Consider the following 57,671-nt stretch of genomic DNA (forward strand, 5'->3'; position numbering starts at 1 on the left):
TCTTTGCAAGCATGAATTAATTAAAATGCAACTCAATTTAGTAATCTTGGCAGTTTATTTTAACATTTATTTAATTATTTATAAAAATATTAATATTTGGTATTTCATAAAAATCGATCACAGAAAAATAAATATAATGGGAGAACAGCAGACCAACTCCAATCCACCATGATTCAATTTGAGCATAAAAGTTCAGCGAAATTAAGAATGCAAAAGCAAATTTTAATAAGTGTAATTCTAAGTCGTTTACCATATTTTTCAAACCCATTTAGAATAAGAGAATTTTTATCCTTAAATGTTTTAATTATTTTAGGCTCACATTATTTTAAAGGAAATCCTATTTACAAATAAAAACAAGATTAGTCCAATTATCCCCGTTTCTTCCAAGTATAGCCAAAATGCTTGTAACGGTTTTTCCCTTCTATAAATTTCTGCACATTGCGGTTTTTGTCAAAATACCCAAGCAAGGATCAATAAACCTATTGTCCGCTAATTCCATATCCCAAGCCAATAAATCCGCCTCTTAAAGCCAGATCCCAAGAATACTTAATTGTCAAAGACCTTCTTCACCAAAAATAATTTTCATTTTTTACTAATGTCACACTATTTTTTTGAAGTATAGTTTGCGGTTAAGTATACAGTTGCAAAAATTATAAACACAAATAATAAAATGTAAGAAAGTGTTTTTACAAATGAAGTGGTTAAAATAAAATAAATAAACCAAGTAATAAAAAGACTTAAAATTGCTGCCCTAGAAGTACTAAGTCCTATAATGATTAAATTTATTATAATTAAAAAAATTGCGATTTTTTTTTTTTCATTTAACATTAAAACTAACGGCGCGCAAGAAAAGATAAATATACTGTCCAAATTTATTCTGATGATTTGTAAAACCCATAAACCCTAAACCATGTCCGCCTGTCCATGCATTATTTGAGGTACTAAAAACAGTGAAAAAATTGATACCGCTACTATACTAAAATTAATCAGCAATAATGTATTTAGAAGTATTTTGTAATTTTTGCTTGTTATTTGTGCTCCTATTATAATTGAACCTAAAACAGTAATTAAAAAAAATAGTGCTCGTTGAAGTGTGAATATTGGATACTCAGACCAAATTGCTGTTAAAGTTGCCCAAATTGTGAATCCTATTACGAAATAATAATATTTTATTAAGTCCTTGTTTAGGTAAATCTGTTTTAAACCGCTAATTGCATAAAGTAAAAAGAGAGGCGCAATAAAATAAAATTTATTTACTAAAGGGAACCCTCTTGAAAACAAAGAAAGGACAAATATGAAGAAAATATATTTTGAATACTTGGATTCAAATATAAAGTTAAAGACTTTTCCGGTTTGAATTGGCATATGATTATTTTACTACAGAAATACTTTTTTTTACAATAAAAATTTTAATTGACAACAGTGTAAAAATGTATGTCGTACTTATTATTATTAACAAAAAATAGTCTTTAGCGTTATGAATTAGAAATATGATATATAGTACAATGCAGAATAAAGCAAAAAAATGGGTAAATTCTTGCTATTTGATACTGAGCACTATTATTAATAAATTTAAATAAGATGCCATTCAGCGGATACTGTATTACTGTATATACTGCATAAATAATTAAAATACAGTAAGTATTTGTTTTAGTAATTCATTGTCAATATTTCCCGGCAGTACTTTGGGAAAATAGGAAACTATAGAAAATGCAGCTATACTATAACACAACCATAAATAATAGAAATGTAAACGCATTCTTTATTTTTTTCTTTTTCATTATTTTTAGCCGTATAGATTGTATGTTCCATAATATTACCAAGATAAAGCATTGGCGACGTTATACCCCAGGCGAAAGTATAAGAATTGGCGATTTTAAGATTAAAATAATGGTTAATAATGTATTTGTCAGCGATAAACGCAAATCCCAACGAGGCATTAACAACAAATGCGGCAAATCCTAATTTCGTAAAATTCAGTATAACTGCCGTCACCTTTATAATCTTTCCAATTATTATAATAAATTAAAAGCATCCATAAAATCCGGCAATAGGGAAAACATAAAATAATTCATAACTGAGTTTCAACAAAATAAACAAAGATGAAATTAAGATAAGCCCATAAAATAATTTATAATAAAAATAATTTCTATAACTACCTTCAAAATAAGTTTTTCATGATAAAAATATTTGCGATTATATAGAAAAAGAATATGCAAATATTGCTAGGTACATATATTCATTATAGTCTTCCCTATTGATTAACACCGTTATTATAATCATAATTGCGGTATTAATAAAACTGCTATGAATAATTTTAAATCTGAATTTTTTTATTCTATTTATCGCGAAATCAAAACCAAGTTTGGCAAATAATATTACAATTGCTGAAGTGTAATAAATTTTGTTAAAATTATTGTATTCTATTCCAGTCGTAATGTAAGGTATTATCAGAAAACAATTTTACTGATGAAAAAGCCCCACCTATATAAAGGAACTTTTCTATTTTTTTTTAGATTTAAACTAAGAGTATTCAGTTTTTTGTAGAGTGTTTATTCTGATAGTTATTAAAATACCACTCGGCTGCAAGTTCAAAACCTTTTGCAGCATCATATTGATTATAATTTATAATGGTTTTGGCTTTTAAATGCTTGCTTGTGAATGTGGAACATCCCAATTCTATTTCCGCCAAAAAGTGGTTTAATTTCTGAAATTGCTTTATCATGTTTAGCTAAGTTATTTTTAAAGCATTAAACAAATCAATTAAATTTGTATTTCCGCCGTAAGCAATATTAAATACTTCTGAAAAATAGTAATCATCCATATTTACGTTTTGCAACAAAGTTTCAACTTCTTTATTACTTGCTTCAAGTATTTATGTGTATCAAATTCAAGATTGTAATAATTTCTTTGTCCGCAAATATCTTATTATTTTCTTCAAATAATGCTTATTCATTTGCATGTATTACATTATCAATATAAGTAAAATCTCTGCTGTAAGAACCATCTCCATTTATTATCGGTTGTTCATGGTTTTGTTAATTTTTCACCCATAAAGGAATTACAGCGGCATAAGCGCCATTAGGGGTTTGCCTTTTTCCAAAAACATTAAAATATCTTAGTCCGATACATTGCATTCCATATGTTTTGCGAAGACATCCGCGTATAATTCATTAACATATTTTGTTATTGCATAAGGGGATAAAGGCATTTTTTGAACTTTTGAATTTTTTTTTGAGTCTCCATAAGTGCTGGAACTTGCGGCATAAACAAATCTTTTAACTTTAGCATCTCTTGATGCAATAAGCATATTTAAGAAACCATCTATATTTTCAGAATTAGTATTTGCAGGATTTTGAATTGATCTAGGTACTGAGCCAAGCCCGATGCGAAACAATGTCGCATCCTTTTTACAGCTTCATTGCAGACTTCAATATTTCTAATATCACCATTAATAAATTTAAATTTTGGGATTTGTAAAATTATGTTTGGATATTAGTTTCAAATCCAGTTCTAGGTTATCTAAGCATACTACATAATGCCCTTTGGATAAAAAATAGTCTACTAAATTACTTCCTATAAATCCTGCCACACCACTGTAATTAAAATTCTACTCATTTGAACTCAATTGGATTATTTAAATTATTTTAACTCGACTTTATTAAAAATATTTACAACAATTTGTTTGTTTTTTTTACAGCTTCGCCATATCAGTCACATGGATATTTAAATTTTAATAAATTTATTATATAATGTATTAATAGTACAAATATATAATTATTTGTAAATTGAAGCAATTATTTAAACCATTTTTTTTAATAAAAATGTTAACTTATTGTTATTAAAGAAGTTAAATGAATTTTTAATTAAAAATGGGGTTAAAAATATATTGCAAATAAATAGAATAAATTTATTAAAGGGATTTTAAAAATTGATGAATTTGGGCTTATTTTCAATGATTCGGCTTATTCCTTAATACGAATTTCAATTTAATAAGTCTATTTAATGCAGCTTAGGAGTTTAAATATTTAAGGAATTTGAATTTACTAGTACTTTTCTCTTTCATTTTCTGTCGTTTCGATACGCTTCGCTGCGCTATGCTTCTCAACGACCGCAAGATTATTTCTCATTAAAACAATTTCTAATTTTAAATCATTCGGTTACTGATTAATGCCGATGGAATAACTAATTTTTGACTTGTAATTAGGCATGTATCGAAGTAACATTTCACGTTTTTTTAATGTTAATCAAACTTCAATTACTTTATTATCGACAAATTTATAAGTCTTGCCCGATTTTTCACAATGAGCAATTCCATTTTCATCGAATTTTAATTTTTGTCCCGCTTCGCTGAACCAGCCAATTATTTTTGCGGGATTTCCAACCACCAATGCAAAATCCGGAACATCTTTTGTCACAACTGAACCGGCTCCAACAAACGCGAATCTTCCTATTGTATGTCCGCAAACTATAGTTGAATTGGCTCCCAATGACGCGCCTTCTTTAACCAAAGTCTTTATATAATATTGGGCCCCTACTTGAGGATATTTACTTCTCGGATCCAAAATATTTGTAAAAACCATTGACGGTCCGCAGAACACATAATCTTCTAAAGTTACGCCTTCATACACAGAAACATTATTTTGGATTTTCACAAAATTTCCAATAGTTACATTATTCGCGATATTAACATTTTGACCTAGTACACATTTTTTACCTAACTTAGCTCCGCTTTGAACGTGAGAAAAATGCCATATTTTTGTGCCTTCGCCAATTTCTACGTTATCATCAACGACCGCAAATTTATCAACATAATATTTTTTTTCTTCGCTCATATATTTTCCAGTTATAAATTGAATTTATTTATTTTTGATTAATTTTTTAATTCTCATCACTCATTACATGGATAATAATCACTTCCCAAGAATCGGATGGGCATATTCAGCTTTATCATCAACTTTCGCATTTCTGATTTCGTGCACAATCTCAATTGATTGTCTTGCGTCATTTACTCCAAAACCCTTACCATTTAAAATTGACTGATAAACTTTAGTGTGCAGTTCCGTAAAACCGTCACTGAAATGAAATTCTTCACCGTCAAGTTTAAGAGAACGGTAAGTTGTTTTATTTTCATTAACTGCTTCCGAAGGAAGGTCCGATTTGTCAATAGACAAAAACCATCTGACGTTTGCGCGTTCAAACTCTAAAAATCCGCTTACTTTTCTCGGCTCGTTCAAATATAATTTATTTGTCTGCACTTTGCCGAAAATCCATCCTAACATATCAAAAAAATGGACTCCGATATTTGTAGCTACTCCGCCGGATTTTTCTTTAACTCCTTTCCATGAATAATCATACCACGAACCTCTTGATGTAATGTAAGTTAGAATAATTTCATGTTTTGAATTTTTCTTTTCTGTTTCTACTTTATTTTTCAAATCAATTATTGCTTGATGTTCTCTAAGCTGAAGTATATTATAGATTTTTTTTCCAGTCTCATTTTCCAGTTCTTCTAAAGCGTCTAGATTCCATGGATTCAACACAATCGGTTTTTCACAAATAGCGTCAGCGTCCGTTCTTAATGCCAAACGTATGTGAGCGTCGTGTAAAAAATTCGGCGAACAAATACTTAAATAATGTATTCTTTCAGTTATCGATTTTCTATGCAGCATTTCCACATATCTTTCAAATCTTTCAAAGTCAACAAAAAAACCTACATTCGGGAAATAGCGGTCAAGAATTCCCACAGAATCATGTGGATCCAATGCCGCGATTAAATTATTACCTGTATCTTTTATTGCTTGAAGATGCCTTGGCGCAATATATCCGGCAACGCCGGTAATGGCAAAGTTTTTCATAATTTATTATTTTAGTCTTAAATTTAACATTAAAGCATATTTAAAAGTATATCTGAAATTCGTTTACTAGCCAATCCATCTCCATAGGGATTAATAGAATTTGCCATTTTTTCATAAGCAGATTTATCATCAATAAGATTTGATAATTCGGTAATTATTTTTAGCTTATCCGTACCAACTAATTTTACTGTACCCGCATTTAAAGCTTCTGGTCGTTCTGTATCATCTCTCATAACCAAAACAGGCTTGCCTAAACTTGGGGCTTCTTCTTGAACACCGCCGGAATCAGTTAAAATTATTTCAGAATTCATCATTAATGAAATAAATGGAAGATATGTCTGAGGATTAAGCAGTTTAATATTTCTTTTTCTACCAAGAATTTTATTAACCGGTTCCTGAACATTTGGATTTAAATGTACCGGATATATAAAATGATAATTGTTATATTTATCTGCAAGTTGAGCAATGGATTCGCAGATGTTAATAAAACCTTCGCCAAAATTTTCCCTTCTATGCCCGGTTATTAAAACATATGGCTTCAATTCTTCTATTTTAACTTCTTTTAGTCCATCAATAATCGGATTAACTTCATTAACTTTATCAATAGCTAGATAAAGAGCATCAATAACTGTATTGCCGGTTACAAATATTCTATCCTTTGGAATTCCTTCATTTAGTAAATTATTCATTGATATTTTTGTTGGGGCAAAATGCAGTTCAGCTATTCTTGATGTCAAAACTCTATTCATCTCTTCAGGAAACGGAGAATATTTTTTAAACGTTCTTAATCCGGCTTCAACATGACCAACTTTAACTTTATGATAAAATGCAACTAAGGAAACAGCCATTACCGTTGTTGTATCTCCTTGAACCAGAACTATATCAGGCTGATAACTTTTAAAATAATCATCAATAGAAGAAATAACTTTTGCGGTTAATTTACCAAGTGATTGGTTTGGCTGCATTAAATCTAAATCTACATCCGGAACAATATCAAATATTTCTAAAACTTGATCAAGCATTTCTCTATGTTGAGCAGTAACGCAGATATTAACTTCAAAGTTACTATTCTTTTTTAATTCAATAATTAAAGGTATTAATTTTATAGCTTCGGGTCTAGTTCCAAATACAATGGAAATTTTCATTATGTACTTTTAAATATTTAAAAAAGGATTCGCTACAATTAATTATAAAACATAAATTTAATTTTTAAAGAATTCGTTTATTTTTTCAACAACATATGTAATTTGTTCTTCTGTCAATTCAGGATATATTGGCAGAGCTATCGAACTTTCAGCCGCAAAATCCGCGACAGGGAAAGTCGCGTTTTTAAATTTCGAATTCTTCAATACATCTTGGAAACATTCTTGTTTATGGAACGGCACCGGATAATAGATTTCAGTAGCAATACCATTTTCACTCAAGAAGTTTCTCATTTCATCGCGTTTCTCAACTCTTATAATATATTGATTGTAAATGTGATAATTTACAATTGGAGAACTCGAATTTTTGCTTTCAATTGCTGCTTCTTTATAAACAGCTTTAGGAAGTAATATTCTGTTATTTGCATCAAATTCTATTTTACCCTCTTCTTGCGAAAGTCGGGCAGATTTAAAGAGCGAGGTGTATAATTCGGCATTTTTTCTTCTTTTTTCCGACCAAGAATCCAGATGAGGAAGTTTAACATTTAAGACTGCCGCCTGTATTGCGTCTATTCTAAAATTTCCGCCAATTACGCTGTGATAATATTTTGGCTCACCGCCGTGAACTCTTAAAATTTTTAATTTATCGCCAAGTTCGTCATCATTTGTAACTACCATTCCGCCATCACCAAAACAGCCCAAATTTTTACTTGGGAAATATGAATAACACCCAATATCACCTATTGTGCCAACACATTTACCATCTTTATATTGCGCGGAAATAGCTTGAGCGCCGTCTTCAATTACTTTTAGATTATAGTTTTTCGCTATTTTCATTATAGGGTCCATATCAGCGCTTTGACCATATAAATGAACCGGAATTATCGCTTTAGTTTTATTTGTGATTTTCTCTACAATTTTAGCGGGATCTATATTGAATGTTACCGGATCGCTGTCTACAAAAACCGGTACGGCATTAAGTCTCGACACTACTCCTGCGGTAGCAAAAAAAGAATATGTCGGAACAATTACTTCATCTCCGGGATTTAAATCAATTGCCATTAGAGCTACAAGTAATGCGTCAGTTCCTGAAGAAACGCCAATTGCTTTTTTAGCACCTAAATATTTACAAGTTTGTTCTTCAAGTTTTTGAACTTCGGGCCCTAGTATAAAATACTGCGATTCCGACACTCTTAAAACCGCTTCGTCCAATTCTTTTTTCAATGATTGATATTGAATTTTTAGGTCTAATAATGGAACTTTCATATTATTCTCTTAAAATATTTTGAAATAATGTTATATCAATTAATTAAATATGAAATAAATGTTGATGTTATTTTAAATCAACAATTACTAAATAAACCAAAAAGTAAATAAATAATTTAGCTAATAAATTTTATATATTCTTGTAAAACTTTTTAAAAATAAAGTTGGAATTTCAGATTGTAAATTTATTTTTATAAAATGTAATTTCACACAATCTACATAAAAATGAGTTCATGTCCTTTATCACAGTAAACTTTTTTTTCTATTATATATTGCAAAGAAGTTTATTATAAATATGTGGGACAATGAATGGTACTAACTAAAACAATTAGTGAAAATTTATTAATAAATTCAATGGTAAATCAAAAAATATTTTCAGCTGAACAGAATAAAAATATAAACAATTCGTCTTTTTTTATAAAAGTGGAACAAGTATTTTTTGTTTTACCCGCATATAATGAAGAAGATTCATTACCTAATTTGCTTAAGCGGATCTCACAGTTAGATTCTGCATATAAAATTAAAATTAAGGTAATAGTAATTAATGACGGCTCTAAAGATAATACAGCCAAAGTAACTGAAAACGCTTCAGAAAATTTATTTTTAACTCTCGTAAATCATGAAAAAAATATGGGCTTGGGTCAAGCAGTTCAAACTGGAATTAAAGAAGCTTTATCTCAAGCTTCGATAAATGATATTATTATTATTATGGATGCGGATGATACCCATGATGTTGCTTTAATGGATCAAATGATAAAAAATATTGAGGATGGCGCTGATATTGTAATTGCTTCGCGTTTTGTAAATGGTGGTAACGATGAAAGTGCGCCAATCTTTAGAAGATTTCTATCACGAGGCGCAAGTTTAGTTTTTAAAACTTTGCTTCCTTTAAATAATATAAAAGATTTTACAAGCGGATATAGAGCATATCGAGTAGGACTTTTGCAAAAAGCCTCATTTCATTATGGTGAAACTTTAATACATGAACAAGGTTTTGCCTGCATGGTTGAGTTACTATTAAAACTTAGACATTGGTCACCTAAAATAATTGAAATACCGTTTTTCTTAAGATACGACAGAAAACTGGGCGCAAGCAAATTGAAGTTGTTTAAAACAATTATTCAGTATTTTAAATTAGGTATAAGAGATAGAGTTTCACCAAGTCCGCGAAGAATATAATTTATGAAAAAAATAGTAGTTATAGGCGGTGGAATAGCTGGATTAGCCGCTGCGCAAAATCTTTCCAAAGATGGATATAATGTCACTTTAGTCGAAAGTAATGATCAACTTGGCGGATTAGGTACTTTTTTTAACCATAATGGTAATTGGATTGATAAATTTTATCATTGTCATATGCCAACAGATGAATCATTATTAAAATTGATTGATGATATTGGATTGACCGAACAACTTTATTGGAAACCAACAAGAATGGGATTTATTGTTGACGGGAATAGGTATTCCTTTAACACTCCAATTGATCTGCTAAAATTTAAACCAATAAGTTTTTTTGAAAGATTAAGATTCGGTATTGTAAGTTTATCCCTCAGATATTTAGGAAAAGGGAAAGATTTGGACAATCTTCCTATAGAAAAGTGGCTTAAGGGACTCTATGGAAGCAATGTTTGGAATAAAATATTAAAGCAATTATTTCTTTCAAAATTTGGAGACCATTCGGGAAATCTGCCGTCATTATATATTTGGCAAAGACTCGGAAGAGAAAAAAATATTGCCACAAGGGGATATTTAAAATGCGGATTAAAAGGATTTATTGATGCGGTTGAAAAAAGTATTTTGTCAAAAGGAGGCAAAATTCTTAAAAATTCTCCGGTTAAAAGTTTAATTCAAAATGGAAAAAGTGTTGAAGTTATTCTTGAAAATGAAAAAATTACTGCCGATTGGGTTATTTCCACAATACCAATTCCACAGTTTAGCGCATTAGTAAAAAACACTGATATAGGCCAAAATTTTTCAGATCCAAATTTAATTTATCAAGGTGTGGTGAACGCGTTATTTTTCCTAAAACGACCATTGGATAATTATTATTGGACTCCTGTAGTCAATTCAAATACCGAATTCGACGGAATTGTAGAAATGACCGAATTGGTTGAAAAATCCCAATATGGAAATTATAATATGGTTTATACTATGAAATATTGCGGCAGAAACTCCGATCTCTTTAAAGAAAATGAGAGATCGATAGCCGATAGATGGAAGAAACAATTAATTAATTTATATCCGGATTTAAATATTTCGGAAAATGATATAGAAGATATAAAAATTTTTAAAGCACCTTTTGTTGAACCAATTTATCCCTTAGGCTATTCAAAAATTAAACCAGAAATTCATATAAAAGGAACAAATATTCTACTTGCAACCTCAGCACAAGTTTATCCTAACATTACTTCGTGGAATGCCAGTGCCGGTTTAGTTGACGAAGTAATTTTAAAACTTAAAGATTTAGAAAATAGTTGATAACTTTAAAAAATATAAGCTTTTGATTCATTTGCTTTCTTTTTTAAAATTATATAAAACAAATCTTCAGAAGGGTAGATAAAATTCATTTTATCCGGAATTAATTTAAGTAATTTAAATAACAGCTTCGATTTGAATTTTTCCGATAGCAAAGTTCTAGCATGATCAACATTTATTTTTTTGAATAGTCTTCCCTTTTTAACCAAACTAAAATTATTTTTTTCAAACATTTTAATAAGTGATTTTGCTGAAAACCAGTGGATTACGGTTGGCGGACTATATTCATGCCATTTCCAGCCCAAGACTTTTGCCGTTATACTTTTTCTATCCCAAGTTTCTATAAGCAGGTATTTACCATCATCCAACAATGAGTTTAGCTTTGAAATCACTTTTTCCAAATCATAAAAATGCGCCATTACTTGAATCATAATTACGCAGTCATATTTTATTGCGCTTTCAAATTGTTCAAGCGAAGCTTGTGACACATTTAGTCCAAGTTCATTTCTCGCGTAATTTACCATAGTTAAATTCGGTTCAATTCCCTCGCCATTCCAGCCTTCCGAAATAAAACCTTTAAGAATAAACCCGGCAGCTGAACCCACATCAAGCAAATTTCCTTCTTTAATTCCTATTTTTTTTAAAATCTCCGCATATTTTTTCCCTCTTTGGAAAAGTACTTCCGATTCTTTCAAGTAATCCGGATATCCGCCGGATTCACCGCTGAAAAAATATGTATCTCCATAATTTGCTGTAACGTGTTCCGGCTCTTTTTCAATTTTTACAAAACGATGATCGCAGAATGTACAATCATATATTACATAATTATTGATCTTATTTACAGGCTTGTGATATATTTCGCAGTTATCGGGACAATTGACCATAAATTATACTTTCTTTATGTTTAAATAATAATAATAAATTCAACTTTGCTTAATATATTTCACGAATTTAGAAATTTTAGCAAATTTAATAAAATACAGCTCTATACTAAAGAAAATATTTTAGTTAAAAATGTTTCAAATCACTTGGAAAATTATTTGTATTCAATTATTTAATATGATAATTGTACGATAATAATGTAAAAAAAAATCATGTGCGGATTAGTAGGAATAATAAACAAAAATAATAAAAAAGTAGATCTTCGATTACTTGAAAGGATGGCTTCTAAGATTGAAAATAGAGGTCCCGATGATGAAGGTTATTTTATTGATGAAAACATCGGGTTTTTCCACAAGCGTTTATCAATTATAGATATTTCGCAGGGTCACCAGCCAATGTTTTCTTCAGAAAATTGTATCGTTTACAACGGCGAAATTTACAACTATATTGAACTTAGAGAAGAATTAAAGAGTAAAGGTCATTCCTTTAACACAAATTCCGATACAGAAGTTATTCTGAAAACTTATGAAGAACACGGTTTGGAATGCTTTAATAAGTTAAACGGAATGTTCGCATTTCTTATTTATGACAAACGGAAAAAAAGATTAATTGCCGCAAGAGATCATTTCGGCATTAAGCCTCTATATTATTATTGGGATGAAAATCATCTTATTTTTGCTTCGGAAATAAAAGCTTTGCTGGAACATCCTTCAATTAAAGCCGAGTTCAATCTATCATCTTTTGACGAATATCTTACGTTTCAATATGTTTTGGGTCAAAATACATTATTTAAAAATATTTTTAAAATTGAACCTGGACATTATCTAAATTTGAATTTAGATTCAATGAAATTTCAATATAATAAATATTGGGATTTAGATTTCACAATTGATAAGTATCATACCGAATCTTATTTTATAGATGAAATAAAAAAATTACTGCATGATTCAATTAAGACTCAGCTGCGAAGTGATGTTCCCGTAGGCGCTCATTTAAGCGGCGGAATTGATTCTTCTATAGTTACTTTGATGAGTTCAAAACTCAGCGAAAATAGACTGCATACTTTTACCGGCGCTTTTAATGAAGGAATTGAATTTGATGAAACAAGATATGCATCTGAAGTAGCTGCGGACAGTCAATCTATAATGCATATTATACGCCCTACCGAAAAGGAATTCATAGATTTATTGCCGAAATTGATTTATTCACTTGACGAGCCGGTTGCCGGTCCAGGTGTATTTCCGCAATATATGGTTTCTAAACTAGCCGCGGAAAATGTTAAAGTTGTTTTAGGCGGACAAGGCGGAGATGAAATTTACGGCGGCTACGCGCGTTACATTGTAGCTTACCTTGAACAAGCGTTAAAAGGCGCGATAATGGAGAATAACGATGAAGGCGAACACATTGTATCTTTAAGTTCAATAATTCACAATTTGCCTCACTTAAAACAATACACGCCAATGATTCAAAAGTTTTGGGGAAACGGTGTTTTTGAACCAATGGATAAAAGATATTTTAGGCTAATAGACAGATATAACGGAAACGAAAATTTATTGAGTGATGATTTTAGAACGAACTATAATAAAGATGCGGTATTCACAAAATTTCAAAATTTATTCAATCAGCCGAACACACAATCTTATTTCAATAAAATGACTCAATATGATCTGACTTCAAATTTGCCCGCGCTTCTGCATGTGGAAGACAGAATGAGCATGTCGGTTTCTTTAGAATCACGTGTGCCGTTAATCGATCATAGAATTGTTGAATTGGTCGCAACAATTCCGCCCGCGCTAAAATTCCATAATGGTGAAATGAAATATCTTCTTAAAAAAGCCGCTTCAAATATTTTACCAAAATCTATTCTGGAAAGAAAAGATAAAATAGGATTTGCAGTACCTCTTCATGTATGGTTAAAAAATGACGCTTCAAATTTCTTTACGGATATTTTAAGTTCTACAAAAGCAAGAAACAGAGGAATATTTAAAACCGATGAAATATTAAAATCACTTTCTACCGAACCTATGTTCGGCAGAAAACTATGGGGAATTATAAATATTGAATTATGGTTCCAACAATTTATAGATAATAATTAAAAGGGATTAAATGCATAAAGAAACTTCAAATGAAAATTGGTCAGTGCAAAAAATTGGGGTAATTGGACCCGGAATAGTTGGAATGCCAATGGCGGCGCTTTTGGCAAATGCCGAAATAAAAATTGGAACAAATGATCCATTACAAGTAATTGTTGTTCAACGAAATTCAAAAACTTCAGGATGGAAAGTTGACGCGATAAATTCAGGTAAATCTGTTATCGGTGGTATTGAACCCGAATTGGATGAAATAGTAAATAAATGTGTTAACAACGGAACTTTAAAAGCTTCACATAATTATGAATCTTTAAGTGATGCAGATGTAATATTAGTCTGTGTTCAAACCGATAAAAAAAGTTTGGAACCCGATTACGGACCTTTGTTTTCTTCACTTCAGGATTTAGCTGAAGCTTTGCAAAAAAAACCTGTCAATAAAAAACCAATGATTGTATTTGAATCAACTTTAGCTCCTTCTACAATGAACACAATTATTAAAGATTTCTTTTCAAAATATGGTTTGATTGAAGGGAAAGATATTTATTTGGGTAATAGTCCAAATAGAGTAATGCCTGGAAGACTGGTAGAACGAATTAGCGCTGCCGATAAATTGATTGGCGGACTTCAGCAAATTACCGTTGACAGAATTAAGCAAATATATACAAATATTGTAAAACAAGGATTCTTATATACAACAAACAGCTTTACCGCTGAAATTGTAAAAACACTTGAAAATGCTTATCGCGATGTAAGAATAGCTTTCTCCGCTGAAATTGCAAACTATTGCGATAAAAACAATATCGATTTTTACGATCTAAGAGATAAAGTAAACTTAAAGTTAAATCAGCCGGATGACGCGAGCCACAATTCAAATTCAATTCCGGTTGGAGGAATTTTAATCCCAACAATTGGCGTCGGAGGCCATTGTCTGCCCAAAGACGGAATTCTGCTATGGTGGAGAAAAATTGAAAGCAATGGCAGTACTTCAAACAGTTTGATTATGGAATCTCGTAAAATAAACGATGAATCTCCTGCCACAACAATTGAGCGAGCAGAACTGAATTTGGGTAATTTATCCGGTAAAAAAATCGCTTTAATGGGAGCCGCTTACAGAGCAAATTCTGAAGATACAAGAAATTCACCAACTTTTGAGTTGGCAAAACAATTACTTAATAAAAACTGCACAATTAAAATTCATGATCCATATGTAAAAGAAACTGATCAAAATTTATTGAAATATAATCTGCAGAATTATTTTACCAATGATATTTCGTATTCAATAGAAGATGCGGATTTTATCATATTCTGCGCCGCACATCAATTGTATAAAGAACGTGAAAATTTGTTTATCCAAAAAGAAAATTTAATTGGAATCTTTGACGGATGTAATTTATTTGATAAAAATACTTTCAAAGAAAATAAGTTTAAGTATTCTGGCATCGGAAGAGGAAATACTAAACCAGATAATTATTTCGTTGAATTTGTATTTGAAAGCTTTAGAATAGTTGAAAAAGGTTTTGCCAACGAAATTAATGATCTAGTTGATTTTTACAATTCAAAATATGCAAATAAAGGATTTGATTTTATTGAATTCGATACAGTTCAAAAATTGGCAGTAAGCTGCACAACAGGCTGTGAGTTGGTCAGTCCCGATAATATTAATACTATGCCAGAATATAAAGGTTATTCATCCAGGTTGGCAAAAAAATCATACGAAGCATTTTTAACAAAAGCATAATTTTAAATTAGAGGATATTATTTGGCATCATATGCAATTATAGGCGGCGGACTTTTAGGGATGACCTTTGCGCATCGTTTTGCTCAACTTGGACACGAAGTATCGTTATTTGAAGCCGATGATAATTTGGGCGGATTATCTTCTCCTTGGCAAATTAATGATATAACTTGGGATAAATTTTATCATGTGCTTTTATTATCTGATATACATATAAGATCATTGCTCCAAGAAATAAATCTCGATAAGGAGATAGTTTGGAAGCAGACAAAAACAGGATTTTTTGTTGATAAAAAATTTTATTCAATGTCTAATAGTATAGAATTTCTTAAATTCCCTTTTATTTCACTTATCGATAAATTCAGATTGGGTCTTACAATTTTTTACGCTTCAAAGATTACAAATTGGCACAAACTTGAAGAAATAACCGTAGAAAGCTGGCTGAGAAAATGGTCCGGTAAAAATACTTTTGAAAAAGTCTGGAAACCATTGCTGAAAGCAAAGCTCGGCGAAGAATATAAAAATACTTCCGCGGCTTTCATTTGGACCACAATTCAAAGGATGTATGCGGCAAGAAAAGGCGGCATGAAAACCGAAATGTTCGGCTATGTTCCCGGCGGATATTCAACAATTTTAAAAAGTTTGAAAACAACCCTCGAAGCTGAAAACGTTAATATTTTTACAAATCATTCAGCGCAGAATATTTCCGAAATTCACGATGGTGTAGAGATCAAATTTTCAAACGGAACCGTAAAAAAATTCGATAATACTGTTATAACTGTTCCGTCAAACATTGCGCTAAAAATCTGCGGTTCAATTTCAAACGAAACAAAAGAATCTATGGCCAAAACGAAATATTTGGGTGTAGTATGCGCATCGGTTTTGCTGAATGAAAAAATTGAAGACTATTATGTAACAAACATTATTGACGAGAAAATTCCTTTTACGGGATTGATAAATATGTCGGCTCTTGTCGACGAAAAGGAATTCAAAGGAAAAACTCTTATTTATCTTCCCAAATATGTTAACTCGAATGATGAAAGCTTTTCGCAAACTGATGAAGAGTTGATTCATAAATTTAAAGGCGCGTTGCTTTACATGTTTCCCAAACTTAAAACTGAAAACATAATAGATATAAAAATTGCGAAAGCCAAAGAAGTTTTTGCTTTGCCTGTGCTTAATTATTCAAAAAATTTATCAAACAATAATGATATTAATTCGAAAATAAGTATTATAAATTCTTCTCATATTTTGAATGGAACATTAAATAATAATGAAATTATTAAGTTAGTTAACAGTACTATTGAGAAATTAAAATAATCAGAATTATGAATAAAAATAAACCAAACGCAAGTGTTTCATTGGACCTTGATAATCAATGGTCATATATGAAAATTCATGGGGATTCCGGCTGGGAAAAATATCCGACATATTTGGATACTTTTGTTCCATATGTACTTGAATCATTAGATAAACTTAAACTGAAAATTACTTTTTTTATTGTAGGAAAGGACGCGGATGATGAAAGAAATTTAAATGTATTAAAACAAATACCGGTTCACGGACATGAAATCGCAAATCATTCATATAATCATGAGTCATGGTTTCATCTTTACAGTAAAGAAAAAATATTAGAAGAATTAGAATCAACTGAAAGAAGTTTAGAAAAGATTACAGATCAAAAAATTAATGGATTCCGCGGACCAGGTTTTAGCTGGAGCAATGATCTTTTGGAAATTCTAAAAAGCAAAAATTATTTATATGACGCTTCAACTTTACCGACTTATATAGGTCCACTTGCGCGTTTATATTATTTCCAAACCGCGAATTTATCGAAGGATGAAAAAGAAGAAAGAGCGGAATTATTCGGATCATTTTCCGATGGTTTTAAAAAGAATAAATCATATAAATGGAATTTAAGCAATGGTCAAAAATTGCTTGAAATTCCGGTAACAACGATTCCGATAATTAAAACCCCATTCCATTTGAGTTATCTTTTGTATCTCGCGCGTTTCTCAATGCCTTTAATGAAATCTTATTTGCAGTTTGCGATTTCAATGTGCAAATTGACAAAAACAGAACCCAGCATTTTACTACATCCCTTAGATTTGATCGGCGGTGATAAAATTCCAGAACTGTCTTTTTTCCCGGGAATGGATTTAAAGAGCGATGTTAAAAAAGAAATATTTTATGTCGCAATTAATAAATTGTCGGAAAATTTCAATCTTATGAATATGAGTTCGCACGCACAAATTTTAAATAATAAATAAAGACATTAAAAATGGAAAAGAACCCCTTAGTTTCAATTGTGATTGCCGCTTATAATGAGGAAGCTTTACTTGAAAAAAATCTAAACACTATTTTTAATTTTATGAAATCAATTGAAAATAGATTTGATTGGGAAGTAATTTTGGTAAATGACGGCAGCAAAGACAATACCGGAAAAATCGCGGATGAAATAGCTGAAAAAAATAAAAAGTTCAGAGTTCTTCATCATAAAATGAATAAATATTTAGGCTGCGCTTTACGTACAGGTTTTAGCGAATGTAAAGGTGATTTCATTATTACTTTAGATCTTGATTTAAGTTATTCCACAGATCACATTGAAAAGCTTCTAAGTAAAATTACCGAAACCGGAGCTGATGTTGTTCTTGCGTCACCTTATATGAAAGGCGGAAAAGTATCAAACGTACCATTTTCGAGAAAATTGTTCAGCAGAGTTTTAAACTTTTTATTGCAAATAATTTCAAGAGAAGATATTCATACATTTACCGGAATGGTACGAGTTTATAAAGCCGACTTTTTAAAGAGTTTAAATCTTAAAGCGAGAGATTTTGAAATAAATACGGAGATTATTTACAAATCTATTTTACTCCGAGCAATCATTTTAGAAATTCCCGCGCATTTAAGTTGGGATATCCAAAAAACAGTTGGTAAAAGTAGAATTTCAAGTTTGAGATTAGTTCGAGGAATATTATCGGGCTTTATGTCGGGTTTTATTTTTAGACCTTACATATTTTTTATTTTAGTAGGAACAATCTTACTTATTCTTTCATCGTATATGCTTATATGGATTTTCTACCACGTTTATTTGGTTTACCCTGCTGTTCATTCAACATCAACTTATTTTGATGATAGATTTTCAAACGCAGTAGCAGAAGTTTTTAGATTAAGACCGCACACATTTACAATTGCAGGCATTAGCCTTGTTGTAGCTCTGCAATTTTTAAGCATGGGATTTTTATCGGTTCAAAATAAACGTTATTTCGAAGAAACGTTTCATTTAAATACAACTATTTACAAATTATTGAATGAAAAGAAGGAAAATAAATAGAAATATTTTTCTCAAAATTAATAAAATTGATAAATTACCTTTTTTTCGAGGTATTCAATACAAAATAATTTGTTAATGTGCTTGCTGTGAATCACAACATAATATTTGGTTTTATGTTTATTTGAGCACATAATCTTTAAAATTTTAATTAAAAAAAACAAAGAAGTGATTTATGAAAATGTCTAAAATCGCAATAATATTCTTAATTACGTCGCTGCAATTTTTTGCTCAAAATTTGAAGCCTGGCGATGGCGTTAGAATTAATTTTTACAATATAAATGAGAGTATTTCAGGTGATTATTTTATTCAAGATAACGGGAATATTCAACTTCCTTATTTAGGAATATTAAATGCTGTTAATTGCGATTTCAGTTTGCTCAGAAATGAAATTTACGAGAAATATTCGGAAATATACAGAAATCCGGAATTAAGTATTCAGCCGCTTTACAGAGTTGATGTATTGGGTGAAGTTGGAAAACCTGGAGTTTATTATTTAACGGGTTTTGAAACTATTTCCGATTTATTATCAATTGCCGGCGGTGAAACAAGTGATTCTAATATTGATGAACTTTCCATCATCCGAAATGATTCTCAAATGGAAATTGATATGGAAAAATTTCTATTGGGAAAAAATAATTTAGCTGATATAGGAATAGAATCCGGAGATAAAGTTTATGTACCTAGGAAATGGTTAGTAGGTGTCAGAGATGCATCCGTTCTTGTTTCCGGTGTAGCTGTGTTAGTCGCAATTGTTAGTTTATTTACCAGATAAGAATTTTGATACAAGGATTATAAAATGAGTAGAAATAAATACGTTAGAAAAACTGAGATCTCATTAAAAGAAATCTTTAGAATATTGAAACAGCGGAAATGGACAGTAATTGCCTTTGTTCTGCTTTCAGTTGCAGCTGCATTAATATATAATACTTTTAAAAGTCCTGTTTATCTAAGTTCAGTAATATTAAAAAAAGAAATGTTTGCCGATGAAAATGATAATGACATAATTAAAACCATTCTTAGCGGCAGAACTCAAGACGAACTAGAAACAGAAATGCAGTTGGTACAAACTCGCCAAGTTTTAAATTCAGTTATCGAAAAACTGTCGTTAAATATTGTAATAAAAAAGATTGTTGAACAGGACGGAACGGTAACCATAATTGATCTGCCTTTGAAAGAATATCAGCATAATTACGAAATAAAGGAATACCCTACTTCATTTCCAAAAATAAATAATTTAAGTTTAGGTTTAAATACAACAGAAAATGAATTCATAATTCTCTCTAAGAAGAATAATACTTTGGATGTACTGAATAAGTATCGAGAAAGTGTATCAACTGATGGTAAAAGATATTCTAATTTATCATATCCGGAATGGAAATTAAATATAGATTGGGCACAAAACACTTTTGGTTCCGAAATTCACTTTGAAACTTTGGATTATCACGAAGTACTGGATAACTTAATTGAAAATATATCAACTGAAAAGAAAATAAAAACAAATATTTTTGAGTTGATCGTAAAATCAAATTATCCATATACAACTAAAGAGTTGGCAAATACCCTTTCCAATGAATATATTCAAAGCCGCGGTGATCTTCAGAAAGACAATATTAAAAATTCATTTACATTTATTGATGAAAGATTAAAGGACGTTTCACAAAATCTTGAAACTTCTGAAAATGAGCTTAAATCATTTAAATCAAGAGAAAAAATAGTTCAGATTGACGAGCAATCAAAAAAATTAATTGAATTTTTAAGCAATTTGGAATCCGAAAAATTTAAAGCCGAATTGGAACTAGGCGCGAATAAAAATAAGTTTAGAGATATTGAAAAACAAATGGATACGGAAGGATATATTGATCAAACATATCTTACGCCGGAACAATATACATCTTTTGATTCGCCATTCCTTAACTTAATGAAAGAATTGACTAATACGGAATTAAAAAGACTTGAACTTTTACAAAGAAGAACCGAAGCACACCCCGATGTTATGTTATTGGACGAGCAAATTCAAAGAATAAAAACTGAATTGGCAAATTACAATCAAAATACTTTAACAGCATTAAAGATCATTTCTAATACTCAAAAAAATAAATTGGAAAATATCAATAGTTTAATTTCCAAATATTCAGTGGATTTAGGAAAACTGCCATATCAGGAAAGCATGCTCGCAGATTTAATGAGAAAAAAAGAAGCCTATGAAAAAATGTATACGCTGCTTCTTGAAAAACGCGAAGAAATGAGAGTTGCAGAACTTTCAAAACTGCAGGATATTGTTGTGCTAGACAAAGCTATTGAGCCGATAAAGCCTATTGCTCCAAATAAAAAATTAAATTTATTATTAGCCGGATTATTTGGTATTTTATTGGGAATAGTATCTTCTATCCTTATTCATTTCAATGATAAAAAGATCAATAATGTTTCGGATATTGAAAGAGAATTCAATTTTCCAATTTTAAGTGTTATTCCTCCTTACGATAAAGAATTGAAAAATTCGATAAATACAACGGATAAAGTCAGCGATAAATTTGTAACAATGATGGAAGAAAGATTCAGATTTAAAGAAGCATATAGAACTCTTGAAACCAAATTAAGTGCAAAAATTGCTGGTCGTCCAAAAAAAGTTATGATTACAAGTTGTGAAGAAAATGCGGGCAAATCAACTGCTGCCGCAAATTTGGCAATTACAATCGCTCAATCGGGTAAAAAAGTTTTGTTAATTGACTGCGATATTAAAAAACCAAGTATCTCAACTTTATTCGGTCTGCCTAAATTTTCATCCGGTTTGATTGATTTCTTAACCGAAAAAACTGAAACACCGAATATTTATAAACCAATTAAATTAACAACAAATTCAAATTTGCTAATGAACATTGATGTTCTGCCAACGGGTGTTTTTTCAAATGTTTCGGGAGAAATTTTGGCTTCGGATAAAATGAAGCAGTTATTAAGCAATTTGGATTTTTACGATTTTGTTATACTAGACACTCCGCCTATTACTAGATTATCCGATGCTTTATCACTTGGACGAATTGTAAAAGATACTGTTTTGGTAATAAGATCCGGACAAACTGAAAAGGAAAGTGTAAGCTGGGCAATGAGCGAATTGCAAACGGCGGATATTAATTTCTTAGGAACTTTAGTAAATGACTGCGAAGTAAGTGACAGCAGTTTAAAATATCAATATGGATACAATTACGGAAAATCATAATGCCGCAGTGCTGAATATGCAAACAAAAGAAAAAATTAAAATAACGTTGATTTTATTTGCTTCTTTTCTACTTTTTTACGCTCTGCAAATTCCATATTATACATCAAAACCGGATGTAATTGTTTTTGCAATCAGGTCCTTGGCAGAAAAACCAATTACTGAATTTGCATATTTGCCTCAAAATACACTTTTGAGCGGAAAAGCTTTGCCAAATTATCACTTGGGTCACACATTAATATTATGGCTTGTTTATCAAGTAGTTCCTTTAGATTACTCTGCAACTATTTGGACATCAGGATTTATCTCTTCTATAAGCGGAGCTTTAATTGTTGTGTTTACTTTTTTTATCTGGCTTAATCTCGGCTTTAACAAGTTTAAGGCGATTACTATAGCAATAGTTGTCGGATTGATACCGAGTTTTTGGGAACAGTCAATAATCGGCGAAGTATACGCGCTTCAATTCCTTTTTATTTTACTGTTTATATATTCATTTTTAAAAAATCACATTTTATTATCATCTATATTTTTTGCATATGCAAATTTAGTATCGCCGCTTTCTGGCTTGGCATTTGGATTAATTTTCTTAAAAGGAATGAATAAACAAAATATAATAAAGGCGTTGTTTGTCGGTGCTTTTGCCGTAATTATTTACAGTGCGGTTTATACCTTAATTGGAGCAAATTTATTTGATTTATTCAGCCCGCTTTCAACAGAGCAAGAAGGAAGAGGAGTAATATATAGAGCGATTGTATTGATATTATTTATAATACTGAATTTCAATTTCTTTCTATTTTACTTAGTAAGAGGAATGATCAAAAGTATAAAAGATTATAAATTTATTACGTCCGTCTTAATCTTTGCGACTATACCTCAATTACTTTTAATTTTTGCGGGTTCAACGTTTTTTATAGAAATGGGAAGTTTTCAACTTCCGGTTTTTTGGGCTCTCGCGTTTCCGCTTGGATATTACATTTCAACTATAAAAATTAACAAATACTATTTTGCTCCTGCATTGATAATTGCAATGGCACTATCTTATTCATTATGGATAAGACCGAATTATGTGATTGGTAAAGAAAGAGAAGATGCTGGGAAATGGCTTAGAATAAATAACTTTGATAATATTTCAGTTATTGGTCCATGGAGCGTAGGAATAAGTGTTGTCAAAGGCAGAGACGGAAGTAATTTAAATGCTTTTAAGAATAATTATATTGAAAAATCATGCCCACATAATGAAGATATTATAAAGACTAAAAAAGAAAAATTAATAATTGCAAGCGCAAAAAAAATTCACTTAAGAGTTGCACTTAGCAAACTGCACTTATCAGGTTTACAAATTGAGAATTACGATCCTTCTTTAGAAATTAATATAGGAAGTATAAAAAAAATATATGAAAACGAATCTGTTATTTTATATAAATGGGAAAAGTGATTTAAATCGTATCCTTTTAAATTATATACACCATATTTGTAATAATTAAAAATGAATAAAATGAACAAAAAATACTCATATAATGAAAATTCGGAGAAAATAGTATGGATTGATTTGGACAATTCTCCGCATGTTCCTTTTTTTGCGCCAATTATTACTAAACTGCAAGAAGATGGTTTCACAATAAGAATATCAGCTCGAAATTATTCACAAACAATAGAATTAGCACAATTATACGGACTAGATTTCACCGATGTTGGAAAACATTATGGAAAAAATAAATTTATTAAAGTAATTGGCTTATTTTATAGATCTCTTCAGCTTATACCGTTTGTTTTAAAGAAAAAACCAATAATCGCAATTTCGCACGGTTCACGATCTCAAATGCTGATTGCACATTTATTTAAAATCCCAATTGTAATTTTTCTTGATTATGAATTTGTTCAAACACTGCCGTTTGTAAAACCTAAAATGATGTTTTTCCCAAATATAATCTCAAAAGAAAGATTAGACAGTTTCAAACAGCATATTAAAACATATCCTGGAATTAAAGAAGATATTTATGTGCCTGGTTTTAAGCCGGACGAATCAATAAAAAAGTTATTTACATTCAGTCAAAATACAATAACTGTAATTTTAAGACCGCCTGCTCATGAAGCACATTATCATAATCATGAAAGTGATAAACTCTTTGAAAGCGTAATTGATTTATTAGTAAATGTAGGAAATGTTCAAACAATAATTTTACCGAGAGACGATAAGCAAAAACAAAATATAAAAGATCAATATTCAATTCATTTTGAAACATTAAAATTGCAAATTCCCGAAGATGTTGTTGACGCGCTAAATTTAATGTGGTATTCCGATTTAGTTATTAGCGGCGGTGGAACTATGAATAGAGAAGCTGCTGCATTGGGTGTCCCTGTTTACAGCATATTCAGAGGTAAGATTGGCGATGTGGATAAATATCTTTCAGCAAATGGAAGACTTACTTTGATTGAAAATATTGATGATGTAAAATCTAAAATAAGATTGAAAAAAAGAGTAAAACCAAATAAACCGGTGAATATTAATTCATTGGCGCTTCATTCAATTGTAAATGATCTAGAATCTCTCGTTAATGAAATTACAGGTGAAACAAAAAATGTTTCGGCAAATGAGCATAATGAACAAATATTTTCAATTCACAAAAAACACAAAGCAAAATAATTTCCTTTCTGAAATAGTTCAAATTTCACTTAAAGGTTTGGAAGAAATGTTTCTTCCGGAAACGAATGAATTTGCTATGACAAAATTGAAAAGTAATAATTCTATTGTTATAGAAAATTCAAACTTACGTTATACATTAATTAATTTGATCGGTCTTCAAAAGGCACAAAGCCATGGCTTTGAAGTAAATGTTGATATACATAATATATTAAAAAATAAAATTGTTCATCTCAATTCAATTAGCAGTATTGGCGATTTAGGGCTGCTGCTTTGGGCTATTGGTTTAATATCACCGGAAAACGCAACTCCACTTTTGACAAAAATAAATTTAAATGAAGTATTAAATGAATTTAAGGATTCAAAATCAAATTATACCATGGAACTGTCCTGGTTTTTAACAGGTTTATTATTCGCTTCTACATTTAATGAGAAATTTAAGAACTCAATTGATAATCTTCCTGCAAAAGTATATCAACGAATTAGAAAAAATTACGGCGGACATGGCATATTTCAACACGAAGATAAGAATAATTTTGAAGGTAAATTAAGAGCAAATATTGGAACATTGGCTGATCAGTTATATTCTATTTATGCATTATCACTTTTTTCACAGCAAATGAACAATGAGGAAGCTTTGCTTATCGCAAAAGAATGTTCGGAAAAAATTTGCGAACATCAAGGAAAAAACGGTGAATGGAAATGGCAATATAATTCTGAAAATGGAAAAGTAATCAATAATTTCCCAATCCATTCAGTTCATCAACTTGCTCTTGCGCCTATGGCATTGTTTTCTATTCAAATGACATCTGGGATTGATTTTTCCGAAAATATTTTAAAAAGTATAAACTGGTTATGCGAAAATCCAAAATTACAAAAACAAATAGTAGATAGTAAAAATAACGTTATTTGGAATAAAGTTGCACCGGTTTTCAATAATAAACTTAATTCAATTTTTAATTTTCTTAAATTTTATTCCTTTGGAAAATATATTAATCCAAAAGTTGAATATGTGTGCAGCTCTTATGATTTTGGCTGGATTTTATATACTTTTGCCGGCAGAATACATTTGGAAAATAAAAATATTGAAAAAAAAATTAATAGCAATGCACAAGTTTTTGAAATTATAGATTTTAGTACGCAATAAAATGAAATTAAAATCATTCAGCCAAAATACGCTTTATTATGCCATTGGAATTATTATTATCCGGTTTACTACGTTTTTGTTGATTCCACTGTATACCGAATTTTTATCAAAGGAGGATTACGGTTTATTAGCTACTTTGCTTTTTACAACAGAAATAATTATAACAATAAATGACGTTGGAATGCGCTCCGCGTTCATGCGGTTTTTTTCCGAATATCAGTCAAGTAATAAGTTAAATGATTTAATTGGCAGCTCTACTTTTATTAATATTGTTGTTGGTATTTTATTACTTGGTATTTCATTTTTTATTCCCGCTTCTTATCTATCAAAATTATTTCAAGTTGAAGTTTTGGAAAATGTAATTATTCTAACAATATTAGTCGGTATTTTTAGAACTCTAAGTTTAAATATTCTGTCATACTTTAGAGCTAAAAATCAGGGCGTCAATTACATGATTATTAGCATTGTTTCATCTGTACTTTTGATAATTTCCACTTGGATTGTTTTAAAATATTTCGATTGGGGAATTAACGGCGTATTATTCGCTCAAATTTTCACATATAGTTTATCCTGGCTGTTTGTTCTGGTTTGGATTATAATCAAAGACGGTTTGAAAATTACATCGCATACTTCCAAATTATTATTCAAATTCGGTTATCCATTGATATTGGCAACTTCTGGAACAATGCTGGTAAATACATCAGGCAATTATTTTTTAGGAGCTTTTAGAAGTCTTGAAAACGTTGCCGTTTTGGCTGTTGCTTACAAAGTTGCATCAATTGGAATCATGGTCTTAATCGCCCCTTTCCAATTAGCTTACGAACCATATGTGTTTAATAATAAAAATAATCCCGAATTAAAGAATATTATTTCCAAAATTATTACTTTTATTTCACTTGCATACTTGTTGGTTGGTATTTTAATTTTATATGTATTTAAATATTTGATGAACATAATCGGCAACGGCGGTTATTCAGACGCTTATGTTTTGGTCATTTTCCTTCTTCCCGGTTTGGGATTTACAGCTTTAAATTATATCGGTCAATCTCAAATTCACTTGAAAAACAAAACCAAAACAACGGGATTCATTTCTTTCATTGTAACAATAATCAGCATAATAATTACTTATTTCTCTACAAAATTTTATGGAAGTTTCGGCACAGCTTTCGGGATAAATACTTATTTAATAATTTCAGGTTTTGCTTTATTTTATTATGGTAATAAAGAATTTAGAATTAGTGTCGATTTAAAAAGAATTAATATTATTTTAATTGTTGGATTGCTTGTATTAACGGCGTTTTATTTTTTGAGTTTTCAAAGTTATTTAGTTTTTTATATGATTTCAACAATATTAATTGTTTTCGTTTTGCTTGGATTTTTGTTCAGCAAGTTTTTATTGAATAATGAAAAAGAATTACTTCTAAATGGTTTTAATAAAATTTTAAAATCCGTAAAATTGAGATAAAATTGAATCAAGATCTATACATATTTTTTGGTTTGGGAATTGGACTGATTTTAGGTTCAGCACTATTTTTATTATGGTTGAAAAATTTTGAAATAGCAGTTTTCTTTTTTGCTCTTACTCCACTTATTTCCGCAATTTTCTTTGATAATTTGCCTCAAGAAAATGTTGTAATGGATGATGCAACTATTGGAATTGGAGGTACTCTACGTGCTGCAACACTAATATTGTTAGGCATCGCAGGAATAATTAAATTTTCACTAAATATCCCTAAAAATAAACTTAAAGTACCAGTCCATTTTATTTTATTGAGCATTTTTTTGTTTTTCTCTTTTTCTTCTACAATATATTCCCTAGATCAAAAATTTACTTTAATAAGGTCGGGATTGTTGTTTGCGGTTTTTTGTTTTTTATTAGGTTTGAATGTTTGGATGCAGGAAAATGGTAATTTAAAGAAGGCTATGAACTCATTGTTCGTGCTTGCTTCAATAATTATTTTGGCAACATTAGCCGGAACAGTTGCAGTTCCTTCTAGAGTTTGGTGGTGGAAACTACCAAGACTAGTCGGTTTATGGGAACATCCGAACACTTTCGGTTCATTCTGTATGTTGACTTATCCAATTTTACTTTGGAAATTTTATACAATAAAGTCTAAAAATAAATACTTTATTTTACTACTTATTTTTATCAATATGGGTTTACATATTCTTACCGGATCAAGAACAACATTACTTGCTTCATCGGCAGGAGTTTTAGTGTGGCTTTTATTAGAAAAAAATTGGGTTAAATTATTTTCTTTGGGTATTGCGCTTGGAATTTTTCTAGTTTCATTGTTGTATTTTGCCCCGTCAAGTTTCAAAAGAAATGAAACATCCGAAATAACAGATTTAAGTTCTAGAGAGGATATTTGGAAAAGTGCCGAAATTTTTATCAAAGAAAAACCTATATTTGGTTATGGATATGGAGTTGAAGGTAAAATATTCCAAGATGAACTGAAAGTTGATTTGGAAGGAAGTTTTATTGAGAGAAATGTTAGACAATCTCTTCATAACGGTTATTTATCATTATTGGTCGGCGTTGGAATTGTTGGACTTATATTATGGTTATTAACCTTAACATTTCCTTTTATATTTTCAATAACAAGCGTGTTTTCACCTGAAAAAGCTTACGCATATTTTACTTTTGTAACTGTCATAATAACAAATTTTGTAGAGTCTGCATTAACTGGTTATAGCCTGCCCAGCGATATATTTTATTGGCTGGCATGGACAATTTTAGGTTCCATTTTGGTCAAGAATTCAAAATAAATTTAAGAAAGAATTTGATGAATAATTATATACTAATATCTGCGGCAAAAAATGAACAAGATTACATTGGAAAGACAATAGAGTCTGTCATCCGCCAAAATATAAAACCAATTTTATGGTGTATTGTAAGTGATGGTTCAACGGATAAAACAGACGAAATAATTCAAGAGTACTCAAAAACAAATTTATTTATAAAGTATATTAGAAATGATAAAACAGACGATAGAAATTTTGCTTCCAAAGTTTATGCTCTTAACATCGCTTTGAAATATATTAGTGAAATTAAAATAGATTATGATTTTATTGGAAATTTAGATGCAGATACGGTATTTGATTCGGATTATTATTCCAAGATATTGGAAGAATTCAAAAAAAACGAAAAACTTGGTTTGGCGGGCGGAATATTCTTTGAAACATATAAAGGTAAAAAAATTAAAGTTGTTTTGGCTAGCAACAGTGTTAGAGGAGCCGTTCAGTTTTTTAGAAGAAAATGTTTTGAAGAAATTGGCGGTTTTGTTCCATTAAAAAACGGCGGTGAAGATATAATAACAGAAGTAACTGCAAGAATGAAAGGCTGGGAAGTAAGGTCTTTTGAGCACTTGCACGTACAAAATCTGCGCCTTTCGGGAACTGGACGTTGGGGCGTTATTGAAACTAAATTTAGGGAAGGATTTCTAGCACATTCTATCGGTTATCATCCTTTGTTTCAAATAATAAAATCATTCTATAGATTCAAAGAAAGACCTTTGATAATTAGCGGTATTTTGCATTTATTAGGTTATTTATGGGCTGTAATAACTAATAACAATATTAAAGTCAGCAAAGAATTTAAAACTTACCTCAGAAAAGAACAAATGCAAAGATTAAAGGAAACATTCTTTCCTACAAAAAAATAATCCTGCTTTTTATTAAATCAATGAATTGCAATTAATTAAATTGAACTGCAGTTGAACTCATAACCGGCAAATGATTCCTGTGATAAATAACCATATAATAATTTCCCGCTGCAACATCCATTGAAAACTGAGTTCCGTCTGAATTAACTATTGTTCCATCTGATTTCAGAATTGCGGCTTTCCTTGAGTAAACATAATAATTAGAATCAGCAGATGATCTTAGTTCAACAAGTACCCAATCAATAATGTTTTGATGTGAAATTGTTAAAATTTCATTTCCGTTATAATTCCATGGTGTATTATTATAAGGTTGATTTTGCGGAATAATATCTTCAAAATCTTCATCAACACTCATTGTTCCGTTATTATATGCTCCCTGTAAATTTATTTTCAAATTTACAGCTGTAGATTGTTTCTTTTTAAAAAGTGACATGCCTGTTACTTTTATTGAATCACCATGAGAATCGAAATAGTATATTTTAATTTCAACCTCAATCCTTGACACATCATCCGGAATAACCAGTGAAGTATTTCCATTTGAAGAACTGCTTAAATTTCGCTTAGTCCAAGTCTGTGTGTCCGATGGAATCCAATATTCCTTTTCTGGATAATTTGTATTAGGAAATCTAAAAAACACTCGAATTTTGTCATTAGTGCTGCCTTTAGTCCAAATTTCAAATTGATTCTCCCCTTTTTCAATTCCGGCTAATTCCTGAATTAAAAAAACTCTGGCATATCCTCCAATCGCATAACATAAATTACCTGGTGCGGGAGATGTAAAATCAACAACTAATTTACCATGATCATTAGCGTATCTTTGTACATATCCATCAGGTACACCATTTGGATTCAAGTTATTTGAAAAATTGTCATAATTTACATTTAATGCTGGGAATATATTTTCATAAGGATCAGGTGTTTTGTCAAATAAAATATCTGCCCACTCATTATATGTATTTACTTCAATATTATTTTGATTGCACCAAGCAAGCAACTCAGCTACTCTTTGAAAATAAACAGTCGGTGTTACATATGAATTTCCACTTACTACTTTTCCAAGATCATAAAAATGATTATGTCCAATCATAACTTTATGTTTGGCAATTCCATCAGATATTTTTGTTTTTATACTTTCAATAGTTTGATTTGTTTTATCTTCATTAAAATCTTCCCACTGAATTCCGAAATTCTTTTGATCTTCCGGGTCATATTCGTTAAATACTTTGAATGCTTCGGAAACACCAGGCGAAACAACATCAGTAAATGAAGCACCGGCTGTGTACCCAAGCGGCGTAAGCGCTTGTTTTAATTCCGACATAGATAAAATAGGCCAGCGTCCTCCTGGCTGAATCCATGTTTTTGGTTTTTGAAGTCCATAAAATAAAGCTAACTTTTGAGTCTCTTCTGCAAGTACTTTAAGACCATCTATTGATAATCTGTTTCCTCGTGTCATTTTATAAAAAGTAACGTTAGATATTTCTCCAAGACTTATTTGCTCTTGCCAAACATCATCAACATATGCAACACTTTTATTGTTATTAAAAGCAGAGATATAAAGCAAGGTGTCAAGTTCTAACAAATAAACATAAACATCAGTATCATAATTAAAAGATGAAAAATTTCCAGTGAGCATATTACCGCTAACACTGCATGTGCCAATGGCAGTCAACCCTGTTGTATCAATCGGGTTAAATTCTAAACATATTTTTGTTATGCTGCCTTGCGAAATTACGCGATCAATACCAGATTTAAACAGAGTTGTATTCGGAATATAGTAATCGGAAACCGGAAATTTAGTTGTAAAATAGTTTGTTCGGTGATTGGGAGTATGGTCCATAATCTCATGACCTCGAGCTTGAATCGCTTTAACCGTATCTATATAAGCAGTTGTATCAAACTCAGTACGAGCCATATTTAATGCAAAGCTGAAATGGTAAGTTCTCCCAAACGTATTATTATTGTAATGATCAAATAATTGAGACATTTGCGAATAGAATTCTTTTGTCGGATTATCATCAATTCTAAATGCGATACCGGCTTTTTTAGAAACAAATGGAATTGCTTCTGCTGAATTTTGAATTTGAGAAATGTCATTTCTTTGCGAAAATGAAGTTTCCACACCTATGAGAAATAGTAACAATAATAATTTAATTTTATAAAAATTTATCATTTTTTTGCTTTCAATATTTCTAACAATACCTAAAATCTGATTATGTTAAATTAGATGTTTTTATTTCAAAAAAAAACGACATGTGATTTATATCACTTAGCTACAAGACGATAAAATATTATTACTTTATTTTACAAAGCATAAAAGTTAATTATTTGACTAATACCATTTTTTTTGTCTGCGTATAATTTCCACTTTGCAAAGTATAAAAATAAATACCGCTCGAAATGTTTACCGCGTTAAATGAAACTTCATAGTTGCCGGAATTTTGTTTTTTATTTACAAGCGTTGCAATCTCACTCCCAAGAATATTATAGACTTTTAAGGTTACGTTTGAGTTTTCTGCAATACTATATGAAATTTTTGTCTCAGGATTAAAAGGATTCGGAAAATTTTGGTTAAGAGCATAATAATTTGGAATTTTATCTACCTGCGTTTGGGTTTCTGATGTTCTGCTTTTTGCCAAATACATTCCTGTTATTCTAACTTCGCCGGATACATAATTGGAGCAAAAAATATCAATTGTAATAAAATTTACATTTTCCGGAATGATGAGTGATGTATTTCCGTTTGAAGACTGCTCTATTGAATATTCAACCCAATCTTTTGAATCTGCCGGAAATTTAAAAACAGCATCATTAGTTTTTGAATATTCCCCAAATGAAAAAACCACCTCAATAGAATCGCCCGGGTTTCCTTTTGTATAAATCTTAAAATCATTTTTTCCTTTTTCAATTCCAGCTAAATTTTCAACTCTGCAAATTCTGGAATTAGTAGAAATAGAATAAGCAAACTTATCAGCACTTGTAATCGTTGTGTCATTAATTAAATTGCCTTGTCCAGACCAATATCTTTGTGTATAACCATCCGGTACTCCGTTGGTATCTAGATCTGAAATATTCTTGTCCAAATCAGTAGATAAACTAGGGAAAATATTAACATAAGGGTCTGGTGTCTCTTCATATAAATACTTAGCCCATTGACTGTATGTTTTAATGGGAATATTATTTTCTGTGAGCCAAGAGAGTAAACTATCAAGTTTTGAAAAATAATGTTCAATAGAATCAATTGCATAAAAATGAGCATGACTGATTTGCATATAATGTTTTGCAGTTCTATCTGCAATTATATTTTTGCATTTCTCAACAGTCCAAGTATCGTCAAAAAAATCTCCCCACTGCATTTCAAATTTTTCATTTTTATTTGGGTCAAGTTCATTATAAATTTGTCTTCCTTTATTTTCGGCTGCTCCAGCTACGTAATTAAGTTCATTACCTAAAATATTGCCAAGCTTTGTTTTAGTAAATTGTGGAAACTTTCCGCCAGGTTGTATCCAAACATTTGGCGGATTTATATTAAATAAATTCGCAAGTTTAGTTGTTTCGTTTGCTAATAGCTTAAGCGCATTTTCCGAAATCTGTATATCGTTTTGGTCAAAAATAAAATATTTTGTCTGCCAAGTTGTTGGCAATATCAATTTATCATTCCAAATATCCAAAAAGAATATTTTATTAAAGCTGACTGAATCAATTAGAACTATTCTATTTAAAATTGGTATGTAAACAAATATTTCACTTTCTGCTAATTCAGTAAAATTATTTGAACTTATCAATTCATTTTGGAAAATATCACAAACTCCACTTTTAACTGCATTACTTGTATCTATTGTTTCAAACTCTAAACAAATTTTATTATTCTGAATGTGATCAATTCCATCAATTGGAATTGTTGTTTCTGGTCTGAGGTAATCATTTATTGGAAATTGAGTTATAAAAAAGTTTGTTCTATGGTTTGGCGTATGGTCCATAATTTCGTTGCCCATATCTTGAAGAACTCTTATACTGTCAATATATTGCTGTGAACTGAACATGCTAAAATTTAATGACATACAAAAATTTGCGTTGTATTTTGCGAATAATCTTGCGGCTCTCATATAATCAGCAATCGGCGCGTTATCATCAAATCTGAAACATACTCCACCTTTTTTCTTTAGATAAATGCTGTCATCTGATGTTGATATAAATTTTGCATTTATTGAATTTGTTAGCAATGCAGATATAATAAAAAATAAAATGATGCTAAAATATTTAAACTTCATTTTCACTTTCCGATCAAATAATTTATTTTGTTAAATTAATTTTATTTCTTAGGCAAATAAGAAGAAATAATTGCAATTAATGTGATAATTATCAAAAATTTTTATAATTATTATTCGAAAAATTTTTAAAATAATAAAATTTAAAGGATGTTTTTATGCACTTAATTTTTGTGAAATGATTGAAACAATCCTTTCGGCAGCTTTTCCATCCCAAAGTTCGGGAATTGAGCCTTTTTTCAACTTTCCATCCAAAACTTCTATTGCCGCTATTTTGGCTTTTTCAAGGTCGTTTCCTAGTAATTGGTTTGTTCCGACTTCAACAGTTATTGGTCTTTCCGTGGATGTTCTCAAAGTAATACATTGAATTCCCATAAATGTGGATTCTTCTTGAATTCCTCCTGAATCTGTAACAATAAGTTCGGCATTACTGGTTAAAGTTAGGAAATCGAGATATCCTATTGGGTCGGTTAAAATAAGATTTTTGCTGATTTTTTCGATCAGTCCAAAATCGGTAAGATTTTTTTTAGTACGGGGATGTATTGGAAATAAAACCTTTCGTTTATCTGCTAATGTGTTTAATACGTCAATTAATTTTATTAATTGATGTTTATCATCTACGTTGCTTGGTCTATGCAGAGTAACTAAAACATATTTTTGGGATTCAAGTCCAAAATTATTTAAAAAATCAGAATTTGCTATTTTTGGCTTAAAGTAAACCAAACTGTCAATCATAACATTTCCTGTAAAGTAAACTTTTCCATTGGAAACACCTTCATTTTTCAAATTTTCAATTCCGCTTTTTTCGGTTACAAACAGTAAATCGGAAATCGCATCGGTTAGAACTCTATTAATTTCTTCCGGCATTTCTCTGTCGCCGCTTCTTAATCCGGCTTCAACATGAATTATTTTAATGTGAAGTTTTGCCGCTGTTAAACTGCAGGCAATAGTAGAATTAACATCGCCTACAACTATGATCATATCAGGTTTTTCTTCAAGTAAAATCTTTTCAAATTTTATCATTACATTGGCAGTTTGTTCGGCATGGCTTCCGCTTCCTACTCCCAAATAAAAATCAGGTTTGGGCAACTCTAAATCTTCAAAAAATACTTTAGACATTTTTTCGTCATAATGTTGACCAGTATGACAAATCAAATGTTGAATTGAATCTTTATATTTTTGAAATGCTCTATGTATTGGAGCAACCTTCATAAAATTTGGACGAGCGCCGACAACAGATATTACTTTTTTCATGTATTCTTTTATTAAGTTATGGAATAAAAAGCCGAAAACAATTTTATAGAAACTGAATTCGGCTGAATAAATATTTGTATTATGATTTCTTAATGTGCTTTGCTTTTACGCCGTGTTTTTCAAATGCATTTCTTGTATCAATAATAAGCTTTGAATTTTCTGAAATAAATTTGTAATCATAATCCGAATGATCAGTACTTAAAACAACTAAATCATATTTCAATAAATTTGCAGCAGTTAGAGGTACAGATTTCATTGTATAACTGTATTTTCGCATTTTAAATAATTTAGGAACATAAGGATCGTTAAAATCAACTTTTGCTCCTTTCCTTTCAAATAATTCAATTAATCTTAGCGATGGGGATTCTCTCATATCATCAATATCTTTTTTATATGCCGCACCTAATATCAAAACTTGTGCTCCTTTTAGAGCTTTCATTTCATCATTCATAAATTTTGCAGCATTTTCAACCACATAATAAGGCATAAATGTATTTATTTCACCAGCAAGTTCTATAAATCTTGTGTTAATTTCATAAGCACGAGCTTTCCATGTTAAATAAAAAGGATCGATTGGAATACAATGACCACCTAAACCTGGACCCGGATAAAACGGGTTAAAGCCAAATGGTTTTGTTGATGCTGCGGAGATTACTTCCCAAACGTCAATTCCCATTCTTTCAAATACCATTTTTAGTTCATTTACCAAGGCAATATTAACTGAACGGTAAATATTTTCAACTAATTTTGTAGCTTCGGCAACTTTCGGTGATGAAACCGGAACAGTTTTAACGATAACATTATTATATAATTCTACTGCAATTTTAACGCAATTTTTAGTTACTCCGCCAATAACTTTTGGAATTGTAGCTGTGTTAAAATCCGGATTATTAGGGTCTTCCCTTTCCGGTGAAAATGTTAAATAAAAATCTTTTCCGACCACTAATTTTTTTGTTCCGGTCTTTTGAATCATTGGCGAATTTTCAAATAATGGCTGAAGGATTTCTTCTGTGGTTCCTGGGTATGTAGTAGATTCAAGTGTAACTAACTGCCCTTTTCTCAAGTATTTGGAAATGGTTTCGGCTGTATTAACAACATATGACATATCCGGTTCACGGTGCTCGTTTAATGGAGTAGGAACACAAATAATTATTGCGTCAACTTCTGGTAATCTTTTAAAATCTGAAGTTGCTTCAAATCTGCCTGAATCAACAGCTGCTTTAATTCTTTTTGCGGAAATATGTTTAATGTAACTTTGACCTTTTTTTAATATTGGTATTTTCCTTTCATCAATATCAAAACCGATTACACTAAATCCCTTTAAGGCAAATTCTAATCCTAATGGCAGTCCAACATATCCAAGTCCTATTATGCCGACTTTAGCCGTTTTCGATTTAATTTTTGTTAAAAATTCCATATAACTTCCTTTTAATGTGCTTAAACAGAGTTAATTTTTTTCATTTACAAATTAGAAGTAAATTTTAATTTATAGCAATTTATTTATTCTTGTAATAATTAAGCCCAATGAATAAGATTAAGTTCAAAAGGATTATTCAATAAATTGTGTTTAGGTAAAATTCTCAACGTGTATCCATAATAACCGGTATTAAAGCATCTTATTTCGCCGGAAAAAGTATGAATTCCAAGTTCTTCATTTGACTTAACATAATTCATAATGACAAAATTATTTGAATTAGCGTCATTAATATTATCAAGTTTTCCAAAATAAATTTGAACTTCAACGTCGTTTGGAGATAATTTTCCTAAATCTACCTCACAGCTAAGCTTATACGCTGAATCTACTTTCATCTCAGACTTTGGACTTTCTTCCGAAACACTGACAAATTTAATACTTTTCCAATTTTTCAAAATACCGGCTTTCCATTTGGAAAACTTTTTAGCTTCTTCCCAATCATTTCCTAAAATGAATTTACGTCTATTTAACGCTTTAAAATAATATTTGTCAGTATACTCCGAAACCATTCGATTTGTATTAAAAACAGGACCAAGATTTTTCATCGACTGTTTCATCATATAAATCCATTTTCTTGGAAGTTTGTCTTCTCCTCTATTATAAAAAGTTGTTACAATTTCTTTTTCCAGTGTTTCGTAAATTAATCTTGATTCTATTTCATCTTGATAATCTGTATTTTGATACTCTTCACCGTTTCCTATTTTCCAGCCTAATTCTCTTTGATAAGCCTCATCCCACCATCCATCCAAAATGCTGAAATTCAATCCGCCATTGGCAATTATTTTCATTCCTGAAGTTCCACTTGCTTCAAGCGGACGTCTTGGATTGTTAAGCCAAACGTCGCAGCCTTCTACCATATATCTTGCAATGTTCATATCGTAATTTTCCAAGAATACAATACGTTTTCTAAATAACGGATCTTTAGAAACTGAAACCAATTCCTGAATTAACTTTTTGCCTTCTTCATCCTGCGGATGTGCCTTTCCTGCAATAATAAATTGTATTGGTCGATCAGGGTTAGTTAGTAAATTTGATAATCTTTCAATGTCTTTAAGAATCAAAGTAGCTCGTTTATATGTTGCAAATCTTCTGGCAAAACCAATAGTTAATGCCGAAGGGTTTAAGACTTCTTTAGCAGCTTCAATTTCCAAATTAGAAGCTCCGCGGGCAATTAATTGCTTTCTTAATCTTTTTCTGGCAAATGAAACTAAACGCTCTCTTCTTCTTTCATGAGTATTCCATAATTCTTCATCAGGAATTTCATCAACTGCCTGCCATGCAACATTATCGCCGTTTCCAGATGCAAAATCTTCACCTAAATACCTTGTTAATAGTTCTGACATTTCGGAAGATAAATGAGATCTTGTATGAATTCCGTTAGTAACATATTCAATCGGAATCTCATCGAAAGGAATATCCGGGAAGCCATTTGTCCACATTTTTCTTGATACTTCTCCATGCAGCTTGCTTACACCGTTTACCATTCCAGCCATATTCATTGCCAAATGCGCCATATTAAAATTTGACGGCGGTTTGTTTTGTATTATTGTTCCAAGCTGATAAAATTGTTTATCCGTAATTTTGAGCTCTTCTCTATAATATTTTCCAAAATATGTTTCCACCATATCATTGCCGAAAACATCAATCCCTGCCGGTACAGGAGTGTGAGTAGTAAAAATATTAGAAAAATTGCCGATATCTTTTGCCTGATCGAATGTCAATCCCTTTTGAATTAAAATTCTAATTCTTTCTAAAGCCAAAAATGCAGAATGTCCTTCATTCATATGACAAATTAACGGTTTAATATTTAATTCATGCAGTGCTCTAATTCCGCCTATTCCTAAAATAATTTCCTGCTGAATGCGAGTTTCCTTGTTTCCGCCGTAAAGCGCTCTGGTTATTTTTTTATCTTCATCATTATTTTCCGGAACATTAGTATCTAATAAATAAAGGGGAATTCTTCCAACTTGGATTTTCCAAATTTGAAAAAACACTAAACGACCGGGAAAATCTAATGATATCTTAATCGGCGTTTTATCTTCATTTGTAACTAAAGTCATGGGTAAATTTAAAAAATCTGAAATTGGATAAAGTTCCTGTTGCCAACCGTCCGCAGCTAAATATTGTTGAAAATATCCTTCTTTATAGCAAATCCCGATACCAACTAATGGAATTCCAAGGTCACTTGCAGATTTTAAATGATCGCCTGCCAATACACCTAATCCGCCTGAATATATTTGTAAACATTCGGTTAATCCAAATTCTGCGGAAAAATATGCAATATAAGGTGTTTCAGCTTCACCGTATTTTTTTTGATACCATGTTTTATCTTCAAGATAAATATTAAGTTGCAAGTAAACTCTGTTCATATGCGAAATAAAACCATCATCCTCAGAAATTTCATTTAATTTTTGCTGACTGATTTTACCAAGCATCATTACAGGATTATGATTAGTACTTTCCCAAAGATCTCTGTCCAATCTCCAAAATAGTTCCTGTGCATCGTGGTTCCATGACCAATACAAGTTATATGCTATTTCTCTCAGTGGTTCTAATCTTTTTGGTAGTGATGGAATTACACTAAAATTTCCAATAAATTTTACCATTTACAGCTCCATTTATGTATTTTTCAATTAACAATTCAAATAAGTAGAAAAAAATTCACCTAATATATAAATAATTATGTAATTAGAAAATAAAGGTTTACAAAATAATAACAAAGTAGAAATTTATCTTTTTTCCATAATTTGTTTAATTACAATGACATTATCGATTTTTTTATTATTAGTTTATATCCTAGGTTCATTTCCGACCGCTTTTATTGTTATTAAATTAACTCATAATATTGATATAAGAAAAGCAGGTTCGGGTAATGTTGGGACTTTAAATTCATATGAAGTGACAAATTCTAAAAAAATTGGATTGATAGTTTTAATTATAGATTTGTTTAAAGGAATAATAGCGGTTTCACTTTCAAAGATTTTTTTTCCGAATGATTTTTCTGCTTCCGGTTTATCAATTGTTTTTGCGGTTTTAGGTCACTGCTATTCCATTTGGATTAAATTTTCAGGAGGAAGAGGATTGGCTACGGCTGCGGGTGGAATGTTATTTTTATCACCTTTAATTTTAGTGTTATGGTTAATCAGCTGGTATTTAACAAAAAAAATAGTTGCAAATATTCATATTGCAAATGTAACTGCAACATTGTTTGTTGTTCTGATATCAATCTTAATATCTGACCAATTAAATATTATTACCTTTCCCCCTGCTGAAAGAAATATTATTTTTACATCTTTAATTTTATTAATTATGATTATTATTCTTTCAAAACATTTAAAGCCAATAAAAGAATTATTAAAAAAAACAGCGGATAAAAATTTATGAAAAATTTTAAATATGCTTTAATATCTTCGATTTTGACCTTATTGGTTGCGTCAATTGTATTTGCGTATTTATTCTATAAAAATGTTTCAAGTGAAAAGGACAATTCATTTAAGCCGAATAATGATTCAAGTCAAGAACAGATGCAGACTGAAAATAGTTCAATTATTCCTGCAAATATGAGAACTTTAATAGACAACACAATATCTAACAGCAGAGAAAATATCATTACCAATACCGTTAAAAATGTTAGTCCCGCAATTGTAGGTATAAATGTTACAAAGACAATGTATTTTAGAGATCCGTACAGTTTCTTTTTTGATAGAGTATATGAAAAACAAATGCCTGGCGTTGGATCCGGTGCAATTATTTCACCAGACGGCTACATTGTTACAAATGATCATGTTGCAGGCGATGTTAATAAAATCATTGTTACTATGACCGATGGCACCGATTATGACGCGGAATTAGTCGGTACTGACAAATCCTCTGACATTTCTTTATTAAAAATTAAAGCGAAAAATTTACCTTATTTGCAATTCGGAAATTCCAATGAAATTCTAATCGGCGAATGGGTTATTGCGTTGGGCAACCCTTTCGGACTTTTTGAAATTAACGATCAGCCAACTGTAACCGTAGGAGTAGTAAGCGCATTGAATATGAATTTAGGATTAATTGATGAAAGATATTATCTAAAAATGATCCAAACAGACGCTTCAATAAATTCTGGAAATAGCGGCGGACCTTTAGTTAACAGCATTGGTGAAATGATTGGAATGAACACTATTATTTGGCAGGAAAATAAAGGCGGTAGTTTAGGAGTTGGATTTGCAATTCCAATTAATACTATTAAAAATATAATTGCTGAATTAAAAGCAAATGGTTTTGTTAACAGGGATTTTTGGACCGGAATCAGTATTCATCCAATTGATGACGCAATCGCAAAATATTATAAACTTTCTAGCACATTCGGTGTAATTATTTCAAATGTAAGTCGACATTCGCCTGCCGAAGATGCCGGTTTGGCTGTTGGCGACGTTATTCTAGAAGTTAATGATGTTAAAATAAATGATGACAAAACCTTAATGTATATTTTGCATCAAGCCAGAACAAATGATATATTAAAACTAAAAATATTAAGAGACAATAAATCACAATTCGTTAATTTAAAACTAGAACCTAAAGTATGATAGAAAGATATACAAGACCCGAAATGGGCAAAATATGGGAAGACGAATTTAAATTTTCAACGTGGCTGAAAATAGAAATTTTAGCTTGCGAAGCAAGAGCTGAAATGGGAGAAATTCCTAATGCTGATGTTGAAATTATTAAATCGAAAGCGAATTTTAATGTCGCCAGAATTTTAGAAATTGAAGAAGAAACAAAACATGATGTTATAGCATTTTTAACAAACGTTGCTGAATACGTTGGACCTGAATCTCGCCATATTCATTACGGAATGACATCGTCCGATATTCTGGATACAACTTTATCTGTTCAGATGAAAGAAGCTGGCAATATTCTTTTAGAAGATTTGTTCAAATTAAAAGAAGTTCTTAAGCGAAGAGCAAATGAACACAAGAGGACCGTTTGCGTTGGAAGAAGTCATGGTATTCATGCTGAACCTACAACTTATGGTTTGAAATTTGCACTTTGGTATGAAGAAGTAAAACGAAATATTAAAAGATTAGAATCCGCAATTGAAGTTATAAGTGTAGGACAAATATCCGGCGCGGTTGGAACATTTGATCATCTTTCACCAAAAGTTGAAGAATATGTTTGTCAAAAGCTTGAATTAAAACCGGCTCCTGTTTCCACTCAAGTAATCCAAAGAGACAGGCATGCGGAATATCTTTCTACTCTTGCAATAGTTGGAGCATCATTAGAAAAAATTGCGGTTGAAATAAGACATTTGCAAAGAACCGAAGTATTAGAAGCTGAAGAATTTTTCTCAAAAGGACAAAAAGGTTCATCGGCTATGCCGCATAAGCGAAATCCGATTGTTTCGGAAAGAATTGCGGGATTGGCAAGAATCCTAAGAGGAAACGCCGTTGCTGCTTTTGAAAATGTTTCTTTATGGCATGAGCGAGATATTTCACATTCATCAGTTGAACGTGTGATTGTACCTGACAGCACAATTGCACTTGATTATATGTTAGGACTTACAATTAAATTAATTGATAATTTACTGATCTACCCTGAAAACGCAATAGAGAATTTAAATAAAACAAGAGGTTTAATTTTTTCTCAAAAAGTACTTCTCAAACTAGTCGAAAAAGGCGCAACAAGAGAAGAAGCGTATAAAATTGTTCAAAATTCCTCAATGAAAGTATGGCAGGAAAAAACTACAAATTTAGAAAGCGAATTAATTTTATCAACCGAAATAAAGAAATATTTAACAACAGAAGAAATAAAAAGTATTTTCAACACAAATGAAATGGTAAAAAATGTTGATTATATTTTCAGCCGTTCTGTTGGTATAGAATAGAAAGGAAATTTATGAAAATATTGATAAACGCATTTTTGCTGGTTATTATAATTTCATGCGGCAGCGGTAAAGAAAATTTAACTGTTGGAAACAAAGCACCCGATTTTACTTTACAGGATTCAAGGGGAAATAATTATAAACTTTCTGATTATATAGGTAAATCTCCGGTTATAGTTTATTTTTATCCAAAAGCAAATACACCCGGATGCACTAGAGAAGCTTGCGGAATTAGAGATAATTTTTCAAAATTTCAAGAAACTGGAATTCAAGTTTTTGGAGTTTCAACTGATTCTAAAAGTGCGATTAAAGAATTTATTTCGGATTATAATCTAAATTTCACTCTTTTATCAGATGAAAATAAAGAAGTTTCCAAAATTTATGGCGTACTAAATGATTCTGGAAAAGCAAGTCGTGTTACTTTTATTATTGATAAAAATGGCAATTTGTTTCAAATTTTAAATGATGTTAATGTGGAAACACACGCAGATCAAGTATTTGAAATAGCAAAAAAACTGCTATAAACGTAAAATCCAATTCAAGTTTTATGCATCAAACCGATATAGATTTAATCATATCTTGACAATTCTTCCCTTTATTTTTATATTAGCACTCGTCATAAATGAGTGCTAATATATTAGGAGAAAATTATATGAAAGAATTCAAAATTAAACCCTTAGAAGACAGGGTAATTGTAAAACCAAATGAAGCTACAGAAAAAACAAAAGGCGGAATAATCCTACCTGATATAGCAAAGGAAAAACCAATTGAAGGTACTATTGTTGCAGCAGGTCCGGGTAGAATTAAAGATGATGGAAATAAAATTTCCATGAATGTAAAAGTCGGCGATAAAATTTTGTACGGAAAATATTCCGGCACAGAAATTACCGTTGATGATGAACAATATTTAATAATGCGCGAAAGCGATATTTTTGGAATTTTATCATAATTTTAATCAATAAATAAAAGAGGAATAAAATGGCTGCAAAAATAGTTGAATATGGCACAGATGCCAGAGCAGGACTAAAAGTTGGTGTTGATAAACTAGCCAACGCAGTAAAGGTTACATTAGGCCCTAAAGGAAGAAACGTTGTAATCGATAAAAAATTTGGCGCACCAACAATAACAAAAGACGGTGTTACTGTTGCTAAAGAAATTGAATTAGAAGACGCAACGGAAAATATGGGCGCACAAATGGTGAAGGAAGTTGCATCAAAAACAAGTGATGTTGCCGGAGATGGAACAACAACAGCCACTGTTCTAGCACAAGCAATTTTCAAAGAAGGATTAAAAAACGTAACAGCTGGTGCAAACCCGATGGATTTAAAAAGAGGAATTGACATCGCTGTTTCTAAAGTTGTAGAATATTTAAAATCAATTAGCAAAGAAGTCGGTGGAAAAGATGAAATTGCTCAAGTAGGTTCAATTTCCGCAAATAATGATAAAGCAATCGGCGAGTTAATTTCCGATGCAATGGATAAAGTTGGTAAAGATGGGGTTATAACTGTTGAAGAAGCTAAAGGAACAGAAACCGGTTTAGAAATAGTAGAAGGTATGCAATTTGACCGTGGTTATTTATCACCATATTTTGTAACTGATTCAGAAACAATGGAAGCTGTTTTAGAAAATCCAGAAATACTTATTCACGATAAAAAGATTTCTTCAATGAAAGATTTACTTCCTGTACTTGAAAAAGTAGCACAAGCGGGAAAACCATTATTAATTATTTCCGAAGACTTAGAAGGCGAAGCTTTGGCAACATTGGTTGTAAATAAATTAAGAGGAACTTTAAGAGTAGCAGCTGTAAAAGCTCCCGGCTTTGGCGATAGAAGAAAAGCAATGTTGGAAGATATTGCTGTTTTAACCGGCGGTACAGTTATCTCTGAAGAAAGAGGATATAAATTAGAAAACGCTACTATTGAATTCTTAGGAACTGCTAAAAAAGTTGTAATTGATAAAGACAATACAACAATAGTTGAAGGTGCCGGAGAAAGCAGTGAAATTAAGAAAAGAGTGAACGAAATTAAATCGCAAATTGAAAACACTACTTCAGATTACGATAGAGAAAAGTTGCAGGAAAGATTGGCAAAATTATCTGGCGGCGTTGCCGTATTAAAAATAGGTGCTGCAACTGAAGTTGAAATGAAAGAAAAGAAAGCAAGAGTTGAAGACGCATTACACGCTACAAGAGCTGCGGTAGAAGAAGGAATAGTTGCAGGTGGTGGTGTTGCGCTTGTAAGAGCTGCTTCAGTTTTAGTTGATTTACAAGGCGAAAATGCAGATCAATCAACCGGAATTAAAATTATTCAAAAAGCAATGGAAGAACCATTGAAACAAATAGTAAATAATGCCGGTTTGGAAGGCGCTGTTGTTCTTAATAAAGTTAAAGAAGGTAAAGACGATTTTGGATTTGACGCATCATCAGATAAATATGTAAATATGATCGCATCTGGAATTATTGATCCAACAAAAGTTACAAGAACAGCATTAGAAAACGCAGCTTCTGTTTCATCATTATTGATCACAACCGAAGCAGTGGTTTATGAAAAGAAATCAGACGAAAAAGCCGCTCCAATGATGCCTCCTGGAGGTATGGGTGGTATGGACGGAATGTATTAATAGATTCTTTAAGTTGCAAAGAAAAAGCCCAACAAAAGTTGGGCTTTTTTATTTTAATATATTTTTATTTTTATAGATACGTAGACTTAAATTTATCGAACTGATAAATCCTTAATTTTGAACCTTCCAACTCAATTAAACCTTTTTTCGCAAATGAATGTAAAGTTCTAGAAATTGTCTCACGGGAAGTGCCTGCCATATTGGCAAGATCCTGTTGCAAAGGAAGTTTTTCTATTTCTACAGCACCCTGTCTTATTCTTCCATGATCATTAGCTAATTGAACAATTACAGTTGCGACTTTTCCTTCCGCGTCTTTTAATGAAAGAGATTTTATCTGCATATCGGCGGTTCTTAATCTTTTAGAAAGTTCCTGCATTAATGCTATAGATATTTCAGGATGTTCTTTTAAAAATTCCAGAAACTGATTTCTTTGAATTATAAAAAGTTCGGAGTCTTCAATTGCTGTTACGGTAGCGGATCTAGTTAGTCCATCAAGAAGAGACATTTCGCCGAATATATCAGCTTCCGCTAAAATATTTAATATAACTTCCCTGCCGTCATTGCTGGTTCTTGTAACCTTAACTTTGCCTGTAATGATAATGAATAGCGCACCACTTTCGTCTTCTTCCATTAAAATTATCGTGTCTTTTTTAAATGCTTTTCTAACTCCAACTTGTGATATTTGTTCGATTGTTTCATCCGGTAAATCAGAGAAAATGGGAACATAATACAAAAAGTCAGACGATGATTTCATTTATTCCTCCTGAAAAAGTCAACAACTAGAATGCTGCCAATCAAAAACAATTTTATTCTTTAATATATTATTTTATTTTGAAAATAATTACATTTTTTTTCAAAACAATTACAGATTTTAGCGGTAAATTTTTAGAAAGATTTACTTTTCTTGATTGCTTTGCTTTGTAAAATATTTTTTACAGGATCTTTTAAATAATCGATATGCATTTCTTTTGAAATTTCAGGTAAGTTAATTAAGCTTTTTCTGTCTAAAAATTCAGTCGTTGAATCAAAGTTATGAAATACTAAACCGCTTCCGAATTTTTCAATTTTCTTAAATATTGGTGGGATGATTTTTCTGCCGTACTTGTTTATCAAACCGAATTTATCGCCTTTTTTAATTTTTGTTATTCCAAATAAACCATAATATGGATGCAAAGAATCATACTTTTCCGAAAATATTTCTACTCCGTTTTTATTATATATTTTCCAAAAATAACCTTCTCTTGCCGCAAAAAATTTATATCCGGATGAGAGTGTAAAAATTTCGTTATAATATTTGGGCAGAACTTCATTACCTTCAAGATCGTTAATTCCCCACAAATCATTTTCTTTAAATCTTACGCTATTTGACGAAAATCCGATATATTGATATTTATTTTTTATGGACATATTTTTTGTCTGCATTTATTTCTCAGAATAATAAATTTCATACTGAAAAATAATCTTTTAAATTAAATGAAATGTGAGTTAAAACACCATATTTTATTGTAATGGTTTGAGGGAAACAAATAAAATTATTTGTATTTTGTCTCCCTATTCCGAATAGTCATTTTATAATATTTGTTTAAACTGTTAACTCTTTTTGTTCAGTGCTTAATTTGAACAGTTTATAATTCATAGCATCTGTTAATGCCATAATACTTGCTTCAATAATATTTTCAGATAATCCAACCGTTGACCATGTCAATTCACCGTCACTTGATTCTATTAAAACTCTTACTTTTGCTTTGGTACCATTCTTATCGCCAAGAACTCTAACTTTATAATCTACCAATTTTATCTGCGCTATTTCCGGAAAAAATCTTGTAAGAGCTTTTCTAATTGCACTATCCAAAGCATTAACCGGACCGTTACCATCAGCCGCTGTATGTTCAATTTCTCCATTTACTTCAACTTTTAGTACTGCTTCGGAATAATGAATATTATTTTGATCTTGAAGAACATTTACCTTAGCATATTTAACGCTGAAAAACGGTTTATATTCTTTTAACTCGGCTCTTAAAAGTAATTCAAAAGTCCCTTCCGCTCCGTCAAACTGATATCCGTCAAATTCCATAGTTTTTAAATAATTAACAAAATTTTTGCTGAATTCTTTTTCTTCAGGAAGGTTAATGCCAAATTCTTTTGCTTTATATCTAATATTACTTTGTCCGGCAAGATCAGAAACAACTACTCTTTGTTTATTGCCAACCGCGCTTGGACTAAGATGCTCATACATTCTACTGTCTTTCAAGACTGAACTTACGTGTATTCCGCCTTTATGCGCAAATGCAGAATTTCCGACAAACGCAGCTCGAGTGTTTGGTTCAATGTTCATTATTTCTGAAATAAAATGCGACATTGATGTTAACTTGGAAACGTCCAATGAACCGGAAAATTCTTTGTTCATCTTAAATTTTAAATTGGGTATAATGCTTGAAAGATTTGCGTTTCCGCATCTTTCACCCACACCATTCATAGTTCCTTGAACGTGCACGGCGCCTGCTCTCACGGCCATCAAAGTATTTGCGACGCCAAGATCACCATCATTATGAGCGTGTATTCCAATTGGAATATTAAAATTATTTTTAACATCGGTTACAATATCAAAAATTTCATTTGGCAATGTACCGCCGTTGGTATCGCACAATACTAAAACTTTTGCGCCGGCATTTTCAGCTGCTTTTATCATTTTAAAAGCAAAGCTTCTATCATCTTTGTAGCCGTCAAAAAAATGTTCGGCATCAAAAATTACCTGCCTTCCTTCTGTACCTAAATATTCAACAGAATTAAAAATCAATTCTTCATTTTGTGAATCAGTTAAACCCAAACTAACCTCGGAATGAAAGCGCCATGTTTTTCCAAATATTGAAATATAAGGTGATTCAGCTTTTAACAATAATTGTAGATTGTGATCTTCCTTAATTTTATCAGGATATCTTGCGGTTGAACCAAATGCACAAATTTTTGAATGGGATAAATCCAAATTTCTCACCAAACGAAAATATTCTTCATCCTTTGGATTACTGCCAGGCCATCCGCCCTCAATAATATCAATGCCGAATGAATCCAATTTTTGAGTAATTAAAAGTTTGTCCTGAAGCGAAAGGTTAATTTTTTCACCTTGAGTTCCATCCCGCAAAGTTGTGTCAAATAATTCTATTTTCATTTTATTTTCTTGGTTAGTTATATCATATTATTTTTTCTTGCATACTCAAAAATACCGCCGGCTTCTACAATTGGAAGAACGCTTCCTAGAGGCTTTAATTCGTATTTTTTATTTTTAGAAATATTTAACAAAGAATAATTTTCAAGATCAATCTCAATCTCATCTTTAGTTTCAATTTCCTTATTTAGTTTTACGGGAGACTCAAGCGGGACCAAAAATCCGCCATCAACAGAATTTCTGTAAAAAATTCTAGCATAGGATTCGGCAATTATCGCTTTTACACCGGCCATATTTAACGCGAACGGGGCGTGTTCACGTGATGATCCGCAGCCGAAATTAGATCCTCCAATCAGAATATTAAATTCAGACAAATAATTGTCGCCTTCAATAAACGGTTTTCCTCCGTCTGGTAATCCGGCTTGATTTATTGGAACTCCGGATAAGGCAAATTGTCCGTATTTTTTTGATTCTTCTTCATCAGTAAGACTATAAACCAAATGCTCCGCAGGAATTATTTGATCGGTATCAATATTATCACCTAAAACAAATGCTCTGCCTTTAATTTTTTTATCCATATTAACCTTTTTGTTTAATTCAATTTTCAGAATTATTATTGGGAAACTTAAATTAAGAAATCTCTCGGATCAGTAATAACACCTGTAACAGCAGAAGCTGCAACAGTTAGTGGTGATGCAAGATAAACTTCTGATTTTTTGCTTCCCATTCTTCCGGGGAAATTTCTATTCGTTGTTGAAATAACAACATCCTTGTCAACACTTCTTCCTACTGTATCATCCGGTCCGCCAAGACAAGCAGCGCAAGAGCTTTGAGCAATTACACATCCAGCATTTTGGAAAATCTCTTTTAATGATATTCCATTATAGCTTTCTACTTCCAATTCTTTTGCAACTTGAGTCGAAGCCGGCACTATAAAAGTTGGGACTTTAACTTTATTTCCAAAAATAATTTTTGCGGCAAAAATAAAATCAGTTAGTTTTCCGCCAGTACATGAGCCGATATAAGCTTTTGTTAAATTTGTTCCTTGAACATTTCTAACGGTATCTTTATTATCCGGACTATGCGGTTTTGCAACTATTGGTTCCATTTTATTTACATCATACGTAAACTTGCTAAAATATTTTGCATCAGCGTCAGAATTAAAAATTTCATATTCATAAACACCTTTGGACTTTACATAATCTTCGGTTACAGAATCTGCTGCTATAATACCATTCATTGCTCCTGCTTCAATTGCCATATTTGTAAGAGTCATTCGTTCATTCATTTCCAAAGAAAATACACCTTCGCCGTCAAACTCCAATGCTCTGTAAGTTCCACCGTCTGTTGTTATATCTCCAAGAATTGCTAATATCAAGTCTTTTGCGGTTAAATATTTTGGCAGAGTTCCATTAAAAGTAAATTTCATAGTTTCAGGAATTTTTTCCCAAATTTTCCCTGTACCAAGAATAAAAGCCGCGTCTGTATTTCCAACACCGGTAGAAAACATTCCAAATGCGCCAGATGTGCAAGTATGAGAATCTGTTCCAATTAAAACTTTTCCGGGTACGTTATAACCTTCTTCGGCTAACGCAATATGGCAAACACCTTTATATCTTTCGGTTCCAACGTCATAATAATTATCAACTTGATAGTCATTGGCAAACTGTCTTAAAATTTCTACATTTCTGTTCGCGTGTTTGTTGGCAGTAAAAATATAATGATCCGGAAAAATCACTAATTTATCTTTATCCCAAATTTTTGCTTTTTCACCAAACTGTTCTTTCCAAATCCCAATCGTTGGCGGTCCGCATACATCATGAGTCATAAGTGTATCAACGTTTAGCCAAACACTTTCTCCCGGAGTTACATTTCTCATTCCGGCAGATCTTGCCAGTATTTTTTCGGTTATTGTCATTCCCATAAATTTATCCTTTATACAGCTTTTGTCATTTCATTTTGTGAGTTAAAATTCTGTTCTAATTTTAATGAGGTATTTTTTTTGTTTAACGCGCTAAGATACGCAAGCGCGCTTGCTTCAATAACGTCGGTAGAAGTTCCTCTGCCGGTATAGGATTTCGAATTGCTTCGAATTCTAACTAACACTTCGCCCATTGCCTGTCTGCCAGAAGTAACTGATCTAACATTATATGATTCCACTTCAGGGTGAATTTTTAATGCTCTTTCAATAGCATTGAATACAGCGTCTATTGGTCCGTCGCCAATTGCCGATTCTTGAATAATTTCATTATCAACTTTTATTCTTACAACAGCATTTGGTATTGAATTTGATCCAGAAGTTATTTGCAGATGATCCAAAGTAAATTGTTCGTCTTTATGGGCAACAGTGTCTCCCATTAAAATCCTAAGATCTTCATCGAATACTTCTTTCTTTTTATCGGCAAGTTTTGTGAATTCATCATAAATTTGAATTAACTGTTCTTCTTCAATTTCATAACCAAGTTCTTTAAGTCTTGCTTTTAATCCGTGTCTGCCTGAATGTCTTCCTAAAATAATTTTTGTTTTAGGATAGCCGACTATTTCCGGGGTCATAATTTCATAAGTTTCTCTATTTTTCAGCATTCCGTCCTGATGAATTCCAGATTCATGAGCGAACGCATTTTCGCCGACTATTGCTTTATTACGTTGAACTAAAATGCCGGTAAACCCTGAAACTAATTTACTTGAGTTATATATTTCTCGAGTATTAATTTCAGTATCAAAGTTCATAAGATCAGCTCTAACTTTTAACGCCATCACAATTTCTTCAAGAGATGCGTTTCCGGCACGTTCACCAATTCCATTAACCGTACATTCAATTTGCCGCGCACCATTTTCAATTGATGCAATTGAATTTGCTACTGCTAAGCCAAGATCATTATGACAATGTACGCTAATAATCGCTTTATCAATATTTCCGACTCTACGTTTTAATTCTTTTATTTTATTGCCGAATTCGGTTGGGAATGTGTAGCCTGTAGTATCAGGAATGTTTACTGTTGTTGCGCCCGCTGCTATTGCGGTTTCAATTACTTCAGCTAAATAACCTATTTCCGTACGCCCAGCATCTTCCGCCGAAAATTCCACGTCGTCACAAAGACTTTTTGCGTATGCAACTGAATCGTATGCCATTTTTAAAATCGTTTTACGTTTTTCTTCTAATGAACGACCATATTTTTCATGCCCGAACTTTCCAAGAATATGATAATCAGATGTACTTGTAAAAGTATGAATTCTTTTTTGTTTGGCGGGTTGAAGTGCTTTAAAAGCAGATTCAATATCTTTCTCATTTGCTCTTGCAAGCCCGGCAATTGTTCTTTCAACTTCTGATGAAATTGCGTGAACTGCGTCAAATTGCGCAGGAGAAGAAATAGGAAAACCCGCTTCAATAACATCAACATTTAATTTGGCAAGTTGATGGGCAATTTCCAATTTTTCATAAATGTTTAACGATGCACCCGGAGATTGTTCGCCGTCTCTTAATGTTGTATCAAATATTATAATTTTTTCTTTCACATCCGCCTCGTTTACTTAGATTAAAGTAAAAAAACTCCTATTGATTCATCTGCAAAAATTTTCTCAATATTATTTATAATTAAAGATGTCATTTCTGTTGTTGAAACAACTTTACTATCAGATGAAGCAATATCAACGGTTCTAAAACCTTCATCCAATGTTAATGAAATAGCTCTTTCTATAATTTCTGCGGCTTTTGTCATTCCAAATGAAAGATCGAATAGCATTGCCGAAGAAGAAATTGCCGCTATAGGATTTGCTTTATTTTGTCCGGCAATATCTGGTGCGCTGCCGTGTACAGGTTCATATAATGAATATTTAGTTCCAATACTCGCCGATGGCAGCATTCCCAAACTTCCGGTTATCATTCCGGCAATATCACTTAAAATATCACCAAAAATATTTGATGTGAGAATTACGTCAAACTGTTTGGGATTTCTAACGATTTGCATTGCCGCGTTATCCACATACATGTGGTTTAATTTTATTCCGGGATATTCTTTATGAATTTTTTCAACCGTGTTTCGCCAAAACTGCGAAACTTCAAGAACGTTTGCTTTATCAACACTTGTCACAACTTTTTCTCTTTTGGAAGCAATTTCAAATGCCTTTCTTGCAATTCTTTCAACTTCTTCGGTTGTGTAAACCATCGTGTTCCAACCTTTGTTTTCATCCATACCTCTCGGTTTGCCGAAATAAATTCCGCCGGTCAATTCGCGCAGCACAATAAAATCAGTACCTTCAAGTACTTCTTTTTTTAAAGTAGAATTATCCAGCATAGAGGGATAAATTTTTGCGGGACGAATATTAGCGAACAGCCCCAAACTTTCTCTCAGTTTTAGCAAAGCGGCTTCCGGTTTCAAGTGATGCGGAAGTTTTTCCCATTGCAGACCGCCAACGGCACCCAAGAAAACTGCATCCGAACTATAACATCCATCTAAGGTCTCTTGTGTTAACGGCGTTCCGAATTTATCATAAGAATTTCCACCGATAGCATATTCGTTGAACTCTAATTTTACGTTGAATTTTTCAGCAACAAACTCCATTACTTTTATAGCAGCTTGTGTAACTTCTATTCCAATTCCGTCGCCAGGTAAAAGTGCGATTTTATAATTCATTTTCCACCATTATTTTTTATTTGTTCTTAAAAGCCAAGACATCATTTTCCTCAGTTCACCTCCAACTTTTTCAATTCCGTGCTGCTGGTTTGAGCTACGAAGTTTTCCAAAATTTTGCGAACCGTTTTTAATTTCGGAAATAAATTCATTTGCAAAACTTCCGTCCTGAACTTCGGTTAATATTTTCTTCATTTCCTTTTTTGTTTCTTCTGTAATAAGTCTTGGTCCGCGAGTCATTCCACCGTATTCTGCAGTATCGCTTACTGAGAAATTCATTCTGGAAAGTCCGCCTTCATAATATAAATCAACAATTAATTTCATCTCGTGCATGCATTCAAAATATGCCAGTTCAGGTGGATATCCGGCGTCAACCAAAACTTCAAATCCGGCTTTAATTAATTCCGCTGAACCACCGCATAATACGGCTTGTTCGCCAAAAAGATCTGTTTCGGTTTCATCTTTGAAATTCGTTTCTATAACACCGGCTTTTGTTCCGCCAATACCTTTTGCCCAAGCTAACGCCAAATCTTTTGTGTTGCCGGAATAATCTTGATGAACTGCTATCAAGCATGGTACACCATTGCCTTGTTCAAAAGTTCTTCTTACCAAATGTCCGGGACTTTTAGGAGCAATCATCATAACGTTAACATTTGCAGGAGGAACAATTTGTTTGTAATGAATATTAAAACCGTGACCGAACGCTAATGTATCTCCTTCTTTTAAGTAAGGAGCTATTTCCGCATCATAAACTTCTTTCTGAAATTGGTCAGGTAAAAGAATCATTATCACATTTGAATTCTTTACCGCATCAGAAACAGTATAGACTTTAAGTCCAGCTTCTTCCGCAACTTTCCAATTTTTGCTTGATTCTTTTAAACCAACGCACACGTTCATTCCGCTGTCTTTAAGATTTAGCGAATGTGCGTGACCTTGACTTCCATATCCAAGAACCGCAATTTTCTTATTTTTTAGTAGATCTAATGATGCATCTTGATCATAATAAACTTTCATTGTTACTCCATCTATTTTGATTTAATTTTCTTTTGTGCCGGAATTATTTGTTCTCCTCTTTTCATGGCAATTGTTCCTGATCTAGCCATTTCCTTAATGCCAAACGGTAGAAAAACATTTACCGCGGCTTCTATTTTTTCCGGCGGGCCGGTAATTTCCAATGTTATGCTTTTGTTGTTTATATCAACAACTTTTCCTCTGAAAATATCACTTAAATTTTTAATTTCATGAATAGAATTGTTTTCTAAATTAACTTTTAACAAAGCGAGTTCACGCACTGTTTTTGGTTCTTTACTTAAATCAACCACTTTAATTGTATCAATTAATCTATTGAGCTGTTTAACAACTTGGTCTAAAATCTGATCATTCCCTTCTGTAACGATCGTCATTCTAGATACTTCGTCTATCTCGGTTTGTCCAATTGAAATAGATTCAATATTAAATCCTTTTCCGCTGAACATGGTCGCTACACGATCAAAAGCGCCGAAAGTATTTTCTACTAATACAGAAATTATTCTTTTCATTTATTACACCATTTTTTTAGGATTAAGTCTTTTCAATATCATATCACTAACTGAACCACCGGCTGGAACCATCGGAAATACCATATCTTCCTTTACGACTTTGAATTCGATAAGTGTTGGACCATCATTATAGTTCAATACTTTTTCAAGTAATGTATCCACCTCATCCATTCTATCGGTTGAATATGATTTAACTCCAAATGCCTCAGCAACTTTTGTAAAATCAGGATTGCTCTTACTTAAATCGGTAAAGCTGTATTTTTCCGCATGATACAACTCCTGCCACTGCCTAACCATTCCGAGGAAACTATTGTTAATAATTATAAACTTTATCGGGAGTTTATGCGCAACGGCTGTAATAAGCTCCTGGATATTCATCTGGAATCCGCCGTCTCCGCTGAATGATATGATTGTTTTATTTGTTCCCGCAAATGCAGCGCCAATTGAAGCCGGAACAGAAAATCCCATTGTGCCTAATCCGCCGCTGGTTACGTGAGATCTGGGATTTGTAAATTTATAATATTGAGCAACCCACATTTGATGCTGACCAACATCGGTAACAATTATTGCGTCTCCTTTAGTAGCTTCGGAAATCCTTTCAATTACATATTCGGTGCGCAATTTTATATCATCTTTATCGTAGCATAAAGGACAATCAGTTCTCCATTGATTAATTTGATTCCACCATGGAGTAAGATCCTGTTTATGCTCAATCTCCGCCGCAATTTCAGCGATTACATGTTTTACATCCCCAACAATCGGCAGATCAACCAAAACATTTTTGTCAATAGCTGTTGGATCAATATCAACGTGAATTTTATATGAATTTTTTGAAAATGTTTCAATATTACCTGTAACCCGGTCATCAAATCTAGCGCCCAATGCTACTAATACATCGCATTCGTTAATTGCCATATTAGCCCAAAATGTTCCATGCATTCCTAGCATTCCCAATGATTGCGGATCAGTTCCGGGGAAAGCTCCTAATCCTTGTAAAGTCATGGTAACCGGTAAATTATTTTCTTTGGCTAAAACTTGAAGTTCTTTATTTCCATTGGACATTATAACGCCGCCGCCGACATACAACAAAGGTTTTTTAGCATTTTGTATAATTTGCGCAGCCTTTTTAATTTGGTTGATATGCCCTTTATACTGAGGCTTATATCCTCTAATATCAATTTTGGATGGGTAAACAAATTCCGTTTCCATAGCAATAATATTTTTTGGTAAGTCAACAAGAACAGGTCCAGGCCTTCCCGTTGAAGCAATGAAAAATGCTTTTTGAATTGTTGAAGCTAATTCATCAACAGATCTGACTAAAAAATTATGTTTGGTTATTGGACGAGTAATTCCGACAATATCGGCTTCTTGAAAAGCATCGTTTCCAATCAAGTGAGTTGCAACTTGTCCGGTAAAAACAACCAATGGAACAGAATCCATATAAGCATCAGCGATTCCGGTAACTGTATTTGTTGCGCCTGGCCCAGAAGTAACCAAAACAACGCCCGGCTTACCTGTTACCATCGCATAACCTTTAGCCATATGAGTTGCACCCTGTTCGTGTCTAACTAAAATATGTTGTAGGAAATCCACATCGTATAATTTTTCATAAATTTTAAGTGTTGCTCCACCGGGATAGCCAAAAATAACTTCTACATTTTCTTTTTTTAATGCTTCAAAAAATATTTCAGCACCTGACATTTTTTTTGATGTGCTCATTTTCTTTTCCTTCCATCTATATTTTAGATTTTTAATATTGCGCCGGTATTAGCAGAAGTTACTAATTTAGTATACCTTGCTAAAAATCCTTTTTTAATTTTGGGTTCAAACTTAGTTAAATTTTGTAATCTATTATTTATTTCCTCTTCACTCAAAAGTACTTCTAATTTCTTATTAGGTATATCAATTGAAATAATATCTCCGTTTTTAACAATTGCGATAACTCCGCCTTCGGCAGCTTCCGGCGAAACGTGTCCGATACAAGCACCTCTTGTTCCTCCTGAAAATCTTCCGTCAGTAATCAAAGCTACTTTGCTTCCTAAACCCATTCCCATTATAGCACTTGTTGGTGCGAGCATTTCAGGCATTCCGGGTCCACCTTTAGGTCCTTCAAATCTGATTACAACTACGTCGCCCGCTTTTACTGAATTATTTTTTATTCCTTCTAATGCATCATCTTGACTTTCAAAAATCACAGCCGGACCTTTATGTACTAGCATTTCTTTATCAACGGCTGCAGTTTTAACAATAGCTCCGTCTTTTGCCAAATTTCCAAACAGCACTGTTAAACCGCCGGTTTTTGAATATGCATTATCTAAGGTTCTAATTACTTCATTATTTAAAATTTTAGATTCATTAACATTTTCTAATAATGTTTTTCCAGTTACTGTAATTACATCATTTGAAATTAATTTTTTGTCTTTGGAAAGCTCATTAATGATTGCGGAAATCCCACCGGCATATTCTACATCTTCAATATGAATATCAGGTCGGGCCGGACTAACTTTACAAATATTCGGAGTATTTTCCGAAATTTTATTTATTTCATTAAGGTCAATTTCAATTCCGGCTTCATTGGCAATTGCCAAGGTGTGCAAAATAGTATTGGTACTTCCACCCATTGCAACATCCAATGTGATCGCATTTCTTATAGAATTGTTAGTTATAATATCTAAAGGTTTAATATCCTTTTCAATAAGCATAAAAATTTGTTTTGCCGCTTTTTCTGCCAATTTTTTTCGTCCTTCGTCAATGGCTAAAATTGTTCCGTTGCCAGGAAGCGCAATACCAATAGCTTCCATAAGACAATTCATGGAATTTGCGGTAAACATTCCCGAACAAGATCCGCATGTTGGACAGCTTACATCTTCCAATTCTTTTAATTCAGCATCTCCTATTTCGCCTGATTGATATTTTCCAACGCCTTCGAATACCGTTATCAAGTCACTTGATTTTCCGTTTGACAATTTACCGGCTTTCATTGGCCCGCCGGAAATAAAAATTGTTGGAACGTTAACTCTGACGGCACCCATTAACATTCCGGGTACAATTTTATCGCAATTCGGAATGCAGATCATTCCATCCAATCTATGAGCTTCAACTACTGTTTCGACAGAGTCGGCTATTATTTCCCTGCTTGCGAGCGAATAGCGCATTCCAATGTGACCCATCGCAATTCCATCATCAACGCCAATCGTATTAAATTCAAATGGAACGCCGCCGAATTTTCTTACCGCATCTTTTATTACCTTTCCGAACTCTTGAAGGTGAACATGACCTGGAATTAAATCTATGTAAGAATTACATATACCGATAAAAGGTTTATTAAAATCTTCATCACTTTTAATAACGCCTGTAGCTTTTAATAAACTTCTGTGGGGAGCTTTATCATAACCTTTTTTAATTGTATCTGATCTCA

At 31.8% G+C, this 57,671-nt stretch carries 45 protein-coding genes and 2 pseudogenes (1 of these 47 running past the window's edge); 21 read left to right on the top strand and 26 right to left on the bottom strand.

What is annotated here, in order from left to right:
* Nucleotides 1-70: 70 nt before the first annotated feature.
* The 9 genes and pseudogenes from IPK06_07090 to IPK06_07130 form a co-directional block, all read right to left on the bottom strand.
* On the bottom strand, nucleotides 71-253 hold the full coding sequence (locus tag IPK06_07090) for a hypothetical protein (GenBank protein MBK7979759.1): 183 nt from the start codon (nucleotides 251-253) through the stop codon (nucleotides 71-73).
* A gap of 1,463 nt (nucleotides 254-1,716) precedes the next feature.
* Nucleotides 1,717-1,995 carry a hypothetical protein gene (locus IPK06_07095; GenBank protein ID MBK7979760.1) on the bottom strand — a complete coding sequence of 93 codons (279 nt, stop codon included), beginning with the start codon at nucleotides 1,993-1,995 and terminating at the stop codon, nucleotides 1,717-1,719.
* 538 nt (nucleotides 1,996-2,533) lie between these two features.
* Complete coding sequence (locus tag IPK06_07100; protein MBK7979761.1) at nucleotides 2,534-2,725, bottom strand: hypothetical protein; 192 nt, start codon at nucleotides 2,723-2,725, stop codon at nucleotides 2,534-2,536.
* A gap of 223 nt (nucleotides 2,726-2,948) precedes the next feature.
* A pseudogene (locus tag IPK06_07105) lies at nucleotides 2,949-3,486 on the bottom strand (NAD-dependent epimerase/dehydratase family protein).
* Nucleotides 3,461-3,618: pseudogene (locus IPK06_07110) on the bottom strand (GDP-mannose 4,6-dehydratase). The pseudogenes IPK06_07105 and IPK06_07110 overlap by 26 nt, the downstream one beginning before the upstream one ends.
* 629 nt (nucleotides 3,619-4,247) lie before the next feature.
* The gene (locus IPK06_07115; protein MBK7979762.1) at nucleotides 4,248-4,835 is read right to left on the bottom strand and encodes an N-acetyltransferase; all 588 of its coding nucleotides are present in this window, start codon (nucleotides 4,833-4,835) and stop codon (nucleotides 4,248-4,250) included.
* Nucleotides 4,836-4,913: 78 nt separating this feature from the next.
* Nucleotides 4,914-5,858 carry a Gfo/Idh/MocA family oxidoreductase gene (locus tag IPK06_07120; GenBank protein MBK7979763.1) on the bottom strand — a complete coding sequence of 315 codons (945 nt, stop codon included), beginning with the start codon at nucleotides 5,856-5,858 and terminating at the stop codon, nucleotides 4,914-4,916.
* 29 nt (nucleotides 5,859-5,887) lie between these two features.
* The gene (gene wecB, locus IPK06_07125) at nucleotides 5,888-7,003 is read right to left on the bottom strand and encodes a UDP-N-acetylglucosamine 2-epimerase (non-hydrolyzing) (protein MBK7979764.1); all 1,116 of its coding nucleotides are present in this window, start codon (nucleotides 7,001-7,003) and stop codon (nucleotides 5,888-5,890) included.
* 57 nt (nucleotides 7,004-7,060) lie between these two features.
* Nucleotides 7,061-8,266, bottom strand: coding sequence for a DegT/DnrJ/EryC1/StrS family aminotransferase (locus IPK06_07130; protein ID MBK7979765.1), 1,206 nt, complete (start codon nucleotides 8,264-8,266; stop codon nucleotides 7,061-7,063).
* 354 nt (nucleotides 8,267-8,620) lie between these two features.
* Here IPK06_07130 and IPK06_07135 point away from each other — a divergent pair, with 354 nt between their 5' ends.
* Together IPK06_07135 and IPK06_07140 are read left to right on the top strand one after the other, a co-directional pair.
* Entirely contained in the window at nucleotides 8,621-9,445 is an 825-nt protein-coding gene (locus IPK06_07135) for a glycosyltransferase (GenBank protein MBK7979766.1), read from the top strand.
* Nucleotides 9,446-9,448: 3 nt separating this feature from the next.
* On the top strand, nucleotides 9,449-10,741 hold the full coding sequence (locus tag IPK06_07140) for an FAD-dependent oxidoreductase (protein ID MBK7979767.1): 1,293 nt from the start codon (nucleotides 9,449-9,451) through the stop codon (nucleotides 10,739-10,741).
* Between the two features lie 5 nt (nucleotides 10,742-10,746).
* Here IPK06_07140 and IPK06_07145 read toward each other — a convergent pair whose 3' ends face one another.
* Nucleotides 10,747-11,622, bottom strand: coding sequence for a class I SAM-dependent methyltransferase (locus IPK06_07145; protein MBK7979768.1), 876 nt, complete (start codon nucleotides 11,620-11,622; stop codon nucleotides 10,747-10,749).
* A gap of 210 nt (nucleotides 11,623-11,832) precedes the next feature.
* Here IPK06_07145 and asnB point away from each other — a divergent pair, with 210 nt between their 5' ends.
* From asnB to IPK06_07210, 13 genes are all read left to right on the top strand, one after another.
* Nucleotides 11,833-13,716 (top strand): asparagine synthase (glutamine-hydrolyzing), encoded by a 1,884-nt coding sequence (gene asnB, locus IPK06_07150; GenBank protein ID MBK7979769.1) that lies wholly within the window; start codon nucleotides 11,833-11,835, stop codon nucleotides 13,714-13,716.
* A gap of 10 nt (nucleotides 13,717-13,726) precedes the next feature.
* Complete coding sequence (locus IPK06_07155; protein MBK7979770.1) at nucleotides 13,727-15,448, top strand: nucleotide sugar dehydrogenase; 1,722 nt, start codon at nucleotides 13,727-13,729, stop codon at nucleotides 15,446-15,448.
* Between the two features lie 21 nt (nucleotides 15,449-15,469).
* Complete coding sequence (locus IPK06_07160; protein MBK7979771.1) at nucleotides 15,470-16,765, top strand: FAD-dependent oxidoreductase; 1,296 nt, start codon at nucleotides 15,470-15,472, stop codon at nucleotides 16,763-16,765.
* A gap of 8 nt (nucleotides 16,766-16,773) precedes the next feature.
* On the top strand, nucleotides 16,774-17,715 hold the full coding sequence (locus IPK06_07165; GenBank protein ID MBK7979772.1) for a polysaccharide deacetylase family protein: 942 nt from the start codon (nucleotides 16,774-16,776) through the stop codon (nucleotides 17,713-17,715).
* An 11-nt stretch (nucleotides 17,716-17,726) separates the two neighbouring features.
* Nucleotides 17,727-18,779, top strand: a complete 1,053-nt coding sequence (locus tag IPK06_07170) for a glycosyltransferase family 2 protein (protein MBK7979773.1) — start codon at nucleotides 17,727-17,729, stop codon at nucleotides 18,777-18,779.
* Between the two features lie 172 nt (nucleotides 18,780-18,951).
* A complete protein-coding gene (locus tag IPK06_07175) occupies nucleotides 18,952-19,551 on the top strand; it encodes a polysaccharide biosynthesis/export family protein (GenBank protein ID MBK7979774.1) in 600 nt (199 codons plus the stop codon).
* Between the two features lie 24 nt (nucleotides 19,552-19,575).
* A complete protein-coding gene (locus IPK06_07180; protein ID MBK7979775.1) occupies nucleotides 19,576-21,993 on the top strand; it encodes a polysaccharide biosynthesis tyrosine autokinase in 2,418 nt (805 codons plus the stop codon).
* Nucleotides 21,968-23,425 (top strand): hypothetical protein, encoded by a 1,458-nt coding sequence (locus tag IPK06_07185; GenBank protein MBK7979776.1) that lies wholly within the window; start codon nucleotides 21,968-21,970, stop codon nucleotides 23,423-23,425. Before IPK06_07180 ends, IPK06_07185 begins: the two co-directional genes overlap by 26 nt.
* Before the next feature lie 60 nt (nucleotides 23,426-23,485).
* Nucleotides 23,486-24,634 carry a DUF354 domain-containing protein gene (locus tag IPK06_07190; protein ID MBK7979777.1) on the top strand — a complete coding sequence of 383 codons (1,149 nt, stop codon included), beginning with the start codon at nucleotides 23,486-23,488 and terminating at the stop codon, nucleotides 24,632-24,634.
* Nucleotides 24,591-25,778 carry a hypothetical protein gene (locus IPK06_07195; GenBank protein ID MBK7979778.1) on the top strand — a complete coding sequence of 396 codons (1,188 nt, stop codon included), beginning with the start codon at nucleotides 24,591-24,593 and terminating at the stop codon, nucleotides 25,776-25,778. The genes IPK06_07190 and IPK06_07195 overlap by 44 nt, the downstream gene beginning before the upstream one ends.
* 1 nt (nucleotide 25,779) lies before the next feature.
* Nucleotides 25,780-27,243 (top strand): oligosaccharide flippase family protein, encoded by a 1,464-nt coding sequence (locus IPK06_07200; protein MBK7979779.1) that lies wholly within the window; start codon nucleotides 25,780-25,782, stop codon nucleotides 27,241-27,243.
* Between the two features lie 2 nt (nucleotides 27,244-27,245).
* Nucleotides 27,246-28,547 carry an O-antigen ligase family protein gene (locus IPK06_07205; GenBank protein MBK7979780.1) on the top strand — a complete coding sequence of 434 codons (1,302 nt, stop codon included), beginning with the start codon at nucleotides 27,246-27,248 and terminating at the stop codon, nucleotides 28,545-28,547.
* A gap of 17 nt (nucleotides 28,548-28,564) precedes the next feature.
* The gene (locus tag IPK06_07210; GenBank protein MBK7979781.1) at nucleotides 28,565-29,443 is read left to right on the top strand and encodes a glycosyltransferase family 2 protein; all 879 of its coding nucleotides are present in this window, start codon (nucleotides 28,565-28,567) and stop codon (nucleotides 29,441-29,443) included.
* Nucleotides 29,444-29,474: 31 nt separating this feature from the next.
* Here the strand turns inward: IPK06_07210 and IPK06_07215 are convergent, their stop codons facing one another.
* The 5 genes from IPK06_07215 to glgP all read right to left on the bottom strand — a co-directional run bounded on the left by IPK06_07215 (nucleotide 29,475) and on the right by glgP (nucleotide 39,042).
* Nucleotides 29,475-31,613, bottom strand: coding sequence for a hypothetical protein (locus tag IPK06_07215; protein MBK7979782.1), 2,139 nt, complete (start codon nucleotides 31,611-31,613; stop codon nucleotides 29,475-29,477).
* Nucleotides 31,614-31,764: 151 nt separating this feature from the next.
* Nucleotides 31,765-32,085 carry a T9SS type A sorting domain-containing protein gene (locus IPK06_07220; GenBank protein MBK7979783.1) on the bottom strand — a complete coding sequence of 107 codons (321 nt, stop codon included), beginning with the start codon at nucleotides 32,083-32,085 and terminating at the stop codon, nucleotides 31,765-31,767.
* A gap of 1,779 nt (nucleotides 32,086-33,864) precedes the next feature.
* Nucleotides 33,865-34,962, bottom strand: coding sequence for a UDP-N-acetylglucosamine 2-epimerase (non-hydrolyzing) (wecB, locus tag IPK06_07225; protein MBK7979784.1), 1,098 nt, complete (start codon nucleotides 34,960-34,962; stop codon nucleotides 33,865-33,867).
* A 79-nt stretch (nucleotides 34,963-35,041) separates the two neighbouring features.
* Nucleotides 35,042-36,379 (bottom strand): nucleotide sugar dehydrogenase, encoded by a 1,338-nt coding sequence (locus tag IPK06_07230; protein ID MBK7979785.1) that lies wholly within the window; start codon nucleotides 36,377-36,379, stop codon nucleotides 35,042-35,044.
* Nucleotides 36,380-36,477: 98 nt separating this feature from the next.
* A complete protein-coding gene (gene glgP / locus IPK06_07235; protein ID MBK7979786.1) occupies nucleotides 36,478-39,042 on the bottom strand; it encodes an alpha-glucan family phosphorylase in 2,565 nt (854 codons plus the stop codon).
* A gap of 154 nt (nucleotides 39,043-39,196) precedes the next feature.
* Here glgP and IPK06_07240 point away from each other — a divergent pair, with 154 nt between their 5' ends.
* From IPK06_07240 to groL, 6 genes are all read left to right on the top strand, one after another.
* The gene (locus tag IPK06_07240) at nucleotides 39,197-39,820 is read left to right on the top strand and encodes a glycerol-3-phosphate acyltransferase (protein ID MBK7979787.1); all 624 of its coding nucleotides are present in this window, start codon (nucleotides 39,197-39,199) and stop codon (nucleotides 39,818-39,820) included.
* Complete coding sequence (locus IPK06_07245; protein MBK7979788.1) at nucleotides 39,817-41,007, top strand: trypsin-like peptidase domain-containing protein; 1,191 nt, start codon at nucleotides 39,817-39,819, stop codon at nucleotides 41,005-41,007. Before IPK06_07240 ends, IPK06_07245 begins: the two co-directional genes overlap by 4 nt.
* Nucleotides 41,004-42,305: an adenylosuccinate lyase gene (locus IPK06_07250; protein MBK7979789.1), complete on the top strand. Its 1,302-nt coding sequence runs from the start codon at nucleotides 41,004-41,006 to the stop codon at nucleotides 42,303-42,305. Before IPK06_07245 ends, IPK06_07250 begins: the two co-directional genes overlap by 4 nt.
* A gap of 11 nt (nucleotides 42,306-42,316) precedes the next feature.
* The gene (locus IPK06_07255; GenBank protein ID MBK7979790.1) at nucleotides 42,317-42,826 is read left to right on the top strand and encodes a peroxiredoxin; all 510 of its coding nucleotides are present in this window, start codon (nucleotides 42,317-42,319) and stop codon (nucleotides 42,824-42,826) included.
* A 128-nt stretch (nucleotides 42,827-42,954) separates the two neighbouring features.
* Nucleotides 42,955-43,251: a co-chaperone GroES gene (groES, locus tag IPK06_07260; protein MBK7979791.1), complete on the top strand. Its 297-nt coding sequence runs from the start codon at nucleotides 42,955-42,957 to the stop codon at nucleotides 43,249-43,251.
* 29 nt (nucleotides 43,252-43,280) lie between these two features.
* Nucleotides 43,281-44,921, top strand: a complete 1,641-nt coding sequence (gene groL, locus IPK06_07265) for a chaperonin GroEL (protein ID MBK7979792.1) — start codon at nucleotides 43,281-43,283, stop codon at nucleotides 44,919-44,921.
* A gap of 70 nt (nucleotides 44,922-44,991) precedes the next feature.
* Here the strand turns inward: groL and IPK06_07270 are convergent, their stop codons facing one another.
* From IPK06_07270 to ilvD, 11 genes are all read right to left on the bottom strand, one after another.
* The gene (locus IPK06_07270; GenBank protein MBK7979793.1) at nucleotides 44,992-45,675 is read right to left on the bottom strand and encodes a Crp/Fnr family transcriptional regulator; all 684 of its coding nucleotides are present in this window, start codon (nucleotides 45,673-45,675) and stop codon (nucleotides 44,992-44,994) included.
* Between the two features lie 131 nt (nucleotides 45,676-45,806).
* A complete protein-coding gene (locus IPK06_07275; protein ID MBK7979794.1) occupies nucleotides 45,807-46,343 on the bottom strand; it encodes a WG repeat-containing protein in 537 nt (178 codons plus the stop codon).
* 160 nt (nucleotides 46,344-46,503) lie between these two features.
* Nucleotides 46,504-48,087 carry a citramalate synthase gene (locus tag IPK06_07280; GenBank protein ID MBK7979795.1) on the bottom strand — a complete coding sequence of 528 codons (1,584 nt, stop codon included), beginning with the start codon at nucleotides 48,085-48,087 and terminating at the stop codon, nucleotides 46,504-46,506.
* Nucleotides 48,088-48,104: 17 nt separating this feature from the next.
* Nucleotides 48,105-48,662, bottom strand: a complete 558-nt coding sequence (locus IPK06_07285; GenBank protein MBK7979796.1) for a 3-isopropylmalate dehydratase — start codon at nucleotides 48,660-48,662, stop codon at nucleotides 48,105-48,107.
* A 47-nt stretch (nucleotides 48,663-48,709) separates the two neighbouring features.
* Complete coding sequence (locus IPK06_07290; protein MBK7979797.1) at nucleotides 48,710-50,008, bottom strand: 3-isopropylmalate dehydratase large subunit; 1,299 nt, start codon at nucleotides 50,006-50,008, stop codon at nucleotides 48,710-48,712.
* An 11-nt stretch (nucleotides 50,009-50,019) separates the two neighbouring features.
* Complete coding sequence (locus tag IPK06_07295; GenBank protein ID MBK7979798.1) at nucleotides 50,020-51,600, bottom strand: 2-isopropylmalate synthase; 1,581 nt, start codon at nucleotides 51,598-51,600, stop codon at nucleotides 50,020-50,022.
* 20 nt (nucleotides 51,601-51,620) lie between these two features.
* Nucleotides 51,621-52,718 carry a 3-isopropylmalate dehydrogenase gene (leuB, locus tag IPK06_07300; protein MBK7979799.1) on the bottom strand — a complete coding sequence of 366 codons (1,098 nt, stop codon included), beginning with the start codon at nucleotides 52,716-52,718 and terminating at the stop codon, nucleotides 51,621-51,623.
* Between the two features lie 9 nt (nucleotides 52,719-52,727).
* On the bottom strand, nucleotides 52,728-53,729 hold the full coding sequence (ilvC, locus tag IPK06_07305; protein MBK7979800.1) for a ketol-acid reductoisomerase: 1,002 nt from the start codon (nucleotides 53,727-53,729) through the stop codon (nucleotides 52,728-52,730).
* Between the two features lie 11 nt (nucleotides 53,730-53,740).
* Entirely contained in the window at nucleotides 53,741-54,253 is a 513-nt protein-coding gene (gene ilvN, locus IPK06_07310; GenBank protein MBK7979801.1) for an acetolactate synthase small subunit, read from the bottom strand.
* A 3-nt stretch (nucleotides 54,254-54,256) separates the two neighbouring features.
* Nucleotides 54,257-55,972: a biosynthetic-type acetolactate synthase large subunit gene (gene ilvB, locus IPK06_07315; protein ID MBK7979802.1), complete on the bottom strand. Its 1,716-nt coding sequence runs from the start codon at nucleotides 55,970-55,972 to the stop codon at nucleotides 54,257-54,259.
* A 23-nt stretch (nucleotides 55,973-55,995) separates the two neighbouring features.
* A protein-coding gene (gene ilvD / locus IPK06_07320) for a dihydroxy-acid dehydratase (GenBank protein MBK7979803.1) crosses the window boundary here: on the bottom strand, nucleotides 55,996-57,671 show its 3' portion. 1 nt of this gene lie beyond the right edge of the window; only the last 1,676 of its 1,677 coding nucleotides appear in the window; only part of the start codon is in view: it crosses the right edge, with 2 bases visible at nucleotides 57,670-57,671; the stop codon is at nucleotides 55,996-55,998.

It is taken from the genome of Ignavibacteriota bacterium (assembly GCA_016713565.1).
In the GTDB taxonomy this organism is placed as follows: Bacteria; Bacteroidota; Ignavibacteria; order Ignavibacteriales; family Melioribacteraceae.

Excerpts from the sequence above, each read along its gene's own strand:
- IPK06_07195 (MBK7979778.1), top strand. The coding sequence starts at position 24,591 with ATGAACAAATATTTTCAATTCACAAAAAACACAAAGCAAAATAATTTC.
- IPK06_07250 (MBK7979789.1), top strand. The coding sequence starts at position 41,004 with ATGATAGAAAGATATACAAGACCCGAAATGGGCAAAATATGGGAAGAC.
- IPK06_07180 (MBK7979775.1), top strand. The coding sequence starts at position 19,576 with ATGAGTAGAAATAAATACGTTAGAAAAACTGAGATCTCATTAAAAGAA.
- IPK06_07170 (MBK7979773.1), top strand. The coding sequence starts at position 17,727 with ATGGAAAAGAACCCCTTAGTTTCAATTGTGATTGCCGCTTATAATGAG.
- asnB (MBK7979769.1), top strand. The coding sequence starts at position 11,833 with ATGTGCGGATTAGTAGGAATAATAAACAAAAATAATAAAAAAGTAGAT.
- IPK06_07200 (MBK7979779.1), top strand. The coding sequence starts at position 25,780 with ATGAAATTAAAATCATTCAGCCAAAATACGCTTTATTATGCCATTGGA.
- IPK06_07210 (MBK7979781.1), top strand. The coding sequence starts at position 28,565 with ATGAATAATTATATACTAATATCTGCGGCAAAAAATGAACAAGATTAC.
- IPK06_07245 (MBK7979788.1), top strand. The coding sequence starts at position 39,817 with ATGAAAAATTTTAAATATGCTTTAATATCTTCGATTTTGACCTTATTG.
- IPK06_07090 (MBK7979759.1), bottom strand. The coding sequence starts at position 253 with ATGGTAAACGACTTAGAATTACACTTATTAAAATTTGCTTTTGCATTC.
- IPK06_07145 (MBK7979768.1), bottom strand. The coding sequence starts at position 11,622 with ATGGTCAATTGTCCCGATAACTGCGAAATATATCACAAGCCTGTAAAT.
- glgP (MBK7979786.1), bottom strand. The coding sequence starts at position 39,042 with ATGGTAAAATTTATTGGAAATTTTAGTGTAATTCCATCACTACCAAAA.
- IPK06_07115 (MBK7979762.1), bottom strand. The coding sequence starts at position 4,835 with ATGAGCGAAGAAAAAAAATATTATGTTGATAAATTTGCGGTCGTTGAT.
- ilvC (MBK7979800.1), bottom strand. The coding sequence starts at position 53,729 with ATGAAAGTTTATTATGATCAAGATGCATCATTAGATCTACTAAAAAAT.
- IPK06_07135 (MBK7979766.1), top strand. The coding sequence starts at position 8,621 with ATGGTAAATCAAAAAATATTTTCAGCTGAACAGAATAAAAATATAAAC.
- IPK06_07215 (MBK7979782.1), bottom strand. The coding sequence starts at position 31,613 with ATGATAAATTTTTATAAAATTAAATTATTATTGTTACTATTTCTCATA.
- groES (MBK7979791.1), top strand. The coding sequence starts at position 42,955 with ATGAAAGAATTCAAAATTAAACCCTTAGAAGACAGGGTAATTGTAAAA.
- IPK06_07290 (MBK7979797.1), bottom strand. The coding sequence starts at position 50,008 with ATGGGAATGACAATAACCGAAAAAATACTGGCAAGATCTGCCGGAATG.
- IPK06_07230 (MBK7979785.1), bottom strand. The coding sequence starts at position 36,379 with ATGGAATTTTTAACAAAAATTAAATCGAAAACGGCTAAAGTCGGCATA.
- leuB (MBK7979799.1), bottom strand. The coding sequence starts at position 52,718 with ATGAATTATAAAATCGCACTTTTACCTGGCGACGGAATTGGAATAGAA.
- IPK06_07255 (MBK7979790.1), top strand. The coding sequence starts at position 42,317 with ATGAAAATATTGATAAACGCATTTTTGCTGGTTATTATAATTTCATGC.
- ilvN (MBK7979801.1), bottom strand. The coding sequence starts at position 54,253 with ATGAAAAGAATAATTTCTGTATTAGTAGAAAATACTTTCGGCGCTTTT.
- IPK06_07190 (MBK7979777.1), top strand. The coding sequence starts at position 23,486 with ATGAACAAAAAATACTCATATAATGAAAATTCGGAGAAAATAGTATGG.
- wecB (MBK7979784.1), bottom strand. The coding sequence starts at position 34,962 with ATGAAAAAAGTAATATCTGTTGTCGGCGCTCGTCCAAATTTTATGAAG.
- IPK06_07275 (MBK7979794.1), bottom strand. The coding sequence starts at position 46,343 with ATGCAGACAAAAAATATGTCCATAAAAAATAAATATCAATATATCGGA.
- IPK06_07240 (MBK7979787.1), top strand. The coding sequence starts at position 39,197 with ATGACATTATCGATTTTTTTATTATTAGTTTATATCCTAGGTTCATTT.
- IPK06_07220 (MBK7979783.1), bottom strand. The coding sequence starts at position 32,085 with ATGTATTTGGCAAAAAGCAGAACATCAGAAACCCAAACGCAGGTAGAT.
- IPK06_07185 (MBK7979776.1), top strand. The coding sequence starts at position 21,968 with ATGGATACAATTACGGAAAATCATAATGCCGCAGTGCTGAATATGCAA.
- wecB (MBK7979764.1), bottom strand. The coding sequence starts at position 7,003 with ATGAAAATTTCCATTGTATTTGGAACTAGACCCGAAGCTATAAAATTA.
- IPK06_07140 (MBK7979767.1), top strand. The coding sequence starts at position 9,449 with ATGAAAAAAATAGTAGTTATAGGCGGTGGAATAGCTGGATTAGCCGCT.
- IPK06_07120 (MBK7979763.1), bottom strand. The coding sequence starts at position 5,858 with ATGAAAAACTTTGCCATTACCGGCGTTGCCGGATATATTGCGCCAAGG.
- IPK06_07175 (MBK7979774.1), top strand. The coding sequence starts at position 18,952 with ATGAAAATGTCTAAAATCGCAATAATATTCTTAATTACGTCGCTGCAA.
- IPK06_07270 (MBK7979793.1), bottom strand. The coding sequence starts at position 45,675 with ATGAAATCATCGTCTGACTTTTTGTATTATGTTCCCATTTTCTCTGAT.
- IPK06_07100 (MBK7979761.1), bottom strand. The coding sequence starts at position 2,725 with ATGATAAAGCAATTTCAGAAATTAAACCACTTTTTGGCGGAAATAGAA.
- IPK06_07155 (MBK7979770.1), top strand. The coding sequence starts at position 13,727 with ATGCATAAAGAAACTTCAAATGAAAATTGGTCAGTGCAAAAAATTGGG.
- IPK06_07285 (MBK7979796.1), bottom strand. The coding sequence starts at position 48,662 with ATGGATAAAAAAATTAAAGGCAGAGCATTTGTTTTAGGTGATAATATT.
- groL (MBK7979792.1), top strand. The coding sequence starts at position 43,281 with ATGGCTGCAAAAATAGTTGAATATGGCACAGATGCCAGAGCAGGACTA.
- IPK06_07130 (MBK7979765.1), bottom strand. The coding sequence starts at position 8,266 with ATGAAAGTTCCATTATTAGACCTAAAAATTCAATATCAATCATTGAAA.
- IPK06_07165 (MBK7979772.1), top strand. The coding sequence starts at position 16,774 with ATGAATAAAAATAAACCAAACGCAAGTGTTTCATTGGACCTTGATAAT.
- IPK06_07280 (MBK7979795.1), bottom strand. The coding sequence starts at position 48,087 with ATGAAAATAGAATTATTTGACACAACTTTGCGGGATGGAACTCAAGGT.
- ilvB (MBK7979802.1), bottom strand. The coding sequence starts at position 55,972 with ATGAGCACATCAAAAAAAATGTCAGGTGCTGAAATATTTTTTGAAGCA.